This is a genomic window from Mycoplasma simbae ATCC 49888, from assembly GCF_000702705.1.
GTDB lineage: Bacteria > Bacillota_I > Bacilli_A > Mycoplasmatales > Metamycoplasmataceae > Mycoplasmopsis > Mycoplasmopsis simbae.
Window position 1 is genome coordinate 1 of record NZ_JNJG01000004.1, and the last position, 57,671, is coordinate 57,671.

Below are 57,671 nucleotides of genomic sequence, written 5' to 3' on the forward strand. Positions count from 1 at the left end.
ATTAAAAACATGCTTCTAGAGAAGATGTTTGTTTAGGAGTAACATGGAAAATTCAAATTTCAAAAATGAATATGATTTTGGTACTAACATTGTCAATGAATTAATTCGCAAAGGATGAGTGGGTTATTCACAAAAAGAGTGCGATGACGAAAATACTGAATCATTTAGCAAAAATAACAACATTCTTTTACACAATTGCACTGAAGAAGACCTAAAGCAAAACTGAAGAAGGATTATTTTTAATAACAATAAAGATAAGCTTAATGGTGTGGAGCTTAGCGACAATGAATTTGATCAATTATTAGAAATAGTTAATAACATACAAAATACCGCTCAAGCCAATAAATTGATCAATAGTGAACAATGAGAAATTGTTCGTGACCAAAATAGTAAAGACACAAAAAATGCTGGTTCACCAGTATATTTATCAATTTTTAGACGTAAAGACGTAAAAGCTGGCAATAGTGTTTACCAAATTGCTCGTGAAGTTAATCTTTCTAAAAACCCCTCAAGTAATGTTGATCGCAGAGCTGATTTAATGCTTTTAATCAACGGCTTACCAGTAATTTACATTGAATTAAAAAATCAAAACGTGAATTCAGGAATAGATCAAATACGAAACTACACTCAGCAAAATCGTTTTGAAGGATTATTTAAATTATTGCAACTTAGCGTGGTTATGACGCCTAACGATATGGTATTTCAACCCACTGCTAGAGATCACAATAATGTTATTAGAAGTTTATTTTCAAATTGACATAATGTTAAAAATGAAAAAATTTCTAATTGATTAGATGTAATACGCAACTTTTTACAAATTCCGATGGCGCATAGACTAATTTCTGATTTTTCAGTGCCTGATGAGTCTGATGGTAGTTTAAAATTTTTAAGAAGTTATCAGTATCATGCTGTAAACGAGATTGAAAAAAGATTGAAAAAAGAAAACTTTTTCAGTAAAGTTTCTGAAACTAGTCAAAAAGGTGGCTATATCTGGCACACTACTGGTTCTGGTAAAACCTTAACCAGTTTTAAGCTATGTAAGCTAATTCTGGATTGAAATCTAGCCGATACTGTTGTTTTTGTGGTTGATAGAGTTGAACTAGGTTCGCAAAGTCTAACAGAATTTAGTAACTTTAAAGGTGATTCCATCAGTGTCAAACAAGCAAGCAGCACCTATGATTTAATTAGAATGATGAAGTCAAATAATGTTGAAAAATCTATAATTATCAGCTCAATATTTAAACAAGCAAGAATTGATAAAGATAAAGACCTAGATAAAATCAACCAAAAACGTACTGTGTTTATTTTTGATGAGGCGCACAGATCCACTTTTGGCGATATGCACGCAGACATTATTAAAAACTTTAAAAATGCTGTTATTTTTGGTTTTACCGGTACACCTATTACCCCCACAAACAAAAAGAATGATTTAACTACCTCTGATTTATTTGGTCCAGAATTGCACGCATATACAATCAAAAACGCCATCGAGGATGGCAAGGTATTAAGATTTCATACCGAATTTGTGCTTTTTGAAACACTATTTCGTGATGCAATGGGCAAAATGATTGCAAACGGTCATCCTAAAGCATATGTTGAAAATAATCTAGCACATGATTGAACTGATATTGCTAAAAAATTCGTAAGTGAAAATAATCAATATGAAGATATAAATATTGAAATTGAACATAAATTAGATGAGTATGGATATTTTGATAATATTAACTTCAAAAAAGAGGTGGTTAAAAGTATTTTGCGTGATAATAAAACTAACGCAACTGATAGCAACTTTAAATTCAGCAGTATTTTAGCTACCAATTCAATTTCAGATGCTATAACTTATTTTGAATTATTCGAAGAGGAAATAAAACAAAGAAATTTACAAGATACTTTTAAGTTCAGTGCCTTATTTGATTCTAGCTTGGATCGAGAAACTAACGATGAAGACCAATTAGAAAGAAAAGATCAAGCTATAGGTAAAATTTTAAATCAATATAATGCAGATTTTGATGTTAAATTTGATTACAGCAGATTTGATGATTTTAGAACTGATCTTTCATATCGATTAGCACATAAGAAAACACATGTCAACGTTGAAAAACACAAGCAACTTGATTTATTAATCGTAGTTAACCAAATGCTTACTGGTTTTGACTCAAAATATATTAATACCGTTTATTTTGACAAAGACAACAAAATGCAGTATGAAAATCTAATTCAAGCTATGTCAAGAACTAACCGTGTGCTGAATGAACAAAAACCGTTTGGTAAAGTATTTTTCTTCCGTAAACCGCACATAATGAAACGCAATCTTGAAAACGCTTTAAAAATTTACGTACGTGCTAACACTGCTACAGTAGGAGTGGGTAAAGCAAACGATTTTGTGGAAACAATCAATAAAAATAAAAAAATTTTAAATGATATTTTTGAAAATAGATGAGGTATCAAGGATTTTAGTAGCATTAAAACTATTGAACCCGGCATGGGTAATGCTAAAATGATTGAAGAAGAATACAGAAGCGTTAGATCAGCATTTAATGCCTTATATAGAGCTCAAATAGCAGTCAAATTATTAGGTGGCTCACTAGATAATAACCCTGAAGCTGAATATGTTCATGACCCTGTAGATCTAAGCGATTCTGAGTTGCAAGCCTTAAAAGCTCGTTTTATAGATATCCAAAATTACTTTAGTTCTAAGCCAACCATTGAACACAGTGAAAACTGAAAATTAGACCTTGAAGAAGGCGATGGATTCTTTTTTAGTTTTAACTTTGAAATCAACAATAACTATTTAAATGAATTAATAACTACTGGTGAATATGAAAGAGCTTTTGAGTATATTAATACATTCCCAGAAAAAACTCAAAAACGTTTAAATGAAATATTATTCGATATAATGCACAAGAAAATTGAGTTTACTGAAAACGATGACATTTTAGTTATCCTTCAACACAATATCAATTTTGAAACAAAAGCAAGAATTGAAGAGTTTGCCACAAATTATAATCTTGATAGCAATTTATTGAGAAACGTTGTTTATTCAAGTGATGATATTAATAAAAATAACCAGCTAGACAACATTTATCTAAACAATAATTGACTAATAGCTAGAGAATATATTGCTAAAAGCGAAAACAGAAACATCTACAAAATCAATAAGCTAGAAGTAAAATCAAAAATCATGGATTTTATTAATAAAGAAAGAGAAGCACAAAAAAACATATAAGCACAAACAGGCCGTTTGTGCTTATTTTTCGTGGGCTTAATTTATTTAATTTAAACTTGATATTGATCGCATTACCAGATCAATATCTTTATTTTCTAATTCATTAATTACGTGCAAATATACACGCTCGGTTGTATTCATACTTGCATGACCTAAGCGTTTAGCTACTGAAGCTATAGAAACACCAGCATAAAGCAATAGCGATGCGTGCGTATGACGCAATCCGTGCACTGAAATTACTGGCACATTAGCTTGTTTACACCTTCGTTCTAGCACATCATTGATTGTAGAGTTATAGATTTTTTCTTTGAATACAAAGATAGGCTCATCGGTAGGTAGATTTTTAACAAGACCACTGAATTGACTTATTGTCATTCAATCTAGCGGTATTTTACGCACACTAGATTTATTTTTGGTAGGCATAAAACCACCATGTTCTTTATAGTTTCAAGTTTTAGATACATTTAATGTTTGCTTAGAAAAGTCAAAATCATTTGGGGTTATAGCTATAGCTTCTGAAAAGCGAAGCCCTGTTTTAGCTATCAACAAAATAAGTCAATCCATATTGATTTTATCTTCAATTTTGAGTGTTTTGAGTAATAGTTGCAATTCAAATTGACTTAAATATTTGGGTTTTTTCTTCCTTGGGTTTTTACCTTTTATAACAACTTTTCTTGTTGGGTCTGTACTCAAATAGCCATCATCATATGCGTCTAATAAGCAACTTTTTAAGTGGTGATGAAAGTCCATTGTGGTTTGACGTTCATGGTAAATTGCGTATTCATTCAATATTCCTTGGTATGTTATTCTATCTATTTCGCTTACCTTTATGCTAGGGGCGATCTTAATAATTCAATCTAAAGTTAACTCGTATTTTTTAAAACTTACGTTTCTAATTGAACCTTTTTTGTATACATTTATTCAGTTTTGAAAATATTTATAGAATAAGATATCTGATTTTTTCATTGTTTCCTTTCACAGCCCACGGTTGTGTGAAGCAATTATTAAAATAATCTGAAAATCTTTTTAGTTGTGTTTACTTGTGAACATTTATATTAGAGTGTATTGTATTTTTTGTGTAAAGCTATTCTCAACGTCGTTTTTAAATAACCGCAACTAGTTATATAAATATAATCAATTAAGTGATTATTAATGCTTAATTAACCAATGACGATTGAAAGTTAATTAAAGTTACCTTGATATTGTTGTATAAATTTAACCTGAAACGCAAAATTATTATTTAGAAGAAACCATAGACGACAAATGATCCTAATATGAATGTCAAAATGACACCCAAAATGACACCCAAAATGACACCCAAAATGACACCCAAAAATATTGTTCGTTAATAAAATTATTAATCTTGTTTAGTGTAATAGAAAATTAAATTTGCATGATTCAAAAATACTAGCAACGATTGTGTGATAAAGTGGCTATTTAAAAAATTGGATCCTTAAGCACACAACATATAAAATCTGAAAAATTATGAAAAAATGCCACGTGGGCATTTTTATTATTTAATGAATTTAGATTTGTAAGCTTTTGCTTGCGCTAAAAACTCAGGAAATTCTTTATCACTGGCTAAAACAAAGTGTTTAGGTGAAACTTGCTGCCATTTTGGTTGATACTCTTCATCATACTCGTGAGCTTTTGCATCATATGCTTTACCAACAAGTGAGCCTTTTTCCGCTTCAATAGAAGGAACTGCATCCAATAAGCTTTGAGTATAAGGGTGATGAGGGTTATGGATTACTTCTTTGGTTGGTCCAACTTCAAGCAAGGTACCCTTGTTGATTACTGCAATACGATCAGAGATATATTCAACCATACGTAAATCGTGAGCAATAAAGATAATAGTTAAATTATATTTTTCTTTTAACTCTTTGAAAATGTTAATAACTTGTGCTTGAATTGAAACGTCAAGTGCTGAAATAGGTTCATCAGCAATAAGAATTTGAGGCTGCAACACAACCGCACGGCAAATACCAACACGTTGTTGCTGCCCACCTGAAAACTCAAGTGGAAAACGGTTTAAAACAGTTTCGTCAAGTCCAACTTGTTTAAGGATGTCAATAATTAACTTACGTTTGCATTCTTTTTCACTTAAGCTATTTTCTTGGTCTCTAAATTTTTTTCTTGACTCTATAAACTGAGTAATTTCGTCAAATTTATCTTTGTCAATAGTTGAAGATAATTTTGCAACTTTTTGAACTGAATCAACGTTTACAAATTCATATAGTTTATCAAGATTATCTCAGTTGTTTCTTAGATCAGCTCATGGGTCTAAACTTAGAACTAAACTTGGGTCAATAGCTTGTAACTTTTTGTTTAATTCAATGTATGTTTCAACATCAATATTACTCAAGTGTAAATATTTAGAACTTTTTAGGTTAGTTAATCCTTCACCCACAACTGCTTCCACATTTTTAAATGGGTTTAAACTGTTGGTTGGGTCTTGGAAAATCATTTGTACTTTATTAACCATAAAGTTAATGATATCTTTACCTTTTTTGGTTCATTTATTGACTTTTTCACGGTTTTTTGGAATAATGCGATCTAAAATTTTGATTTGACCAAAGCTATGTGGTGTAAGACCAATAATGGCTCTACCGGCTGTTGTTTTACCCGAACCAGATTCACCAACTAAGCCTAAAACTTCACCTTGATAGATGTTTAAATTTAAATCTTTTAAGGCATTAAATGCCTTAGCGCCATAGCCATAAGTTACATCTAGGTTTCTAATTTGAACAATTGCTTCTTTGTTTTCACAATTAAGCATTTCGTTTGTGCCGGGTCTAATTTGACGGTAGATTTTTTTACCGCCGCGAGTAGTTTCAACATAATATTGTTTATTCTGTTGCATTTTTTGCCTCCTCGCTAGCTTGCTCAGCACGCATTTGTTCGACTTGTTCATTGTGTGCATGAATTAGTTTTAAATCATTTTGATAGGTTTGTTCATCAACAAATTTATCATCACCATAAAGCATTTGTAAACGGTTAAAGTATCTTTTTCATAGGTTTTGAATGATTTTTGGTGGTTCGTAGAAAGGAGCAAAATCATCTAAAAGACTTGATTTTGCATAGTGTGTTGGTGAAACAAAGTAAAAATCTGATTCTTCTTCAAGATCTTTAACAAGCGCATAATCATTCCGCACAGCAAATGCATCACCTTTAATGTTGTTTAATGAAGAAGGGACTGCGCCTCTAATCACGTTTAAGCGTTCATCATTGTTGTAATCTGGCATTGATGAAATCAATCCTCAAGTATATGGGTGTTGAGGGTGCATTAGCACTTCTTCACGTGTACCTGATTCGATAATTTGGCCAGCATACATAATGTTAATAAATTCAGCAATCGAAGCAACAACACCTAAATCGTGAGTAATGAAAGCGATTGCAATTTTGAATTTTTGTTGCAGTTCACGAATAATATCAAGTACAAGCGCTTGTACAGTTGGGTCAAGCGCGGTGGTAGGCTCATCCATAACCAATACTTTTGGTTTTAAACTAACAATGGCTGCGATTGCGATACGTTGAATCATACCACCAGAAAGCTCGTGTGGATAAAGCTTCATCACCGCTTCTGGGTTATTAATACGAGTTAATTCAAGATATTTGATTGCTTCTTGATATGCTTCTTTGCGAGTTTTAACAACGCCATTAATTAGCATCCCTTCCATGATTTGGTTTCCTACTTTCATGGTTGGGTCTAATATTGACATTGGGTTTTGGAAAACAGCACTGACAATTCTGCCTCTAAGTTTAGATTTTTCTCAGTTGTATAGGTTAAAGTTGTGAACTTCCAGTCCGTATAATTTAACCTTTCCGGCTTCAATGATGGCGTTATTTCCCGTTAGTCCATATAGTAACGATGTAATAACTGATTTACCTGAACCGGATTCACCAATAATGGCGTGAATTTTGCCTTCGTATATTTTGAAGCTAGGGCCACGTAAAACAAGGTTTTTTTCTTTAGGGTTAGCTGGGTTTTTGAAGGTTAAATAAATATCTTCAACTTCAGCAGCAACTTTTAAATCCTCGCCCAGCACACGTTCAACTTGTGCTGAGGCGATGTATTGATCAAAATCAAAATTTGATTCAGTTTTTTTACCCAGACGGCTTAAACGAGCAATTGAGTGGGCAAAGTTTTTTCAAAAGTCAACGATGCCACGAATGAATGATTTGTTTTTATCTTTTCTAACCTCAAGCAAGTTGAGTGGGTGAGGTTTAGCAAGTTTTTTAATTACGTGTGGATAAAGCTTAGTATAAGGAGCAACATTCAAGTTTTCACCAGTAGGCAAATTGGTTAGCATATTGTGTTCATAGTATTCAATTTTTTGTTGATATGTTAATTTATTTCAATCTTTTTGCATATTTACCTACTATCTTTGACGCAATAATGAGTCTTGAATACTTGCTGAAATTAGCTGAATTGAAGTTGTTAAAATAACTAGCATAGTTGAAGGTAAAAGCACATAGCGTGGATACGCAGTGAACACTTTGGATCCTTCTGAAATTAAATTACCTAAGGTTGGAATATCAATACTTAAACCAATGAAAGCTAGTGATGTTTCACTTAGAATAACACCTGGAATGTGGAAAACAATCTCGGTAACTAGCAATGGAATAACAACTGGTAAGTAGTTGAATAAAATTTTGTATGTTGGTGTTCCTAAAATTCCTGAAGCTGCCACTCATTCAAAACTTTTAGCACGCAACACTTGCGAGCGCATTTGGTTAGCAATACCAGTTCAACTAGTAAAGGTTAAGGCAAAAACCATAACTCAAAACGTTGGCCTAAACACGATTGTGATCACAATTAGAATAATAATTGATGGCACGTTTGAAATAACTTTAATAATGTAAGTCATAATGGTGTCAAAAATTCTAAAGTGACCCATCATAATTCCAATAAATAAACCGACAAAGACTTGAATAATTGCAGTAACCAAAGCTAAGGCTAATGAGTATCTAAGTCCTCATCATAAACGTGCGAATAAATCACGACCTAAAAAGTCTGTACCAAAGATGGCCGAAGGAGTTTCAAAGAAATTTTGGTAACGGTTGTTGATATCCAAAGTTTCTGGATCTTTAGTGAAAAATGGAATAAAGATTGCACTCAAGATTAAAAACAGGAACATCACCATCCCAAATACACCAGCAAAGCTGCGTGAATAACGGTAAAATAGCTCTACTCATTTATTTTTTTGGGCTTTAATGTTGTTTGATTCATGGTATTGAAATAAATTCCCAAGCATTTCTCATTTTTTGTAGTTGAAAGGTTGCAAGAAACGGTTTGGAGCTAGCTCTTCACCGTGTTCATTGTTAGCTGAATAATATTTTTTATTATCGAAGGCTCAATTATATGTTCGCATCCTATCTCCTTCTTCTCACACGTGGGTCAATTGCTTTGTATAAAGCATCACGGCAGGTGTATGAAAGTATTGTAATTAATGAGAATAAAGTAACCATGAATAAAATAATGTTGTAGTCTTTTGAGGTAATGGCGTTTAATAATAATCCACCAGAACCTGTAATAAAGAAGATTTGTTCAACAAACATACTTCCAATGAAGCTACCAAAAATAACTACTGGGAAAAATGTTGCGATTGGGAATAATGAAGGTTTAAGCGCATGTGTTCACACAAAGCGCGATTTTGATAAACCTTTCAAGTAGCAAAACTTAGCATGCTGTGAGTTTAACTCACGGTTTAGCTCTGTACGTATGTACTTGATATACACAATAATAGAACCAAGCGAAAGCGCTAAACCAGGCAGAATATAAGTGGCTAAATCAGTTTCAACATATAGATAAGGAATGCCGAGTGCACGACCTAATAACAATAGCCACAAGGCAAACACTAGGGAAGGAATTGATGAAAACACTGAAACAATAACGGTTGCAATATGATCTGGTAATTTATCGGGGTTCATACCTACATACACACCAACTGGAATCCCAATTAGCAGTGTAATCATGACTGAGAAAATACCAATTAAAAAGGATTTATAAAATCTTATCCACACAAAATCATTGATATCTTGACCAGGGAAAACTGAGTAAGAAATACCAAAGTTTCCTTGCAAGATGTTTTGTAGATAAATAAAGTAACGTTGCACCAGTGGTTTATCTAGTCCATAGGCGGCTTCAGTTGCTTTTTTACTTGCTTCATCTAGACCGCTAGTTAGCGTTGTTGAACCTGGAATTGAGTTGATTAAAAAGAAGGTGATTGTGATAACTATTCACGAAATTGTAATAAATTCAAGAGCAATAATTAAAAAGCGTAGCAATGATTTAACTAAAGGAGATTGAATATTGAAGGCGTGTTGAAGCTTAGTAATTTTAGGCTTAACACGGCCTGCAAAATCAACATATGAAGGTCTTTCAACATAAGCTTTATTGTTGAAATCTAATTCATTTTCATTGAAAAAAGATTGATTTTGACTCATATTTCCTCCTATTTAATAATGGTTGGTAAGCTTGCTACAGGTGGGTTTAATACATCATAAGCATATTGCAGTGCGTATGAGTATAAACTTGATGCACCATTAACTCTTGAAATTTCTCAGTATGTATCCACTTCCATTAGCGGAATAACTGGTGCGGCTTCACGCACTATTTTTTCAAAACCAGCAATTACAGCAAAAGCTATAACTTCGGTTCAACCTTCTTGTCTTTCTTGTTCAGTAAATTGACTTGTTAAAAACTTCATGTGACGTTTGGTGTATTCGTTGATATCTTCATTATTGTGCATTACAGATAAATCAACAATTTTGTTTCAAACATCAGGGCTTTGAGGTTTAGTACCTAAAATTCTTAATCTTTGTTTTAATTCTTCAATGTTGGCACGATCAGCTTCATTTTTGATCACTAAATTATTGTTTTCATCACGTGAATAACCTAGCTGTGTGAAAAAGTCGTGATAGGTTCACGAACCTGAAGGGTTGTTTCTAAATCCAGTTGTTTTTTGTGACTTAGTATCAATACCATCTGGCTTTAAAAACACACGAATATATGAATAAATATCGCTACCAAAGGCATCAAAGTTACGATAAATTAAATCGTATTTACCCGTGGTTCTTCAGTCTTCATACACGTTTTCAGGTAGGTTTTTGATATCAATTTCCACAAAGTCGCCAAAAGCTTTACGCATAAAGTCTTTTAGGGCAACACCGGCATTTTTTTGTTCATCAGTTGAGTTAGAAATCATACGTAAAGTAACTTTATCTAGCTCAGGGTGTTGTTTTTTAAATTCAGCCATAAAGCCACGAGCTACATCTAAATGGAATCCTTTATCGGTACGATCCACCGTTTCAAATTTCATTGATTTAGAAATATGGTCAATGTGAGTGTAGTTTTGTACAGGGATAGGAATTCCTCAATTTTTCTGGTTTGCTTGCGCTTGAGCTTTACGGTAAATGTATTGGTTTAAGTAGTTGTTTTTATCGTTACGGTCAGTTGGGTATGAGCCATATTTTGTATACATGTAGTCATGTTCAAAACCAGCTTCCACAGCATCACCAAAGCTTGATGAAGCTTGACCAAAGGCTGTTCAAGTAATAACAGGGAACGAACTTGATCAACCAACAATGTTTAATAATTCATTACGGTCAATAGCATAGTAAATTGCATTCCGTAAATTAATGTCATTAACTATTGAATCTGAGTTTGTTTCTTGATCCAAGTTGAAAGCGAAAGCAATGGTACCAAAACCATTTGATTTGTTCATAAATCTACGATTTGGTAAGTCTGTTCAGTATTTTCACTGTAAAACTGGTGGAATTCTAGTTGCTGAGATGTAACCATCTTCAAACATTGCTGAGTTGATGTTTGGATCATTAGAGAAATAAATTTTAATTCTGTTGCTAATTGTTTTAGCGGCTGAATAGTATTGGTTGTTTTTGTTTAGTGAAATAAAACCTTGAGGTCCTAAAACTAAATCATCAATATTGAAAGGACCATTGGTTAAAAAGTTTTCTTTTTTTAGTCCAAATTCAGTAATTCCGCCAATACTTTCAACAAAACGACGATTTACTGGCACAACAATTGAGCTAATGTCGCCATAGGTGTTGTTTAAGTTAGTTGGTTGGTAATCATCATAAGCTAAACGCAATGTGTACTCATCAAGTGCTAGCACTCTATTTTTCATATATTTTTTAGGCTGTAAACGTTTTACAAAATCATTATCTAGAGTAGTTTGACCATTTGGCAACAGATTTGAATAAAGCTTATTTACAGCGTTTGTGTACACTTCAGGATTGAATTCATCATATGTGACTGAGCCAAGTTTGTGTTTTAGTTCACGTGATTGACGCAATAGGTTTTTAAACTCATCAGAAGTAGATTGTTTAGGATCTAAGTATAAATATTTACGTACACGTGTAGCAATACGTTGAGGAATGTTTTCTAATTCTTTTTCGCTGTGTTTGTCTAAAGAGTACTCAGGGTTAGGTAGCATTAAAACTGTATCTTCAGCTTCAAAATCAAAGTCTGGTGAGTATGGAATTGAGCTTAGCACAGTTTTATTGTCAACATTTCAATACATTCTACCTGAATAAAAACCTAAATCTAATGCTGTTTTTTTGATTAGTGCAACATCTTCTTCATCACCTTCAACTTGTGAAGCTCAAGGATCATATGTTGGGCTAAACACGTCATATACTCATTCACCATTAACTTTTTTTAGTGGTGGATAAGCAAATGGGTTGTTGTAAGCAACGTTATGTTTTTGAATGTATTTTTGTTGAGCTTCAATCATTTCGCTTGAAGATTTAAATTTACGTTGAAGCATTGTTGTCACTTTTTGTGATCCAGTTTTAAGATCAAAAATGTAGTGCATCGCATCAATATAATCATCAGCTGTTACTAAATCACCATTGCTTCATTTGCTTTGACCTTCATTTAGCAAAACGTTAGTTGACAAGAACTTGTTGCTTGGTGTAACTACTGAGTGTACTGCGTAGTATTCAGTTTGGTCAGTAGCAATATTTCCTGGAGCTGAACCAAAATCATCTAAAGAATAATAGCTGCCTGAGTTGTCAGGGTTTGGGTTATTTTGTAGATACGAATCTAGCGTACCTTCTTCTTCAGTTTGGTAGATTCCTAAATGAATTTTAGGAATATTTGCAATACGTTTAATTGTTTCGTTTGGTCCAGTTTTCAATGGTGTTTCAACTAAAGAAGGCAAAATTTTGTTAACCGAAGGGTATTTAATGTAATTTAAAGAGTTAATTGGATCTGTTGAAAGACCTAAATCATAATCTTTAACATTTTGTCTGTAATCTTGATTTTTTTGGGTACACGAAAGAGCAATAAAAGGAAGGCTTAAGCCAGTTAATGAAAGAGCACATAATTTTAATTTGTTTTTCATATTTTCTCCTTTATTTTGTACCGTTAAACTGTACGCCTACTCTCATTACAGCAACTTTTTCACCATTAATTTCCTTCATGTATACAGCTGTAGGTGCTTGTGAGAAGGTTTTGCTGTTTTCTGAAACACTTTCAAACGTTCCTAGGTCAACATTTAATGCATGTTTACCTTTTTCATCAGCTGCAAAGTAAATTTTGTACTCATGGTTTGGTGTTAGCAATCTATCTGCATAATTTGACATGATTGCATAATCAGATACTCAAGCAGTGAAACCGCGTCCTTGATGTTGACCATTTGAGTCGGTATAGTTATATGGCTCATCTTTTAGCCAGTGTCTTGAAGTTGGATCAGTTTCATTATTGATATGTTGAGTTTTGTAGTAGAACATATTACTTGAGTTTTGTTTGTTGATTTTTAGCGTGAAAATTTCACCTGTTTGTAAATCTTCAAATGCAAGATAGTTAGCTAATTGTGCATCCGAGTTGTTTAAGTAACCAAATAAGGCAACTGCGTCTTTATCAGTGTTTCTTCAAATATTTGTCAAGTTACGTTTACCAACACCTTGAGATTGAATGTAGTATTGTCAGTACGCTTGTGGGCGGTTAGTTACAACATTGCCTTCAAGGTCTTTAATTCTGATTGTGTCATCATGAACAGGTTGACCTTCGTCATCATAAAGTCTAAAGTTCAGCATATCTCTGTATCAACGGTCTTTAAATCAACCGTTATTAATTGACTTAAATTGTCCAAAGTAGTTTGAAGATTTGTTGTTATCAGCTGAGAAGCCATCGTTTGTTGAAAATGTAGAAGGTGAAAACTCACTGCCAAGTTTATCAGCACGGAATTTTTTCTCGTTGTCTAAACGACGTTCAAAGTCAATAATTGTATTTCTTACTGTGCTTCTTGCTTCACCTGTAAAGTTAATTTTTGCATCGTTTCATCTTGCTGTTGGCTCGCCATCAATCACATACTCTAAACCTGTGTTTGCTTCACTTACACCACTAATAAAGCTTGGCAAGTTAGCAAATTGTGAAGTTGAAGGTGAATAAGTAATTTGCAAGTTGTCACGGTTAATAACTTCGGCAAATGAATATGTATAATCTGAGAAGAATTCATTGAATTTACGTTCAGTTTTGGTTTTGAAATATTGTTCAACGTCTTCAGTTGGACGTGATTTTTTGGTAAAGCCTTTAACAAATGAAAGCAGAATGTCAGCCATGCCAAATCTTGATTGTTGGAAGTTATAGTGCAACTGTGTTGAATACATTTGTAATTTGTCATCCATGATTAATTCATCATAAATGGTTAGTTTGTCTAAGCTTACATTGTTGTCTATTGCAAATTTTTCAAAAGTAGCAAGTAGTTCTTTTACACTCACTTCTCAGTTGTTTTTGTCAATTTGTTGATCATTGTTTACTGCTTTAACGTCAACCGATTTGAACATGCCATAACCTAAGTCTTTGTCGAAAATTCACCCGTATCTTAGTTCATTTTCACGATTGGCTTTAATTTGTTCGTTGATTGTGCCTAAGCTTAAATCTTTAACAAACATAGCTAGTTTAGATGAGCTAAATCTTTCCATGATTTCATTAGCTAATGCTTGACGGCTATTGCCAGCTACTAATGCGTTTAAACGCTCTTTTTCTTTGGCGCTAATTCCAGTTGCTGAAATTAATGAAGATTTTAGACCTTTAGCAAATTTATCAATATCAAATTTAGAGCTTACATAGTCTAAGTCTCAGTTTACAACACGATTAATTGGGTCTAATTTGGCTTTTAGAGTGTCAACACTTGCAAATTTTGTGAAGGTTTTGATGTCATTAAAGACAATATCAAAACCAAATTGTCTGTTGCCTGATTGTTCAACAAAGAAGCTATTAAACAATGAATTTTCTGCATCTTTTGGCAATAATGATTCATTAATTTTAATAGATTTCATTTCGTGAAAGGCTGGGAATTGAGCTGAACGTGGGTTTTGATTTACAACTTGTCCGCTTGCATTAACCATCAAGTAAATGTGGTCTTTGATGTTGTGACCAACCATTTTTTTCATGTATTCTGAATATCAAGCTAGCAATGGTCTTTGACGTAATTGATTTAGAATTGAAGGGCTAAAACTATCAGTTAAAAAGCTTTGACGCAATGATTCAGGCAATTTAATGTTAGGTAAATATTGTTCGTTTTCTGATAATCATAGAGATAATTTACCACCAGCAGGAACAGTTGGGTAGGTTTCACCATCAGCTAAATACATCGCGATAATTACATCGGTAAACGTTGATTGAGCTTCTGATTTTTCTTCATAAGGGTTGACAAAGTAATTTTCTTGGAAAATTGCTCTATAACCTTGCGGCTGTTTGTTTTTATCTAAACGATCGTAAATCACTTCACCATTAATTGCGTAGAATTTAGCTAGTGTGTTGTCGCCAACTACACCACCTTTTGATCTATCACGCGCTTGTAGATAGTCTATATAAGGAAGCAGAATAGATTTGTTGTAGTTTTTGTCAGCATCAGTAAACAATTCACTGTAGTTTGGATATGCAATTTGAGTTCTAGGCTCAAGAGTTGTATCAGTTGTTGCAAAATCTCAACCATTGATAATGTAATCTTCAACAATTAAAGCTCTAATTGTGCTAATTGCTTGTTGAATTTTTTCGTTTACATAGTCAATAGTGATGTTGTTGTGTTTATCGTCTTCTTGATAGTATGGGTTAACTTCTAGATCATTTGAACTTAAATCAATACCAGTAGGCACATTAATAATTGGACTTCCGTCAGCATTATGAACTAAAACTTTATCAATTCTAGTAAATCTGCCTCTTGCGTCTCTTTCACCTTCAACAATAATTGGTACAATGTGGCCATCACGTTGTTCAAAGTTAATAAATTTGCCTTGACCATCTTTCAATACGCCTTGAAGCATATCTAAAGCAGCTTTTTTGAACACGTATTTGCCGTTTTCGTCTTTAACCATGTATTTTACAGGGTATTGTTCATCTGAGTATTTTGTTGGGTTAAGTGTACCTGAGTTTTGATCTAATGTGTTCATTAATCAAAGGTCAAACACTTCCAATCATTTTTTATCTTGCTCGTTGTCAATGCCGTTTTCTTTTCTACGTTCATTCGTAGCTTCAACTAAGCCTTTGTATGTTTGTAAGAAACGACGCTTGCTGTTTTCCATTGCTTTACGCAAACTTTCATCACCCACAGCGTGACCTCAAACATCAGCAGCGTTTTCAACAGTGGTTTTATCAATAACAATTTTATCGCCAACTTTACGAGCTAAATCATATAGCAAGTATTCACCTTCATTATTTTCTGAAACAACGTTAGGTTGGTTTAATAGTGGTGAAGAGTTTAAGCCTAAGTGTGTACGTGCTTTTAAGTATAAATCTAGCACTTCACGTGAGTAGTAGTTGTTAATATTTGGTGTAGAACCAGGAACAAGGGCAGAACCAAATAAAGGTTTTTGACCTTTGTTGCCTAAATCTTGTGCTGAGTTTAGAGTAATGTGGTGACCATATTCGTGAGCAGCAACAAATTTTAAAAAGTCTACCGATAAACCTTTGTAGTTTGGATTACTCATCATAATTAATGATCATAAACCAATACGTGAATCGGGTCTAAATCCTAGATATTCGCCATCTTCAATTTTGTATTCAAATTCACCTTTTTCATTGACTTTTTTGACTAAATGTTCACCTTTTAATCATTCACCAGCTCATGGAACTTTGCTCAATAATTCGTCAGTAAAACCATCGTATGCTTCAACAAACAAGCTGTATGTAGTTATAGTTTTAGATTTACCGTTTTCATCAGTAACAATTTTGCTGCCTTCTTCTTTAATAGCTGAAGGTTGAATAATAGTTTTATAACCCGCGGCATCAAGCATATCTTTAAATTGTTGCAATGCATGCGGATTAGATTTGCGATCAATATTTGCGTCAATAAAGAATTTTAGATAGTTGGTATTTTTGTATTTTTCAATAGTTGTACCAGCAGCAGATTTTTCTTTTAGTACAAAGTTTAATTTTGTGCCAGTTTTGCTTACATTACTTAGTTGCATTTCAAAAATATTGTTTTTTGTAAATTGCACTAATTCAGCGCTATCGCTTGTTTTGATAATACCTTGTTTTGTTAGTTTTTCAATTAAAGCAAGTTTTGAAGTGGCAACGATTAATTGGTTAGTATTATTTAGCTCTTTACCTTCTGATTCATTGATTGATTTGTGGACAAATTTGTCTAAAACATCAACATTTTTGATTTTTTCGGCATATTTTTTAGCTTCGTCAAAGGCGCTATAGTATTCATCGTTTACTAATTTAAATTTATTGGCGTTAGCAAATAAAATTTCAGTTTCATTTTTTTGACGAGTGATAAATCCTTTTAAGTGGTCTTCGTATCTTAGTGAAATTTGAATGTATCTGTTTAAATCTGAGTTAAATTTAGCGATTTGGTCGCTATATTGTTGAGCTAATTGAGGGTTTTGATCTTCAACATCATAAGCGTCTTCTTCATTGAAGTCATCACGTTCAAATGCTTGTGTTAATGGTTCTAAGTTAGCTAGTTTTTCGAATTGTTCAGCATTACCAAAACTAGTTTCTGCTAGCTCAGTGTAATATTTTGCATAGTTTTTAGCTTCGATTAATTCCGCTTGTTTTTTGGCTACTAATTCAGCATTTTCACCTAATTCAGCAATTTCGGTCAATAAATCTTCAGCTTTATCGTTGTATTTTGATGCTTGATCTTGGTTTCATTCATTTATTTGAATTCTTAAAGAAACAATTGGGTTGAATAAGTTAGCTATAAATTTACGTCCTTGGTTTTCGCGATTTCCTTGAGCGTCCATTTCTCAATAAATTCTGTGTTTTAAAACGTTAAAGTAAGCAGTAGCTAATTCTGGTAAATTATCTAATTCGTATTGGCTTGATAACTGTTTTACATAGCTTAATGTATCTTTAAGTCTAGTTGTAATTTCTATAACTTCTTTGTTATCAACAGCTAGATCTGTGTTAAATTCTTCAATTTTTTTGGTTGAATATTCAAATAATTTTTGAATATCGTTTGCATATCTAGGATCAGTTAAATCAGCCGTTTTAATTACATTGATAATTTCAATCATTTTTTGATCAAATAAAGCGTGTTTTGAAGCTCTATATTGTTCAAATTCTGTATCAATGCTTGCATAAATTTCTGTAACTTTTGAGTAAATTTCATACATTTCTGCAATAACTTTAGCAACTTTGTATTTGTAATCATTTACTTCTTGTTGAGCTTGTTTTGACAACGCATCAGTATCATTCATGATTGCATCAAAAGTATCTCATTCAGCTGAGATTTCACTATCTTGAAGAATTAACTTTTTAATATCGTTGTAGTAAAGTTTTTCATTACTTTCTTCGTTTTGAGCAGTAGCAAAAGTTTTTAGTGTAGCAACTCTAATTAATAAGTTAACGTTAGTTTGGTGTTTTTCACCCAATTTTTCTAATTCCTCAGTTAATTTACTGTATTTTTCAATTAAAGTTTCAAGTTTTGCTTGAGCTAATTTATCTTCAATTGCTTGAGCTTTTTGGGATAGATCTGCATCATTATTGAATGAATTTGCTAGCTCAGTAACTGAGTTTTGAACTTTTTTAAGTTCTGCGTTTAATGCTTCATCACCCGCTGTGAATTCTTCACTTATTTTGTTGATATTAGGAGCATATACAAAGAAGCTTTTTTGTTCTTGCGAAGCTGAATCTCCTTGTGAACGAATAAAGCCATCTAGGTTTGCATATTCACGTCAGTTGATTTGCGTTGTTTTAATTAAATCAGCTAATTCGTCAAGTGCTATTAATTGTGTAGGTAAATACGCAATATCGTTAGAGTATAAAACAATATTGTCTGATTCTGGTTTTAGTTTTGCATAGTTGTCGCCAGATAAAATTTCATTGTATCAGGTGTAGTAAGGTCTAGTTTTAACGATGTATTTACGTAGTTCAAGTAAATAATCAGCTTTTGCCTGTACAGTACTAAATTCCTCAGTAAAGTTGTTGTATTTTGAAGCACCTAACTCGTTGTGTAGTCTATATAGGCCGATAATTGTGTCTACCTGTGTTGATGCAACATTTACAGATTTAAGTAATGCTAGTAGATCTGAGTGGTTTTTTGCTTCGTTTAGTGATGTTTTTTCAGCATGTAAAGCTTTTATTTTATTTCCAGCAGCTTCAACTTGTTCATCTGTAGAAATTTTTGAAGTATATTCATCAATACTTTTTTGAGCTGAAACAATTGCCCCTTGATATTCAAAAATTTCTAACTCAATTGCTTCTTTAGCTTGTTGTAGCTTGAATAATTCATATTGTTTAGTTTCTTTAGCATCTGCATCTTGTTCAGCATCAATTTCAGCTTGTTTAGATTTAATTTCTTGAGCATTTGAAGCTAATTGCGAATTAAGTTGTTGAACTTTAGCTTGACTTTTACCCATATCTTCGCGATATAGTCTAATAGCTTCATTGTATTTTTCACCACGGTTTTGGATAATTGTATTTTGAGCAATAACTTCTTGTTCAATTTCTTTTAAACGATCAATAACTGCAATGTGTTTTTTGAATTTTTCCAGTTTTGCTTCAGTGAATAAAACATTGTCTTTAATTCATTTCTCATATAAAGAAGCAACATCGGTTGCTAGGTTGATAAACATACGTTTTGAGTGATCAAAGCCTTGCTCGATGCTTTCTACATTTTCTGATTTTTCAAATGTGTCGTTTTTGTTATATTCGGCATTGTCAATTGCGTCAAAAAGAACAAAACTTTTGCCGTCTTCAAAAATTAGTTTTAAGTATTTATCGCCAGCACCTTCTTTTAGAGCAAGTTGGTTTTGTAAAAAGTCAGCATCAACAATTGTTTTTTCTTCAAATACAAATGAATCGTGATTTTGCAGTGAGTTTGATTTGTCTGAACCTTTGTATTGTGCAAGGTATTTTTCAAATTTTTCCCTTGCTTTTGCTTCGTTTTCAGCATTGATGATGCTAATGTAATCTGAATTAATTTTTAGTCTGGTTTTTTCAATTAAACTGTATGCATCACTAGCTATGTTTTGAGGCAATTCACCTTTAACCGCAAACACTTTTTTGCCTATAACACTTCTTTTATCTGCTAGCGTTCTAAACGCATGACTACGTAATGTATCTATTGATGTGTTCGTGAATGTGTTGTAAATTGCTATAGAGTCTAAAAAGTCGTTTAGCTCTTTTGATGTTAGAAGTTTTTTGTTAATACGATATAGTAAAGAATCACTAGCGTTACCTTGACCGCTTAGTGTACTGTGTAATGGAATTGAACCAAAAAAGGCATCAGGGAAGAACTTAATGGTTGTATATTCTTTGTCTTGGTTAGAGTGTGATCCAAGTGTAATGTTGTTACCTTTTAATTCAACACCCTTAACAATTGAGAACTCTTTTAAAGTGATAATTTCAGGACCTCATGAAACATTTTGCATAAATCATTGAGTAAAGTTGAAAAAGTCTTTAGCGCTTACTGCCTCAATGTATTCGTTGTAAAAATCAAAAGATCCATATCTAATGTTTAAAAATGGCAATGATTTGTTTTCTTCGTAGTAAGACTTCAAGAATACATCGTAATCGATTCAAGTATCGTTAAATTTAACTTCACCATTTTCACCTCTAGTTGGATCAAATTCAGCAATAGAGTGAGCTTTATCTGAGTCAACAAAAGACATTTTTGGTGTTGCCTTAGGATCTAAAAATTCATTCTTTAAGTACTTCGCACTAGTCCCTTTTTCCAATGTTGGATTATTTGAATTATATTTAAAAATACCTATGGTTGTAGCGGCTGCAAGAGCAACAACTCCAAAAGAAATTAGGTATTTTGGTCAAACCATGGTTCTTCAATTAAAACGTTTTTTAGGATTTTGATTTTGTTTGTTTTCCATAATTCCTCGCAATAACAATATTAATATTTTAATTCTATCATAATTCCATTTTTTTGAGTATATTTACGTGTATTTTTGTGTAATAACACTCAAAAATTCAATAAAAAACACGAATAATGCATATCCGTGTTTATATTAAATTATCCCTCGATGTAGTTGCCATCTGTAATATTTTTAACAACTTGTGTTAAAGCATAAACAGTAGCATAGTATTTAAGAACGTGTGAACCAACTCATGTATCTGGGCTGTTTGGTTCTTCATCGTTGAATACATATTGATCTGATCCAAATCTAATGTATGTGTTTCCTAAGAAAATTTGTCTTTCACTTAATCCATTTAGAAAATCGTAGTAGGCTTTTCTAGTTTCAACTAGTTTTGCTTTTAAAGCCTCTTTATTTGAATCGGTTCTAGTTGTTATGTATTTGTATAAAGCTTCTCCGTATGCAAGTTCAAATCCAATAAAGTCATTGTATATTGTTTGAGGGTTAACAGGGTCTCCTGATTCAAAAGCCATATCGAAGTTTTCTACATTAGGTTTTACGCCTGTAATTTGTCTAAATCTACTGTCATCTTCAAGATCTTTGTTCAATTTTGAAAGATATTTAGCAAGTTCTTTATTTGGGTGTGTATCTTCGTTTAATAAGCCTTTTACAACTTTATCTTTGTCTTTTGATTGTCAGTAACGTGTTAAAACATAAATCTCTTGTCCAGCAACAAATTTAGCAGTTAATTTAGCTTTTTCTTTACGTCTATTAAATCTAGAAATTTTTGAGTCAACTTCATCTATAGCTTCTTGAGTTTGTAAAATTAATGGGTCAGGAGTGTTGTTATCAGATTTTTTACCAATCTTGGTAACAAATTCAGTAGCCTTGGTTTTTAATGGAGTTAGCTTACTGTTAATATCTTTTCCTTCAGTTTTACTTATTTCTGCAGCTAATTGAGTTAAGTCAGCAACAATAGATTCAGCATCCGCTTTTAAAGTGTCACGAATTGTTTCTGCTTCACTAAAGTATAAATCGCCTCATTTTTTGCCATAATCTTTAATTGTTTCAAGTTCTGTTTTTAGCAACTCAACTAGTGATTTTTTAGCATTAACTTTATTTGCTAAGTCTTGATCATCAGAGGTTAGATCATTTAAACTTGCATAAACCTCCACTAAGTCTAGGAAGATTTTAATTTGATTGTCGTATTCAGATCCTTCTCTTGGATATGATTCAGTTTTTAGTGCTTTGTTGAATTTTCCTAACTCAGAAGTTGATTCTGCAGGTTGCTCACCTACTTTGTATCCAAAAACTAGAAGATATAGATACTTAACCGCATCATTAACTTCTTTTATTTTGTTAGTCAATGCATTGCCTGATAATTCTTCGCCTTCACGTGCATTTGTTGTTAAAGTTCTCAAATCATTTAAGCTTGAGTGTAATTTAGTTTTTTCAGTTTCTTCAAATAGGTTTGATCACGATCCTTGGTGATTTTCTGAACTTGAAATGAATGTTTCAATAGATGAAATTCCTTGCTCAATTTTAGTTAAACCTTCAACAAATTGTTGATGAGTAGTTACGTTCGAAAGAGTGAAAGTATCAAGTAAAGATTTAAAATCATTAATTGATTTTGTTGCGGTCTCTTTGAATCTTTGTTCAACTTGGATTAATCTATCAAATTTAGCTGAATTGTCTCATTTTAAAAGAGCTTTTAACTCCGCATCTTCAATATTTTCACCTAAATTTGTGTATAAATTGATGATTTCTTGAGATATTTCAACTTGTTTTCTAACAACTAAATATTGTGTATAACGATCAAATGATTTAGTGTATGTTGATTTATCTAGATTAAAAATTCTCGTGAATTCTTTTGAATATGTTGAATAAAATCCTTTGTATAAATACTGAGCTTCTTTATCATTTCTTGTTGATTTTGATTTATATGTTGTATCAAAAGTTTTAGCAAAGCTATTGTCTAACGCAACGTTAAATTCACGATCAACAATGCTGTCAATTAATGTTTTTTCTTTTGACGGGTCCACTAATAAAGCTTCAAACAATGTAGCTTGAGCTTGAGTAACGAATTTATCTAGATCTTCTCAAACTTGAAACTCGTTGTAGAAGTTTAGGTTATCACCTGTTAATGCACGTGTAATAGTATTTACTATTTCTCTAGCTTTATTGTAAAGTTTTTCAAAACGAGCTGAATAAATATAGCTAGATCCTTTTGTATCTAATCAGTTTTTATAGTCATTATTTAGTTGAGTTAATTGAGTTCTGGCTTTTGTTTTGAAATCTTCATCCACTATTTGTTTGTACACTGGGAACAATGAAATTCTAAAGTTTGGCAAGTTAAATTTAGGTAGCAATGAACGATAGTGAGTTGAGTTAAAGTTAACTATTTTATTGATTACACCGTGCTCGTTATCTCTTTCTAGTTTAAATCAGCTTGAAATTTGGTGAGCTAACAATGAAGCAGAATCTTTTGCACTTTGGTATTTGGCTTTAGCGCCACTAACTAATTCAGTTAATGAAGCTTTGGTAACTCCATCTCTTAGTTGAGCTTCATTTAAACCAGCGATTTCTGTTTCTAGACGAGTTAAATCACTAATTCTTCAATCAAATAATACATCCATTAATTCGCTCTTAGGAACAGCGATTGTAACTGGGTTATTTGGGTTGTCCACATATTCAGCTACTAATTGAGAACGGTTTAGGTTGTAAAAAATTGCATTTTGTCAAGTAAAGATATTAGCAAAAGTTTCTTCTGTGGTTTCAAAATCTCTTAGGCTATCAACAACGCTATTTTTAATTTGATTGAATAAATCGCGATTAGAATTGAACTCTTCAGGTTTTTGCGATTCCATTGCTTGCGGGAAGTCTTCTGTTAAAAACTTACCGATTTGGAATAATAATTCTTTAGCTGAAAGATTGTTTCTTTTAATTTGAGTACCGTCTAGTTTGTCAACTTGCTCTTTTAGTTTTTCAATTTCACGTTCTAGTTCGCTTTTGTTGTTTGCTGATTCTTCTTTTTCTTGGTTAGCTTGAGCCAATTGAGCTTCAAGTTCTCTAATTTTAGCTTGTAATTCAGCATTAGCTTTAGCAGTAGATTTTTGCAGTTGAGCTAACTTTGCTTTTAGACTCTCTAAGCTATCGCCGTTTTCATCAGTTTTAGCAGAATTTGATCCACATGAAACCGATAAAACTGGTAAAGTCAATGAAGCTAATATTGAGCTAGATAAAATAATTTTCCTTTTCATATGTATTTCTCCATTTTTGATTATTTTTTGTATTAATTTCGGTGTTATGTAAAAAAATAAAATAGATTTTTCAACCTACTTTATCAATAATATATCTCTATCGTAGGCTTATTATTGCCACCTACAAAATAAATAGTGGCCACAAAACTAAGAAATAAACATCATAGCAATAACGATGTTTTTAGCATTCATTAGTTTACGTGGTGAAATTTTTTCAAACATAACGCGTCTATTATAAACAATTAAAATAAATTCAATAACATATTTTATTTTTTCAACAAATTATTGATTATTTGTTCATAAAAAGCTAATTTTTCTCTTGATTCTTGCTGGTTTTTACCATAAGCAAAAATATAAAACTTAATTTTGGGCTCAGTTCCAGAAGGCCTTAAGGCGATTCAGTCCGAATTTGATTCAAAAGTTATTTTTATCATATTGGATTTCAAAAAGTTAGTGTAGTTATTGAAATCTTCAATCTTTTTACCAATAATTTCAATATTTTTAAACTTATTTTGCAAGTTTGCTAAATCAAAATCAGCATCAATATTAATATCGATTGTTTTGCTAGTTACGTAGCCAAATTGAGCATAAATATTGTTCAGCACGTCTATTAGTGTGAGACCTTGATCTTTATAATATTGAGCCATTTTGGCTATAATCACGGTTGCTTGAATTGCATCTTTATCACGAGCAATATTAGGGTCAATCAGTGAGCCATAACTTTCTTCAAAACCATAGTAAAAATTATTTGGATTTAAAACAATGCTTTGGCCAATTCATTTAAAACCTGTTGGCACAACTTTAACGCTTAAATTATTTTTTTGTGCGATTAAACTAGGCAAATTTGACGAAACAAAAGAATGAATTAAATATTGATTTTGTTTTGGCGGATTGGTTTTTATCAAATAATCTAATATTAAAGTTGCTGTTTCATTGCCATTTAGTGCAATGAATTCGCCTTTATGTTTTACTTTAACACCTACCCTATCAGCATCTGGATCAGTTACTATAGCCAATTCACACTGATTTTTGTTAGCTAAATCTATCACTAAATTGTAAACTTCATCTCTTTCTGGGTTGGGATAATTACAGGTTGAAAAAAAGCGATCTTGAATCATTTGTCTTGGTTCAAAGAAAACATCTTCGTTTTTTATCCAGCCTATTTTATTGAAAACTTGCTCAATAAGAGAAATTCCAGTTCCATGTAATGGGGAATAAGCAATTTTGATTTTTTGAGTATTTTTGTCAGTATTTTGACCTACTTTTACAACATTTTCAATATAAGCATCCCATTCAAGTTTTGTAGCATTTCTAATATTATCGGCTTTAGGTCAAGGATCCATAGTTGCATAATTTTCGCTAAATGAATCATAAGGTTCAAAATACGTTTTTATGGTTTTTATTTCTTCACTTAAGCATTGCGAGCCGTGTTCATTATATAGCTTAATTCCATTATATTCTTTTGGATTATGGCTAGCAGTTACATTCAAAGCAGCTTGAGCATTGTTGCGCAATACTAAAAATGAAACAAAAGGGGTAGGAGTTATTTTTTTAGGCAAAATAATCTCAAAATTTGGGTATTTTGACATTATTTCAGCAATTACACGAGCATATTTGCAAGAGTAATTGCGGTTATCACGACCAACTACTACCTTTATTTTTTTATTAGTTTTAAACTTATTAGCTAAATATTGTGCATATCCATGAGCTACACGTTGCACATGCGCTAAACTCAAATGATCAATGCCTTTACCTACCTTGCCCCTGATTCCGGCAGTACCAAAGTCAATTGGCTTTAAATTTTTCGAATTATTCATGCCAAAATTATAAATTAATATTAGTTTAATTAATTGGTGCTATTTTATTTTTAAATTTGATATTCATATTAGTGTTTGCCCTTATAATTATCTACTGTTAAGGAGGTAATTTGTCACATACAGAATTAAAAAAACAAAAATCAGTGTGAAAACCTAGCTTAAAAAGCATTTTTTACTTTAGTGTTTATGATATAGTTTTATCTGCTATCTTATTGAGTTTACATATAGTTGTTATGATGTTTGCTAAATTCACAATCTTAGCTGTAATTCCATTGCAACTTGAATTTATTTTATATATATTTTATGGCTTGATTTTAGGGCCTTTTAAAGGTTCATTGCTTTCAATTGTGGGCGATACAGTTGTATTATTAATCACTGGAACAATTGGAACATGATTTTACATTTATGCATTAATTCCGCCAGCTATCGCAATTGTTTCATGGCTATATTATTGAATGTTTAAATCAACCAAATATACACGTTTTATAGTCTCATACATCTTAATGCTTATTAGTTTTATTTTGGTAATTTGAGTATATGCTAAACACTCTGAAAACGATGGAACATTTAAACTGACCAAAAAAGTTTTTGCGCCTAAGGACATTATGATTGTGTTAATGTTTGTGTATGCGTTCTTAGCTTTTGCACTTTCAACCACATTTTTAGGCTTATATATCAAGTTTAAAAATGAAAAATGAAATGACTACATGATGGTTACTTCATTAATTCTTTTTGTTTCTGTTGTTTTTAGATGAGTAATAGGTCCAGTAGCTTTCATTGAATACTACAACTATTTTACAGCCCCAAAAAGTGGAAAATTAAAACATTATTCAATTGACTACATTGTTTTATTTGTCAAAATTGTAGTTAAAGATTTATTTGCTATCCCTATTTACATTGCGGTATTAGCACCAGTTTATAGTGCTGTTAAAATTATGGAATCACATTTTTCACTGAACAAAAATGTGCGTTATTAGTCAATATAGTATAAAATTAAAACATGAAATCGCGCAGAGATAACCGTATTGAAATAGTGAATGTGATTTATTCATGTGAATTGCTTGATTCATATGATTTAAAAAGTATTTTCCAAAATAATGAACATTTAAGTGTTGAGCAATTTAAACAAATAGAAAAAATAGCATTGAATTCAAAAATATTAACCAAAATTATTTCTAAATTCTTGGTTGATAAAACATGAGAACAAGAAAGTCCACTAGTTAGAGCTATCTTGTTGAATGCAACTTTTGAATTCTTTATTCTGGATCCAAAAATTGTAATTAATGAAGCTGTTGAAGTAACTAAAGATTTCTTTGGCGAAGAGTTAAAACTTTACAAACACGTTAACAAAGTGCTTGATTCAATCTATAAATTCTTCGTGGCCAATGAAGCCTTAGTTCGTAAATACATGCAATAATATAAAAAAAGCGAAGTTGTTAAATTCGCTTTTTTGTTATTTTTTCAATATTTTAGCAACAATTTTGTCTAATTGTGGATCAATTTCTTCCAAAATTTCTTCATGCGTTTGTTCACTTCTTGGGGCCACTTTAGTTCCAGCAACCAAAATTGTTTCAATTTTTTTAGCTCCTAAGAATTTAAAAGTACCTTTAAGGTTTTTAATAAAGTTACCAAATGGATATCAACCTTCTGGCGCTCCTTGAGTCCCAACGATAATAACTTTTAATTTGTCTAAAAGTCCAATTGAGCCACCTTTTTCAGAATATTTATAGCTAAATGTTTTGTTTGCTACAGCAATTGCGTCAATAAAGTTTTTAATGCCTGCTGTATAGTTGAAGTTGGTCATTGGTGTTGACAAAATTAAGATGTCAGTATCATGTAATTTTTCAATTCACTCGTCTGAATTGGTTTTATCAAAAAATTCTGCAAAATTATTGGCCCCAAGCACATTTTTATTAAATTCTGAATTCGCTGTATTTAGCACAGTTGCCATGGCCATTGGGTCCAATTTAATAATTTTTTTCATAATTTCAACATTGATTTTTTCAGAAAGTGAATTTTTATTCACTGTTCCTGCTACAGATAAAATTTTAACCGGTTTCATTCTTCCTCTTTTCATTATTATTATATAGCATATCAATTTAGCTTAAATAATTTAAAGTTAATCTAAATTAATTATAATTAAGAAATGAATTGAAATCTTGCACCAATCTCTAACCAAATGTTAATAGGAATTATAATCGGAGCCAGCTTAATGGGTTTGTTTTTTGTACTAACAATTAGCTTATTAATTTATTATTCACAACGTAAAAATCGCAAAAATACACAAGGTTTTGTGTTTGAAGAGCAAATTTCACGCAGATTAGAGCATTTTGCTAAAAATAGCGAGTACAAATTTATTAAAGGGCAAAAATTTATCTATGCAGGTGAACAGCACTTTGAAATTGATGGTTTCTTGTACACAGACAAGTTCGCAATAATAGTTGAGGTCAAATATTTAAAAGGTACAATTTCGGGCCGTGTAGATGAAAAACAAATTAAATTGAGCAATGGCAAAAAATCAAAAATGTTCCCTAACCCATTAATCCAAAATTTAAAACATATTGAACATTTCTACAAAATGTGTCAATTTAAATTGCCTATGTTTTCAATGCTTGTTTTGCCTGCTAATACACAAGCAAATTTTGAAGGTCAAGCCAGCTGATCAATTGTTGTTAACGAAGATAAAATTGATGATGTATTAAAACAGCTCCCATTGGATTGTTCAGATCTAGAACCTATTGATCCAATAAAAATTAAAGCTATCAATGATATTGTTAAAGCACACAAGGTGGTAAGCTTAAAAGATTTAAGAAAATGGGAAAAAGGTATTAAAAATAATGCAAAATAAGATAGTAGAAACTATTGAAGTAAACGGTGAAAAATTTAGTGTTTTTTATACAAATTTGCATGGATTATCAGTCAATGTCATTCCTGAGCAAAAAGCTATTGTTGTGACAGGGAGTGATATTTATAAAGCTTGCTACAACTTAGATTTTATAACTAACAAGATCATGAACAATTTAGCTAATTCTCAATACAATAAATTTGCCTACATATGTGCAGACGAAAATGCTAATATCCATCTTTACGGCAAGGTTTACAAGCAAAAATTCATCTATTCTAGAAATGTTAAAACTTCTTACAGTATTGACACCAAAAATATGGTTGTTACCTTTAATATGGATAACAGATATCAAAACGAAATTAATAAACGTTTTAAAGAAATGATTCGTGTTTTAAGTGAAGGATTAGAGCTAGTTATTAGAAATATTCAAACCAGAATACAAAAAGATTTGCAAACGCCTTCATTCGATATTAAATTAGGTAACTGGATTGGATTTTGAGGTAAATTTACACATGCTGTCAAAGCTAAAGACGTTAATTATCCTATTAAATACTCGACTTTATTGCTAACTTTAAATAAAAAGCAAATCGAGTCGGTTGTTGCACATGAATTAACACACTATTTCTATCACAACCATAGCAAAGACTTCTATGCGAAGCTAACTGCTTATATGCCTGAATACGAATCCTTACATGAACAACTTAAAAAAACATTGAGCTTAGTTGTACCTTCATTAAAGCAATAAAAAATTCGCTTCTGGCGAATTTTCTTATAGCAATTCTTTATATTTTTTAATATAAATTCGTTTGACAATTAGTGTTAAGACAATGTAGAGAGCAATTAAACCAACTAACATTAAGAAGTATCATGGGTTTAGCGACGCTACTTTTAAAGCCCCATTTAATCAAGGAATGTATGGGCTAATTGTAATCACGATTGAACCTAAAATTGAAAATAGCAATAAAGGTGTAGCGGGACGAGATTGAATAAATGCTCGTTTTTCAGTACGAATAAAGTGAATAATTAAACTTTGAGTTCACATCGAGATAATGAATCAACCTGTTTGGAACAAGCCAATAAATTGAGGGTCATTAATTTGCAGATTTGGATAAAGTTGAGGAATGAACACAAAGCGTAATAGAATAAAGCCTAACACGTCCACAATAGATGAAACCGGGCCAAATCAAAGCATGAAGCGTGAAATTGATTTAGGATTTCATTTACGCGGTTTGTGTAACAGTTCGGGATCAACATTGTCCCAAGGAATTGAACCACAAGCAATATCATAAACTAGGTTTAAAAATAGAATTTGTACAGCCATCATTGGCACAAAAGGAAGAATTAAAGCAGCACATAGAATACTGATTATGTTTCCAAAGTTACTTGCCACAGTCATTTTGATGTATTTATTCATGTTGGCGTAAGTTTTACGACCTTCAACTATTCCAGTTGCAAGCACGTTTAAGTCTTTTTCAAGCAAAATAATGTTTGCGCTTTCTTTAGCAATATCTACTGCTGTATCGACTGAAATAGACACATCAGCTACTTTCATTGCGGGAGCATCATTGATACCATCACCCATGTAACCAACAACGTGACCCTTGTTTCTTAAAGCAATAATAATTTGGGCTTTTTGATCTGGCGATAATTTAGCAAAAATATTGTAGTGTTGCACTAAATCTTCAAGTTCAGTTGGGCTTAATCCTTCAAGATCTTTACCCAAAATAACTTTATCAGCAGGTAAACCTACCTGAGCGCAAATGGCTTTAGTAACTCTGGCATTGTCACCAGTTAGGATTTTAACTTCAACACCATGATCATGCAAGTTCTTGATTGCGCTAGCTGTAGATTCTTTTGGTGGGTCTAGAAAGGCTAAATAACCAATTAAAATCAAGTCCATTTCATCTTTAACACCAAATTTACCAACGTATGAAGCATCAACATCCTTACGAGCAACTGCGATTACACGCATGCCAGCATCATTTAAAGAGTCAACATTTTGCAACACTTTATTAGCTAAAGTTTTGTCTAAAGGCTTAATTTCACCTTCAATTTCAATATGCGAACAAATTGAAATCATCTCTTCAACAGCACCTTTAGTAATTACTTGCACGTGCTGATTTTTATCCGCAACAATAACGCTCATACGTTTGCGTTCAAAGTCGAAAGGAATTTCATCAACTTTACGGTAGTGTGAATCAAGTAGACGCAATTGTTCATCGACTACACTTAATTCTTCAGTTTTTTCAATAATTGATAAGTCAAGCAGGTTTTTTAATCCAGTTTGGAAATAAGAGTTTAAAAAACCATAGCGAAGTACACGGTTGTTATCGTTACCTAACACATCTAAGTGACGTTCAAGCACGATTTGGTCTAGAGTTAAAGTACCTGTTTTGTCAGTGCAAAACACATCCATTGCACCGAAGTTTTGAATAGAGTTTAAGCTTTTAATAATTGTTTTCTTTTTAGACATTGTAACAGCACCTTTTGCTAGAGTTGACGTTACAATCATTGGAAGCATTTCTGGCGTTAAACCAACAACAACAGAAATTGAGAATAACAATGCGTCCAATCATTTTGAAGAATCACCAGCCACTTGGCCTTTGATACCGATAATAAAGAACACAATCGGCACTATCACAAACATAATTCTAATTAGCAGTTTTGAAATAGCAGAAATACCTTTTTCAAAATCTGTTTTAATAGGTTTTGCATTGATTTTTTGTACAACTTGGCCAATATAAGTTTGGTTTCCAGTTGCTACAACTATAGCTTTAGCCGAGCCTGAAATAACGTTTGAACCCATGAAGGCTAAATTGTGGTAGTCAACAAGGTTATCATATTCATAATTGTTGACTAAATTCGCAAATTTTTCAATTGAATGGCTTTCACCAGTCAGCGAAGATTGAGATACGAATAAGTCTTTAGCGCTTAAAATTCTAACATCTGCTGGGATAATGTCACCGGCTGCTAAGGATACAATATCGCCAACCACTACTTTTTCAAGCGGAATTTCATAAAACACGCCATTACGCTGGACTCTGGCAGTTGTGGAAATCATATTGATTAATTTTTCCGAAGAAGCAGAAGAACGAATTTCTTCAACAAGGTGCAATACTCCACTTAGCACAACCATTGTTAAGATTATAATCATGGTGGCAGGTTCAGCACTTTCACCTTTAGTTAAAGGCAAAATTACGTCCGTAACCATTGAAACAAGGCTTAATACAATTAAAATGATTGAAAAAGGATTGAAAAATGAAGAAACAATCTTATTTCACAGTGTGTTGCTTGATTTTTTGTCAAGTTTGTTGGTTCCATATTGTTCTTGATTTTGCTCAAGGATTTCATCTGTTTCAATTCCTTTAGCAGATGAGTGAAATTGATCATAAAGCTCACTGGCACTCGAATACGCTGCTAAACGCATACGTTGTTTAATTTCGTCGCTTGAAAATGTTTGTTTTTTCTTTGCCATAGTGACCTCCAAATAATATTTAATATTATATTGAATTTAATAATTATTTGAAACATTGAAACAATAAAGCAATGTGCAAAATAGTACTTATTTAATTATTATCGAAGCTAAAAAATAATAAAATTTATAGCATTAAGGAGATATTATGAGCAAATTTGAAAAAGTAGCAAAACGTTTAAAAGAATATATGGCTATTGAAGCTATGAGTAGATATGAAGAACCTGTTGCACAAGCATTGAAAAAAAACATTCAATCAGATAGACTTGAATTTAGTAGAGATGGCTTTGGTTCATTGATCATTACAAATAAAAACACAGATCCTAAAGCACCAGTTATTATGATTGCTGCACACATGGATGAAGTGGGTTATTTTGTAAGAAACATTGAAGATAACGGTAATTTATTGGTGGCGCCAGTAGGTGGCATTTGACCTGTTACAGTTATTGGAACTAAATGTAAAGTTGTTACAAACCGTGACAATAAAGAAATTTTTGGTATTTTTGGCCACACATCAATTCACATTTTAGAAAGTGAAAAAGTTTCAAAAGCACCAACAAATAAGGAACTTTATGTTGACTGTGGTTTCAAATCAAAACAAGAAGCAATTGATTTTGGAATTGAAGCAGGGGATAGAGTTTACATGTCGGGTGAAGCTATTGACATGCCAAACGATTTAATCGCAGGTAAATCAATGGATAATAGAGCTGGAGTTACTGTAATTGACTTTTTAGCTAACAACATTAAAGATTTGGACTTGCCAAATAAAACATATATTGTTGGTACAGTTCAAGAAGAAGTTGGTTTAAGAGGAGCTCAAACCTCAACATCATTGATCAATGCAGACGTTGCCATTGCTATTGATACATGTGCAAGCCACGACACAACAGGTGTTATTAAAGGCGGTACAAAATTAGGTGATGGTGTTGCTTTACTAGTTAAAGATGGTGGTTTATTGACCAATCCTAAATTTAGTGAAATGTTGATGTCACTAGCACGTAAACACAACATCCCAGCATATAAATACATTTCAGAAGGTGGTGGTAACGATGCGACTGCTCTTCAATATGGTAAAGGTGGTGTGCCAGCAATTACATTCTCATTACCACAACGTTACTTGCACTCTCCAATTGGGGTTTGTTCACTAGTTGACATTCAAGCTGCTATTGACTTAGCAACAGAATTTGTTAAATTCTTCAACGCTGAAAAAGCAGCTGAACTTAAACATAAATAAAAACGAAAATAACACGCCGCAACGTGTTATTTTTTTGTATTTTTATTGATTTTTACTCAATTTTTTGCAAAATTCCCTTATTTTCAAACTTTGCAGTTCCGGGTTTAAATATTAATTGTGCTAGTTCAGGATAATCACTAAACGGGTTTCTTAAGCCAGAATAAAATTTTGCTATTTGATTGTTTCGATCAATATCAAAGCTATCTATATTATCACTTTCATTTCAACTTAAATATCAATTTAAGTATTGATTGTCAAAGTAAGGAAACATATCGCTGTATACATTTTGTGATGCTATAGCTTTATCAAAATGCGTGATTAGAAAATAAAAGTAAGCTCGTGCAATATCGCCTTTAAATAAGTTAGTGGGTTCAACATATTCATCACCTATTTTTGTTCCATTTTGTGTTATTTTGGTTGGGTTTTCAACTGAACCAAACGGTGTATTGCCTCTTAAATTATTAATAAATTTATCGCTTGGCCAAACAAAGTGTGCATCAGTGCCGATCACTGGATCTTTATCAAATCAAGATTGGGGGATAAGGTGCTCACGATTATAGATATAACCTTCTTTATTTGGAGTATTTCCTAACGGCTCACCGTTTTGCTCGAATATATCTTTGCCCTCATGATTGTTGAAATTGAAATTATATAAATCAGTTTTTTGGTCTATTTCTGAGTAAATATCAATAATTTTTTGGTCATTATCAAAATATTTGTCAACAAAAGCGTGTTTATATATTGTATATAATTCACCATAACGATTTTCTTTAGGTTGCGAGATATTAAGTTGTCAGTATTGTTGTTGTTTTTGTTTTAGAGCATTAAACAAATCAAGTCCGCTTAAACCCTCCAAGCCGTCATAATAATTACTGTTAACGTAAAATAATTTTTTACCTTTTCAACTATAAAATGAGTCTTTTGGAATATATTTGATATCTAAAACTTGTTTAAATTCATCACTTACATAATTAGTGATTGTGTCCCTTAGAATATAGGTTAACTCAATTTTGTTCCCTATTGGTTTAATGGATTTAGCTTTAATCTGGGTATATAAGTCTGAACCATCTATTTTAATATATTTTTCACTCATAAACTGAGCAAGGGTAGTCTCTTCAGAAACAGAGCTAGCAATTGGGCTAATTTTAATATTTTTTGCCCTTTGATTCATTTTTTCATTATTTGCATTATAACCACACGACACAGTAGTCAAAACACTTAAAGGAAGCAATGGCAACATTCAAATTTTTTTATTCATTTTCGCCTCCAGAATAACTTGGAAATAATATTTTATAAACAAAATTGCTATATTTAAAACCAGTTTTATTGTCTTTTACATCAAAAAACACAGATGCTTGGCGAGTAGAATCATCAGCTTTGTAAGATTGAACTTCAAGATTGAATCGTATATACTCATCTTCACTAAATTTTGATTGATTGTAATCTACTATCACGTCTGTAAGTTGAAAATCAGAAGGATTAGTGTATTTTAAATATTGATTGTCTTCACCTGTATATCCTTTTAGACCAAATGTCAATTTATCAAGAATGGTATCTACATCAAAATCGCTTTTTGCAAAACCGCTAAATTCAATAATTGCAGTGTCTGTTTGACTATTTTTATTTGTGGCACTAACATAAACGCGAACAACGCCCTTGATATCATTTAGCTCAACTTGATCAATCACTAGATTAGTAAAATAATCAGAAATTGATTTTACCTTTATGTCTGTAATACCAATTGAAGAAGGCAAAATATTGACTTTGTTATTGGCGTTTATATTCGCGATGTCTACACGCACATTTTCTGATAGTTTAGACTCAGTTTTAGCGCAACTAATTACACTAAAAGGAAGCATTAAACTCGTTAATGTTAAAGTCTTGAAAAACATTTTTTTATTCATATATTCTCCGTAAGTTTTATTTTACACGATTGAGTAAAAGTGTATAAAAATAGTTCGCATTTGCGAACTATAAAGATTATTTTTTGGTTTTTTGGTTTCAATATGTTGTCAAGTTAGTTTGTGTTTTTTGGTCAGTAGGTACAATTCCAACGTGTTTTACATTGTAGCTAAATAGAACCTGGTTTGTAACTGGGTCAACAATATTGTAGGTTGGTTGGATTTCATATAGCTGTTTAGCGTATTCTGCTTCATAAGGAGTTAAATCATTAAAAATGTTGTTCAATGCGTACTCGTAAAGCACTTTGAATGCAGGTGTATATGAAACATAGTTAAAGTTTTCAAACGCTGGTAAAGCTTCCACTTGTTCAGATGATAAATGTGCTCAAGAATTTTGTTGTAAACCGTCTAGAAAGGCAGCTTTAGCTGTTTCAAGAACACGGTCATATTCAGATTCTTTAACGTTATCACTGTGGGCGATAACTAAACCATCAATCAATAGTAGGTTTGATTTTGGACGCAAGAATCTAATTGTTCCATCAATTACACTTTCAATGTTATCTGATGAAAAGTATGCGTCAGTTGCGTCACCATTATAAAGAATACCAGCTTGAACGTTTGATTGATCACTAATTAAGTTGGTTAATAATAATTGCCCATCACCTAGCAGTTGCACTGAAGGATCGGTTAAACCTGCTCCGATACCGTCTTCAATTAGTTTAGAGAAGTTGTCAATTAAACGTTTGTATAAATCTGGTTCTTCAGCTGTATTTGCATTACCGGTAATAAAGCTATCATCGTATGTGCTTTCATTGTCATATTCATATGCGGAACCATAAATCATGTTATCACGAACAGCATCAGTCATTTCTCAACGTGTATAACCTGAGTTTTTTAATGCTCTTAAAATGTCCACTAATCTAGCTTCTTTTTCAGTAGCAATTTTGTCTTTGTTGAAGCCATCGTTAAATAATCTATTTAATACTTTTTGATCAGCTTGGTAAAGTTTTGCACGGCCTTCTTCAGTTGAAAAGTCAACACCTTCAAGGCTTTTTTCAACTTTAACTGGGTTGTAAGCTACAACCATGTCTTGAGTAAAGTAAGGAATAAAATAATCGTATAAGTGTCTTGCTTGACCATCTTCTCAAGGCTTGTTGTTGTAGTCAGTTTGAAGCACTTTATCGTATGAGGTTAAGTGATTTCACACTAAATCTGTGTAAAGATTTTTTTGTAGCTCACGGTATTGAGGTAAATTACGATATTCTTCGTATTTTTTACCTTGGGCTCATTCAGGTGTTTGTTCTACAAATAATTTTAAGTAGTCAATTTCTTTTAATTGTCCACGTCTAATTAATTGTACAGCTTGAGCGTCTGAACCAATACCTGCCAATGCTTTTCTAGTAAGAATAGCTTTAGTGAATTCGTTGATTGTTTCGAATTCTTTGTAGTCATAATTTTGGCTAACTGTATCAATAGCTAATTCTGACATGTATGATTTATAGTTATAAAAAGTTGGTTTGAAAGGTTTATTGAATTTGTATGTTAGTGCAGCAGCTGCTGCTCCAGCAACACCAATCACACCAGCAGCTAAAGCAACTTTTTTGACGATTAATTTGGTTTTATTATTCATCTTTTCCTTTCGCTAAAGCTACTTTTTTAGCTTTATTTTTTCTAACTTTGTAAGCAATGTACACGCTGTTTCCAATTAAGGTTAATAATAAAACAGCTGCTCCTACAACTAGTCCTCAACCTCTAAAGTTACCTTCGTAAAGTTTTGTACCTAGTGTTGAAGTGTTAGTTGTAGTTTTTAAAATGATGAAATCGTCAAAAGAAAGGAATGTTGCAACTAAAGCAACGAAAATAATTGAAGGAATCATGTATACAAGGTAGGTTTTAAATCAACTTTTCACTTTTGAATAGCCTAAATCTTGGCTGGCTTCAAACAATGAACGTTCAAATTTTTCGCTACGTGGATACATTAATGAAATTCCATATGGCAATGCCATAACGGTGTGACCTACAATTCCACGTAATAAACCTTCACGAGCAACTGAAAGTGTACCGAAAAAGAATGTGAACACCAATACTAAACCAATAGCAGTAATGTTGTCTGGGTTGATGATTGGAATATTGTTAACTGATTTAATTGCTCTTTCGTAATTTTTGTTTTTTTGTCTTCATAAAGCAAAAACTGTAACTAGAGAAATTGATACAACTAAAACAGAGGTGAAAATCGCAATAATAATTGAGTTAATTAGAGCAATATCTCTACCTTCCTCAAAAAATCCGCTTCAAGATTCTAAAGTAAAAGTGTTTCAGGTTTGTGATAAATAACCTTTATCACTTGGTTTGTTAAAACTAAAGATTGCAGCAAAAACTAAAGGAATATAGGTGATTGCTAAGATAAAGTAAATGTATGTACGTTTAAAAAATTCACTAATCTTCGACATTTCTAGCTCTCCTTGCCACTAGTTTAAGCACTAGTTTTGGTAAAAAGTTAATTACTGCATAGCAACCAATAAAGATAGCACTTACAACGATAACTAATACTGAACCTGCTGAAAGTTCAAATACGTTTGAAGCGTCTGAATATTGGTTAATTACCGAACCAACCGTTTGGAGCTGGGCGGGGTTAGAAAGTAGTTTGTCACTAATAACAAATGTTGTAGCTGAGGCTAAAAAGATCAAGCTTAGCCCTGATAAAATAGCTTTGAAACTGTATGGAATTACAACTTTGAATAATGTTTGTAAACGGTTGTATCCTAAGTCTGAACTTGCTTCAATGATGTTTTTAGGCATGTCTTTAAACACTGAGTATAAAGGCATAATCATGTATGGAAGGTTTAGGTATGTCAAGGCTAAAATCATGAATCATTCAGCATTTAACACATCTTCGTCAAACATGCTTAGGAAAAATCCTCTAATTGCGTAAATTTTGGCAATTGTGAAAATAATCATTGGTGAAAGAATTAAACTCATTGCATAAATTGGCAAGATCTTGCTTTTTGATGTAGCAGTAAAGTATGCGTATGGAAAACCAATTAATAAGCATAAAATTGCTGAAATTACACCAATTTTTAAGCTCCGACCAATAATAACTCAGGTGTTAAATTCTTTAATAATTTGTGAAGAATCGAATCCTTCACGCGGGGTAAAGGCTTGAATAACGATTAAAATCATTGGTAAAACAATTAATAAAATCGCTATGGCAATATATGGTAAAAGAAGTAATAAACGTTTATTTAAAGATAATTTTTGACTAATTTTTGAATTCATCAGTTGAATAATCTCATTTTGAGTCTTTTGCCATAATGTGAACTGAGTCAATTGTTCATGAAATTGACACTTCATCGCCTTCTTCGAATTTTTTAGCAGTTTCAACAAAAATACTTTGTCCGTTTGCAAATTCAACTTTTAAGTAGTAGTAGCTTCCACGGTAGCTCATGTCAATAATTTGACCAATTAAGCCAGTTTTTTTCTTGGTTTCGTCAGCTAACATAATGTCAACGTCTTCAGGACGAATCAATACGTCAACTTCTTCGCCTGCTTTAAATTCATCTTCTTCGTGAATAGTTTTGAAGGTTCTACCTAGAAAGTTTACAGTAGCATCTTCGTTAAATGTAGCGTTGTAGATGTTTGAACTACCAACAAATGAAGCAACTCACTTGTTAACTGGGTAGTCGTAAATTTGCTTAGGAGTGTCGTATTGCTCAATCACTCCATCACGCATGATTGCAATTCTGTCTGAAAGCTCAAGTGCTTCGTTTTGATCGTGAGTAACAAAGATGAAGGTAATTCCTAGTCTTTGTTGCAAACTTCTCAATAATTTTTGCATTTTTTCTCTAATTTTAGCGTCCAATGCACTCAATGGTTCGTCTAATAAAAGAATTGTAGGTTCAATAACTAGTGAACGTGCTAAAGCAACACGTTGTTTCATACCACCTGAAAGTTCGCTAATGGCTTTGTGTTCTGAGCCTTTTAGACCAACTAGCTCAACAATTTTAGCTACTTCTTCATTCATTTCTTCTTTTGAAATTTTTCTAGTTAAATATTTTTTCTCAAATTTTTCAACTTGCATTTCAACATAGTTTTCTCATCATGAGTAGTTAAAGTCAGAAGCATCTAATCATTTTTGTCTTCTTTTGAACGGTAATGAGTTAGGTTTTAGTTTTTCCATTTCTGACTCATATTGAGTTTGTAATTTGTCTAACTTAGCCATTTCACTTTTGGCTTTTTGCTCTCAAATTTTCTTTTTTTGCTCCAATAAAACTTCGTGTTTAGGATTAATTGTTTCTTTAGGAATTCTTTTTAGAGCAAGACCATATTTAATGTTCCCTGATACATCTAAGTGTGGGAAAAGTGCATAGTCTTGGAAAATTGTAGATAAATCACGTTGGTGAGGTGCTAGATCTTTAATGTCACGCCCGTTAAATTTAATTTCACCACGTGTTGCTCTTTCAAAACCAGCAATCAGTCTTAAAATTGTAGTTTTACCTGAACCTGAAGGTCCTAGCAAGGTAACAAATTCACCTTTTTTAATTTCCAAATTAATATTTTCAAGCACTACTTTGTCGCCGAATTGCTTAACAACTTCTTTTAATTCAACAACATTTCGAGTATTTTGATTTTTGTCCATAAATTCTCCTTATAAAAATTGTTGCCAAAATACTAGTTGGAACTAAACAGCTACAACTAATAATTGATGGAAGCCAAATCAAAAATATCTTCAAAATATTCTGCGTACGAAAACTTAGTGAACAGCAATGTTCACTTGAAAAACTAGCTAAAATTTTCTTTGCTCTAGTTGTTCTAATGTCTTTCATGATGAAGCAATTATAAATTAATAATTTATATACGTAATTAATTATTTTTTAATTTTAAAGCCTCAATAATTTGCTCAACAATACGCTCAATAACACTAACACAAACTGAATTTCCGGCTTGCTTATATAGGTGTGAATTGGCCAAATTTGGCAATTTAAATTCACTTGGGAATCCTTGCAATAAAAAGCACTCTTTTGGTGTTAATTTTCTAATTTCATTTGTGTATAAAGAATAGGAACGTTGTGTCCTTTTGTACCTATATTCGCAGTCAAAGTTGGACAAACATTAGACTTATTCTTTCGTACATATTGACGTCTTCATTGATATAGAGTTTTATTGGAAGTTACACTTTCTTTTAATTGCTCAAAATGTTTGAAATTTGATTCATTATAATAGAATTTTGAATCAATTTTTGAATCAAAATTGTTTCAAAAGTTTTAACAGCGTTTGGATTGTATTCATTGGCATAAACTAAGTATCCAAGTTTTTTAAATCATAAATGTTTAATAATAGCCCATAAATATTTACACCTCTTGAATAGTGTTTGCGTACTAAAGCGTTAAGTTTTTTTGATTTTTCATACATTTCAAACACAAATTTTGTGTCTTTATTTTTGATATTGGGATTGTAGCAAATCAAGGAATAATTTTGCAATACATGACCGGATTATATGAAGCAAAATGCAACGTCAACATATTAGTTGACTTAATAACAAAGTTATTAACATGTTGTATAATATAAAATTATTTTTTGGAGGTATTATGAAGCAATATAAAAACATAAATGAAGTAGATAAGAAGTACCTTTTTGATTTAGATTGCTTGCTGGAAGGCAAAAGCATTGACGAATTATTCGTTGAGTATGAAAACAAATCACAATACCTTATTGACAATAAAGACGCTAAATACGAAACCATTGAAAACTATTTGAACTATCTTGAATATATGCGTGAGTATGGGATTTTAAGCAATAGAATTAGCAATTACATTTCAAACTCGTCAAATCGTGAATTAACTAATTCTACTTTTAGTGAGTTAAACAATCGCTGAGAAGTGTTGAATCAAAAAATATCTGAGCAATTAGGCTCAGAACTAGTACGTTTTTTCAAACATATTGACAAAATGAAGCAATGAATCAATGATGAAAGATTGGCTTCGCATCGTAAAAATTTGCAAGCACTAATTGATGATTATGAACACAAACTAGATGATAATGTTGAAGAATACATTGTTCAGCAAGCCTTAGCTAATCCTTCATATGAAAGCGTGTTTAACCTAATTACCGATGCAGAATTAGATTATGGTTACCCAACGGACAGCAAGGGCAAAAAACACAAACTTTCGCCAGCAGTAAGAATTAAATTCATGAAATCTGATGATGCACAATTGCGTAAAAACACTGCCATTTTATACAATAAAGCCCATTTAAAACACAAATCTTCACTAGCTAATTTGTTATTTCAACACTTCAACACTTTGGCAATTGAAGCCAAAACTCGTAAATACACTTCAACAGTGCAAATGTTAACTTATTCAGATAGAGTTAATGATGAGCTATTGCAATCGTTGTTTAGTAAAGTTTCTAACCTTAAGCATACAATCAAGAAAAGAAGCGATTGATTCAAGAAATTTTACTTTGCTAAATTTAAAGAAAAATGCAATCCCAAATACGATTCATACCGTGAATTGGTTAAAGTTAAATCAACATATACAGTTGACGAAGCTAAAGAGCTAGTTTTTAAAGCGCTTGAACCTTTTGGCAACGAATATTCACAAATTGTGCGTAAAGCACTTGATGAAAATTGAATTGACTTTATGACAATAGATAACAAAATGTCGGGAGCTTATTCAATAGATTCAACCTACGGTCTTGACAAAAAGTACATTCTAATGAACTTTGATGGTGATTTAGGTTCTGTAGAAACCTTAGCACACGAATTGGGTCACTCAATGCATTCATACTTTAGTGACAAAAACAATGAAATTCACAATGCTTCATATCCAATATTTTTAGCTGAAATTGCTTCAATTTTCAATGAATTAATGCTATATGATCATTTATTGAAAACTTCAAATAATGACCTGTTTAAATTCAAAATTATTGACTCAATGATTGATGGTTTTATAGGTACAGTTTATAGACAAGTTGTTTGAGCTAACTATGAATATGATCTGTATAAAGCTGTAGAAAATGGGCAAGTAGGTCCTAGCTATGATGCTATTGCCAAAATTTACTATGATAGCACCGCTAAATACCAAACAAAATTGCCTAAATTTGACAAAAATAAACAAATTAGTGCAGTTACCGTGCCACATTATTACTATGGCTTTTATATGTATAAATACGCTATCGGACAACTTGTAGCAAACTTTTTCTTTGCTAGCTATAAACTAAAAGGAAAAGAATTTTTAGATAGCTATATCAATAACTTTTTATCAGCTGGAGATAGAGATTGACCGCTAAACACACTTAAATCAGTAGGTGTTGACTTAACAGATGACAATTTCTACAAAGTCGGATTTAGCTACTTTGAAGACCTGGTGAATCAATACATTCAGCTAGGCAAAAAAATATTTAAAATCAAATAATTAAGGAGGGGTATGTTTAAACTTTTTAACATTTTGCCGCGCAAAATTAAACTTAAATTTTTACTAGCTTCCATAATGGTTTTTGTAACCGTTATTATAGGTTTATTTTTGCCTAACTTTGTATCTCAATTTATCAAATTAATTTTCACCGATAAGCAATACCACGACATCGAAATCGTTAAAGGTTTTGTTTTATTCAAAAACGCTCAGCGTGACTACATTAAAAACGCGTTGATTATCATTATTTCAGTTCAAACCATTATCACATCAATATTAACCTTTGTTTATACGTGAATATTTGTGTGGGCTGCTGAAAGTGCATCCTATTTCTATAGACTAAAACTATATGAAAAAGTAAACGCACTAAGTCTAAAAAACATTGCCGATCTTAAACCTGAATCAATTATGACTAAAATTTCTAATGACGTTGCGGTCTTTTGAGAATTTTTAGTTTCGGGTCTAAGAGTTGTAATTAAAGGTTTAATCATGATTATTGGTGGGGCTGTAATTGCCTTCATGGTCAATGTGTACATGGCTTTGGTGGTTGTTCCAGTTATTCCTACATTGCTATTATTAGTTGGGGTGCTTTCTAAATTTGTAAGCCCAATTATTGCCAAAACACAGGTTCAAGTTGAAGAAGTAACCAAAGATATTGATGAAAATATTAAAGGTTCTTTAACTATCAAAACATTCAATCTTGAAAATATTAGAAACGAGCAGTTTAAGCAAACTAACTCATTGTGATACAAATTTAACTTAAAATTCAACACAATTATTTCGCTTTTCCAACCCCTTTTCTTCTTGATCAACAACTTCATTGTTATTGGTATTTACATGTTTACTCGTCAACAAGTTATTAGTAAAGTCGCCACTGATCAAACTGTTGTTGAAATGAATATTTTTATTGAATATTTATGATTAATTGCTTTTGGTATTTTGCTAGTTACTGGATTTTTACAATTCTTTATTCGGGCTAAAGTATCGGCAAAAAGAATTTGAGAAGTGTTCCAAATTCAACCAGATAAATTATTTGTTCAAGATGGCTTGAACCTTATTGACAAAGACAAAAATATTGATGAACAAAGCTTTGATCTTTCAATTAAAAACTTGAACTTTAAATACTATAAAGACAATCCTAACTACTCATTAACCAACATCAACTTAGATGTTCCATATGGTTCAACTCTTGGAATTATTGGCCTTTTTGCTTCTGGTAAATCAACATTAGTTTCGTTGCTTCTAAACAACTACGTATACGAAGAAGGTTCAATCAAGATTGCCAATAAAGAAATAAAAGAAGTAAATACTGAAGATTTATTGAAAGTAGTTGGAATTGTATACCAGGACCCAATGCTTTTTGGTGGAACAATTCGTTCAAATATGCTTTGATCTAAACCAGACGCAACCGATGAAGAAATCAATTTTGCGTTGCAAAATGCCTGTGCTTATGATTTTGTTTACAAACTAAGCGACAACATTGATCACCCTATTGTTCAAGGTGCAACTAACCTATCAGGTGGCCAAAAACAAAGACTTTCAATTGCGCGTACATTATTAAGAAAACCAAAAATTTTAATTCTTGATGACTCAACCAGTGCACTTGACAACATAACAACCAGAAAAGTTATTGAAAATATCAAGAAAAATTACCAATGTACAACAATTTTAATTTCACAAAAAATTGGTGCGTTAAAAAATAGTGATCAAATTGCCGTTATGGAAGCTGGAAAAATTACAGCTGTAGGTAAACACAACGATCTTGTTCAAAACTGCGAGTTTTATGCGCAAATTCACAACTCACAATTGGAGTTATAGAAAGGAGGCTAATATATGACACAAAAACAAAAATACGGTTCTACTTTTGGAATCATTAGATTAGTTCGCAAATACTCTGAAAAATCTATTTGACTTTTTATCGCGGGTATATTAACCACTATTATTAACTCTATAGCCTACATTGGCGGTGTGGTTTTAGGGGCTGTTGTTGCTACCAAAACATTCACTCCTGAAGCGTTTAAAAATCCAGATCAAAATTTTAATGATAACTTCTTCATTTTAATGATTTGTTTGATGATCGCTTCATTCTTGATTTATTCAATCTTTAGATTCCTAGAATTTAGAATTTACATGATTTTAGGTTATTCAACAGCCAATAACATGCGTAAGATTGCAATGCAAAAATTACTAAAAATGCCTGTTTCTTTCTATGATAATGAACAAGCTGGTGATTTAATTTCAATTTTAGTTAACGACGTAAACAACGTATCAAACGCGTTGAGCCAAATATTAGTCCAAGGGCTTTCAAATATTGCTCACGTTATTATTACGACTACATTTATGTTTTTATACAGCGTCAACATTACGCTAATTGTGTTTGGAATCACAATGATTCTTTTCTCTGGCGGCTTTGTTATGATTAAGTTAGCTCGTCCATACGTTTCAAAAGTGTGAAAAGATTTTGGTGATTTAAATGCCTATGTTGAAGAAGGCATCAAAAACATGAAAATTACCAAAACTTTTGGTAGACAAAAAGAATCAACTGAAAAATTCCAAAAAATAGCTCACAACATTTATAAACACGCTTTCGTGGCCGATTTATACACACAAATGTTTATTCCTTGATTTATTATGTCAACAAACATTATTGTGTTAGTAGCCGCTGCGTTTGCTTTGATTTTTAAAAACAATAACTGGCCTTTAATTAGTGTTTTTGTGAGCACTCCTGATATTGGATTTATTCTAGCCTTTATCGGCTTTATTCACAACATCACAGGTGCGTTGCAAACTGTAATTATGACTGTATTTGGCTCACAAAACGGGGTTATTTCAGCCGTTAGAGTTCAAAAAATTGCTGATTTAATTGAGCCTGATCTTTCACACGAAACTATTGATATCAAAGACGTTAAAGGCCACATTAAATTTAGCAATGTATGATTTAGATATGATCAAAGCAAAGATGCATGACAATTAAAAGACGCTAGCTTTGAAGCCTTACCAGGCCAAAGCATTGCACTTGTAGGACCTACTGGTGCTGGCAAAACTACTGTCATTAATTTATTAAGCAAGTTTTATGATTATGAAAAAGGTTCTATCACTATTGATGGTAATGAACTAAAAAACATCACTAAAAACTCATTAAACAATTCAATGGCTACAGTTTTACAAGATTCATTCCTATTTAAAACCAATGTATATAACAACATTAAAATGGGTAATGATCACGCAAGTGAACATGAGGTTTATGCCGCTACAAAACTTGTATCTGCACATAACGCCATTTTAAGACTAGAAAAAGGTTACCAAACACCATTAGAAAACAATGACAACTTGCTTTCAAAAGGTGAAAAACAATTGCTTTCAATTGCTAGAGCTGTTTTAGGTAACAAAAAAATACTAATTTTGGACGAAGCAACGTCAAATATTGATACTAATACTGAAAAAATAATTCAAGATGCCTTAGCTAACTCAATTATGAAAAATAAAACAAGTATTGTAATTGCCCACCGTTTAAGCACCATTAAAAACGCTGATTTAATTCTTTTTGTTGAAGATGGTAAAATCGTTGAACGCGGAACACACCAAAGCCTATTGGAATTAGGTGGCAGATACGCTGCTTTATACAAATCTCAATTTGCTTAGACTACCAAAATAACGGTAAAAAAGCCGTTATTTTTATTATTTTTTCCATTTAATATTCCTATAGTAGATATCAAATGTAATATTAATTAGATATAATTTTATAACAACGACAAGGAGAAAAATGGATAATATAGAAATTTTTATGTACATTTTTATGTATAAATTAGAGCAATATCTTATAAATAAAAAAGCAGATATAATTAATTTAGCATTTCAAATTGACGAAGCTAACACCGATAGATCTCTAAAAGAGTTTTTGAAATACACAATTGAAAACGAATTTCATAACATTCTAGGAAACATTAATGACCTTAGCATTAATGTTAATGGTGTAAACTACAACTTATCAAATTTTAATGTGCAAATAATAAGGGTTATTTTACCGGAAGAAATCGACATTGACTTAAAGAAAAAATTGAGAAATAATAAAAATAATTCTGTGTATACTGATCCCGACATATGTCTTGAGATAGTTATAGCAGGAGAAATTTATTATCAAACAGTTGAATTGAAATCTACAAAAAATAATTCCATCCCAGGGTCTAGTGTTCAGCAAATTAAGCCAACCGAATGAGTTATTTTTGTAAAACATTCAGGTGAAAACATTGAAATATCTACTGGAATGTACGTTAATTCAATTAATTCTAAAATGCAATTTCCAGACAGAAGCCCAAGGCCACAAGTTTCTTTTAACGAGTTAAATAAATGAAATAAGAAAAACCGAAAACTAATCGGTTCAACTCTATATTATAATAATGATGAAAATGAGGTGGAAAAATATGCATTTATCACTGATTGACAGTCTTTTTTGAGCGACAAATGGTTGCAGATGTTGATAAAATCTACAAAAATAAAACCAAACGAACCTTGATTTAACAATAATATGAGAAAATTTATCATTAAGTTTTTAGAGTATTATGATTCGTTAAGTAATTATGACAAAGAAGAGCTTAAAAAAGATATTGAAGAATTAATAACTGAGGATACATACTAACTTTACGTTTTAAGTTTTAATATTATCAAACTACTCAGAGTCGTCATTAAAATATTTATTTCATTTAGCCGTCAAGTTCATTGCGATATTATAAGCTAACAGGCAAGGAACTGCATTACCAATAATTTTGTAAGCGGAACTAGCGCTAACACTTACTAGATCGGTAGTTTTAGGTAAAATGAACTGGTACTCATCAGGAAATGTCTGCAGACGAGCACACTCTCTTACGGATAATCTTCGTTCTTTTAAACCGGCAGAAAGCTCATCAATATTTCTCCCACCGTTTTTTAATTCAAGCCTTCTATATTCAATGTTTCCATGATGTTCAGACCTTATGGTTGGTGCCACATTATCTAGGTTAATTTCATTATTGCCTTGTCCTTTTGATAATTTTGCTCTAGAATATTTTGATTGAGAAGGATCGGTTGTTGTATCTGGTTCATCCAACCTTATAAAAGCATCTCTTGATCTCATAAAGTCGGACAAATTATCGCCATTGGCGCTATAGTTATGAGTTGGGGTGGGGTAGGGATCATAATCAGAAATAATATACTCTTTTTGCAACTCTAATAATGCGGTTGGTTTTAATGCACTTTTCTTAAAACCGAAGAAAAAAACTCTTTCTCTAGATTGAGGTACACCGAAATTTGCAGCTTGCAATACTCTAGCGGGGATTACGATATACTCCTCACCCGAAGCTATGGAAAAATCTTTTTCTATTTTTTCTTTTGCTTGTTTTAAGCTAACCAATCCCTTAACATTTTCGGCGATAAACATTTTTGGTTTAACAATTCCTATAACTTCCTTCATTCACAAATATAATGTGCCTCTATTTTCGGTTTTTGTATCAAAGTCATTAGACTTATTGTGTCCTTTTTTGGAATTGAAACCTTCTCTATTTCCCGCTAGAGAAAAATCTTGACATGGAAACCCCCCAGTAACTAGATCAATATTTTCTGGGAATATAGAATTTCCACTTTTATGGTACTTAACTAAGTCAACAATACTTTCTGTTCTATAAAGATCGTCATTAATTTTTCTTTTTTTTGAAAAATAATTTAGTCAAGCGGTTTTGGCATCTAATCTTATATCATTAGCAAAAACTGTAATAAACCCAGTCTTTTTAAGTTTTACAAAGTCTCCATAATCTTCACTAATTCAGCTTTTATTTATTGCTTTGTTAATTGATTTGCTTAAGCACGTAAAATCTCCCTCGATACCTATGTCCATCCCGCCACAGCCACTAAACAGTGAAAGCACCTTTTTTTCATTAATAAAACTCATATTACCTCGCCTCGATGTCTATTAGTTATTAAATTTTAACTTAATATAGTCAAATACTATACCGATTATAATCCATAAAAAATATAACATTTCAATAAAGCACAATAGCTATAAATATAGCTATTTTTTAATATTTGTTTTTGAATGCACAAGATATTTATAAATGCCACCATTTTTGTTTTTTGGTGCTATTTCATCAGCAATTTCTTTTAATTCCTTGGTAGCATTACCCATTGCTACCAATTTACCAACATATCCTTTCAAACACGCATCTGAGTTGGAATCACCGATATGTACGCTATTTGAAAGATCAATTCCTTTTAAAGATGCATATTCTTGTGCTGCTTTGGCCTTATTTGTTTTAATGTCAGTAATTTCAATTACATAATTATTACTTGCAGTGGTTGCGCTTAATGTATTTGGATACGTATCTAATAATTTTTGAGCAGTTTTACGAGAAAAAAAGTTAGTTTTAAATAAAAATGAAATCTTTGTTATGCCTTTATGGTTATCCAGACTAAACTTGTTAGCATGTTGAATGGTTTTCATTCACTTAGAAACGGTCATTTTTGCTAACTTAACACTGAAATTACTACGTAAATAAGCGTGCTCGCCATCGTTGTCATATACTACAAATGTTAGTTTGCGTGAATTAGCAAAATTAACAATATTTTGCACACTTTTGGCTTCAATTGGAATAAAAGAGGCAAGTTTATGATTAATATATATTTCAGCTCCTGAAGAACAAATAATATCGTCTATACGCAACAGTTTAATTGTTTGTTTAACCCTATAATCTGAGTATGAACGCCCTGTTGATAAAACTACATTGGCAAAATTTTTCATAATCAAAATTGCGCTTTGATTACGCAAAGAAACGCGGTAAATTCCGCGTGTATCAAATAAAGTTCCGTCAAGATCAATGAAGTAAGTAGGTTTAGTAAATTTCATAGATAATAATTATAGATTAATTTATATTTTTGCAAATATTAGCGGTCTAAACATCACATAAATAACATGCTTTTTTTATACCCTCTTTGAAAAAAGGGTATAAAAAAAGCAGCTCCCTATTTTCCCATCTCTGGTATCGTCGGCACTACAAGGCTTAACTACTGAGTTCGGAATGGTATCAGGTGATCCCTTGCGCTATAACCACTGACAATATAATACTACATAATTTTAAAAGTCAAAGAAATTTTTTAATTTTTTTATTTGATCATTTTCTAGCTTAATTTTTTCGCCTAATGCAAGATCATTTGGCAACATTAAATCGCCAAAACTTATTCTTTTTAAGTATGTTACATTATAGCCAAAAAATTTTAGCATTTGCTTAACTTGGTGAAATTTGCCCTCGTAAATAGTTAATAAGCAAGTTTTAGATGTTAAAAATTTAAATTCATAATCTTTTACAACATGTCCACTAATTGGAATTGGATCATTTCAGCTTAAAATTTTCTCATTAAATTCAAAGTCCACTTCCACATAATATTGCTTAGGAACGTGATTTTTGGGTTTAAGTACTCAGTTAGATCATTTTCCATTATTTGTAATTAAAAGTAAGCCTTCGGTGTCTTTATCTAATCTGCCAACAGAAAAATATTTATTTGGATCTAAATTTAAGATATCAAAAATTGTAGGTTCGTTGGCATCAAAATTAGCACAAATATATCCTGCAGGCTTATTAAATAAATACACACTATATAATTCGTATTTTATTAAGTTTTGAACAATATAAACCTTATCAACATCTGGATCAATATTTACTACTTTTGTAACTGTAATTCCGTTGATTTGGACACGACCTTTTTTAACCAAAGAGTGTATTTGGCTGCGTGAATATTCACTTGCGTGAGCTAAATATTTATCAATTCGCATTTAATAATCTACTTCTTGGGCTTGCTCAATATCTATTTGAGTATATTTTTTAGCTTTAAAATCGCGTAAGAATTTAACTACTTTAACATATTGCGATTTAGGAAAAGCTAAAAAAACATTTTGCAATGAGTGAGCAAAATAACTTTCGTATGCTTTGGTGATTTTATGATTTGGATTAATCTTCATTTGGCGTTTAGTTTGCACCAGCGAATATTCTAATTCATTAGCATTATTAACTCTAAATGGTAAGAATAAAGTTTGCACAAATGTATCCTTATCTTGCAGTCTAAAACTTGATCATTCTCCACCTAAATAAACTAAAAAATTATTTTTGAAAAATTCTTGGTTAAATACTTTTGAAAGTTTTAATTGCTCAATATCAGCTGGGACTTCATCTTCATCAGCATCAACGGTAGCAAAATTACGATATATCATAAAACTATCATATACAACATTAGCTTGCAAATCTTTATCCAATAATAAAGCTTTAGATTTATCGCTAGCATAATTATAAAAATCTAGATAAGTATAAACTTTTGGTTTGGCAGAAGTATTGCTGCAAGCAACCATGCTTAGGGGCGCTAAAAGTAATGGTGAAGTTAAAATTAATTTTTTCATTATTTCTCCTAATCGCATAAATTGTATCAAAAAACCAGCATAACATGCTGGTTGCGGTGCCAAAAAGGCATAAAAAAAAGCAGCTCCCTATTTTCCCATCTCTGGTATCGTCGGCACTACAAGGCTTAACTACTGAGTTCGGAATGGTATCAGGTGATCCCTTGCGCTATAACCACTGACAATATAATACTACAATTTTTGGAATGGCAAAATAAAAAAATAAATTTTTTTTAATATTTTTTATTTAGCGCCTTAAAGCATAAAAATTTAATAAAAAAACAAGCTAATGCTTGTTTGGCCACTTAAATGAAATGGTACGCCCTAGAGGATTCGAACCTCTGACCCAATGGTTAAAAGCCATTTGCTCTACCTGCTGAGCTAAGGGCGCATTTGTAGGTTTTTCAACCATATGGTACCCAGAACTGGACTTGAACCAGCACGGAGTTAACCTCCGAGGGATTTTAAGTCCCTTGCGTCTACCTATTCCGCCACCTGGGCAACTCAAAATTGCTATTTAATTATAGAACTTTTTTAGAAATAGAAAAATATTTTTTATTTTTTTTATAAGCCTTTTAATTAGCACTATTATTGTACCACTCAATAAAAAAGAATATAATTAAAAAGAGGTATTTATGAAGAAAATAAACTTATTTTTAATCTCGTCAGGTATTTTAACACTACCACTAGTTGTTTTATCGTCATCATGTAATGATAATAATAAAATCGACACTACAAATAAAAATGGTGATGCAGACAAAACCACATCGCATAATAAGGGCGAAAATAGCACCAAAATTAATAATGATTCTGAAAATAATGAAAAAGACAAAAACACGACAATTCAAAATAAAACAGATGAAGGCAAAACAAAAAATGATGCTACAAAACCTAATTCGCCTAAAAGCGACAACGATAATGGTTCGGTAGTAAATAATCAAGATGAAAATCCTTCTAGTAATCCAAGCACTGATACTGGTTCGCAGTCAGAACCTTCATCGGACAATACCAATGCAAATAATGACAGTTCTATAAACGAAACTGGCGCAAGTGAGCAAAAACACTATTTAGAATGAAGCGAATTAAGTGAATTGCAAAAAAGCGCATTAGAAATAGTTCAAAATGATATGCAAAACGTATTAAATTTTGATTTTAATATTGATTTTAGCTCGGTGCATAAAAATAGCCTAAACCAAGATCTGCACAAACATATAACCAAAGTAAAATTTGAAGTTTTATCTAGCAACCACGGATATGGTGGCGAAAAAGAATTAGCAATTAAAGCTAATAACAATGTAGATAAAGTAGTTTTTTATAAAGAAATCAATAAAATCGACAAACATCCTGATCAAGAAAATAAATATGTTACATCGCTAACCTATTTTGTCTATGATTTGTATACAAAGGATGGTTTTAGTGTCAAAGCTTATAACCCTAAAACTCGTAGGGATGAAAATGTTGATTTGAGCAATGTAAGAATTAGAATTAACAAGGCTTTTTTCTTTAACGAGTCTAACGTGGTTAACACTTCTATGAGCGAAGAAGAGTTTATGCAATATAACGATAATCTAAGATATAAAGAACTTGAAATTGAAAGATCATTTATGCGTTAGCATAATGATTTTTTTGTCTAAAAAATAAAAAAATATTTTTGTTTTTTTAATTTGATGCTAAAATTATATCCGTAACTCATTGTTACATAGAAAGTGTTATACCTTTTTAATATCTTAATTTATTTTTTATACGCCCTAACAACCTTTTAAATAAGGTTGTTTTTTTATGCATTTTTCAACAATTTTACTCAAAATGTATTAAAATAAGTGCCTATGAAATTAAAAAACAAATTATTTTTAGCCCTTTCATTGTCAAGTATTGGCTCGATAGTTATATCAGCAGGATGCGCTAACAATGAAGTTAAAGGCGAACAAGATTCTATAATTGATAATAACAAAGATAAAGATCAGAAAGGAACACAAGAAAAAAAGGATCCAAATCAAGGTGGATCGACTCAAACACCATCTAATCCAGGTGAAAATAATGGTTCAAAACAAGGCGACGACAATAAAAACGACAACCCAGGTGAATCAAAAAATCCAGGCGGTGACGAAGCTAACACCAAACCAGAAATAGTTGTTGATTTTTCTGATTTGGATCAGTTAAACAAAACAGTTTCTGTTTCATCACGTTATTCAGATTTTGATGCTGCTTCATTTTGATCAAGAAATTTAAATAATTTGAATAATTTACTGGGTGAATTACACATTTCTAGCGAAATATCAAATAAATATACTATTAGTTATGCACAAAAAGATGCAATTGTGATTAACCAAACAGAAGGCAAGATATCAAATATTGAACTTAAATTCCAAAAAGATGCAAAGCACAAAATATTAACTTTTGAAATTACAGGTTTAATGGCAAAAAACACCAATTCAAACAACAATAACAAGGAAAACCACTTATCGCAGCTTGAATTAACCAGTGAAGTTACTGATTTATATCCATCTTTAGTTGCTAACATGCTTTTATACGTGGAAAATACTCAATTATATAGTTCAAAAATCAATAATACTAAGCCTGCAAAATCGGATTATATTATTAATTTTGACTCTTTACTGAATAAAAATCCAGATTTAATGGGTTCAAAAACTGTAGGCTTTGGCCCTGGTACAAAAAATAAATTCTACTCAGTTAATCAAGAAACAGCTAAGTTGTATACAGATAAAATTATCGGCGCGACATTTGATGATCTTCAAGGCACATTAGGTCTAGAAGTTTTAATCGCTAATAGTGATGAAAATCACTCTTCAGAAGCACAAATTACTAAAAGGTTTACTTATTCAGGATTTAGAAAAATAGATTTAGCTAATCCTAAATCTAATTTAGTAGAATTTTTTGGCACTCCTCAAACTATGAGCGAAATTATTAATTCCGTTTCGAATGTTAAAAAATTAATCTTGGATAATAAAAATCAAAATGATGCAGAAGTGAATTTAACAGCAAGCATAGATGCAACTTCAATGCAAAAAATAAAATACGAAATTTATAAATCACTTGACTTTTCATTCACCGATAACAAAAACGCTTATCAATTGCGTTATTCAGGTGTTAAAATTGGTTCTTTAGCCGGCATGAGTCAATCATTTGCGCTATATCCGTTTTACACTAGAGTTGACAGAGATGAAATTTTTGACAATTTGGAACTTAAGATTAAGAATTCAAACTATGGCCGCATCGTTGCCTTTAGCTTCAATGTCAAATTGAAAGTTGGAGCAAGCAATTCCTACTCAAATTTAGTGGATCATCCATCGCTTGATAGTGAATTATTAATTCCAGTTGAAATTTACGCACCGTTATCAAATATTAGAAATTAATACTGCTTTGGCAGTATTTTTTCTATATTTTTTTTAAAAATTGACTATGTCAGGATAAAAAAATAAAGCCCAAAGGCTTCATTTTAGTCTTCATCATTATTTTGGATATTTCTTGTTTTAATAACTTGGTCAGCAATATTTTTTGGTGTTTTTTCGTAGTGATCAAATTGCATTTGGTAGTTTCCTCTACCAGCTGTCATACTACGCAAGTCAGTTGCATATCCAAACATTTCTTTCAATGGCACGTGAGCACGAATAACGTGTGCACCGTCGTTACGTGTTTCGTTATTTACGATTTGTCCTCTACGACGAGTTAAATCTCCCATAACATCACCAAAGTAATCTTCAGGAATAACACAAGCAACGTCCATAATTGGTTCTAATAGAACTGTTCCTAATAAATCTTTAGCTTTAGTTAAAGCTTTAGAAGCAGCGATTTTGTAAGCCATTTCTGATGAGTCGACATCGTGGTATGATCCATCGAATAGAGTAGCTTTAACATCAATCATTGGGTAACCAGCTAAAATACCGCTAGCCATTTTGTCTTCAAGACCTTTTTGGATTGATTTAATGTATTCTTTAGGAATTTTACCACCAACGATTTTGTCAACGAATTCAAAACCTTGGTCTTTGTTTGGTTCAAATTTAATTCAAACGTGACCGTATTGACCTTTACCACCTGATTGTTTAATGTGTTTACCTTCAACTTCGGCTTCTTTAGTAATGGTTTCACGGTATGAAACTTGTGGAGCACCAACTTTTGCTTTAACACCATGTTCACGTTTTAGACGGTCCACGATAATATCTAGGTGTAACTCACCCATACCAGCAATAATTGTTTGTCCTGTTTCTTCGTCTGTGTAAGTTCTAAATGTAGGGTCTTCAGCAGCTAGTTTTTGTAAACCTAAAGCTAGTTTTTCCATAGCATCTTTTGATTCAGGTTCTAGAGCTTGAGAAATAACTGGTTCTGGGAAAACCATTCTTTCTAGTACAACTTTTTCTGCTTTTTCAGCAACAAGTGTGTCACCTGTAGTTGTAGCTTTTAGACCTACAAGGGCATTAATGTCCCCTGCGTAACATTCATCAATTTCTTCACGTGAGTTAGCGTGCATTTTAATAATACGTCCAATACGTTCTTTAACATCTTTAGTTGTGTTGTATACGTATGAACCTTTTTTCAATACACCAGCATATGTACGGAAGAATGTTAATGAACCAACAAATGGGTCAGTCATAACTTTGAAGGCTAGAGCCACAAAGTCATGGTCATCAGTAGCTGGCACTGAAACTTCTTGGTCCCCTAGATAACCTTTAATAGCAGGCACATCTAGTGGAGAAGGTAGATAATCTACCGCAGCTTGAATCATTTTTTTAACACCTTTGTTTTTGAAACTTGTTCCACATACACATGGGAAGAAAGTAGATGTTAAAGTTGCTTTACGAATCATTGCTTTAAGTTCTTCTTCTGTTGGTTCTACACCTTCTAGAAGTTTCATCATAAATTCGTCATCGTAGGTTGAAAGTGAGTCAATTAGCATTGCTCTTCTTTCTTTAGCAACGTCTAGATATTCGGCTGGAATTTCAGTAATTTCTGGGTTTTCTTCAGGTTTACCATCGTAAATGTATGCTTTCATTTCCACAAGGTCAATAATACCTGTAAATGTTGATTCAGCACCAATAGGTACTTGAATTGCAACTGCATTACCATTTAGTCTTGATTTAACTGAGTCAACAGACATGAAAAAGTCTGCACCCATTTTATCCATTTTGTTTACATAAACAATTCTAGGAACTTTATAGTTTGTTGCTTGTCTTCAAACAGTTTCTGTTTGAGGTTCAACACCACTTTGGGCGTCTAATACTGTAACAGCACCGTCAAGTACACGTAATGAACTTTCAACCTCAACGGTAAAGTCAACGTGTCCTGGGGTGTCAATAATGTTAATTCTTGTACCTTTTCAAAACGCTGTTGTAGCAGCTGAAGTAATAGTAATACCACGTTCTTGTTCTTGGGCCATTCAGTCCATTTGTGAAGCACCATCGTGTGTTTCACCTAATTTGTGGATTTTACCTGTGTGTAGAAGAATTCTTTCGGTTGTTGTTGTTTTTCCTGCATCAATGTGGGCCATAATACCGATATTACGGTAATTCTTTAATTCGTATTCTCTTGCCATAATTTATTCCAATTATCATCTAAAGTGAGCAAAAGCACGGTTAGCTTCGGCCATTTTGTGTGTGTCTTCACGTTTTTTGATTGAGCCACCTGTTTTGTTTGATGCATCAATGATTTCGTTAGCTAAACGAACATCCATTGTTTTTTCGTTTCTTAGACGTGAGTATTGAACTAATCATCTTAGTGATAAAGTTTGTTTTCTACGTGCAGAAACTTCTGTTGGAACTTGGTAGTTTGTACCACCAATTCTTCTTGTTCTGATTTCTAGTTGAGGAGTGATGTTTTCGATCGCTGTTTGGAATACTTCTAGCGGATCTTTGTTTGTTTTTTCTTTAATAATGTTAAAGGCTGAATATAGAATGTCTTGTGCTACAGATTTTTTACCATCTAGCATAATTGAGTTAATCAATTTAGTAACTAGAACAGAATTAAAGATTGGGTCAGCTAGCACTTCTCTAACTGGAGCTTTGTGTTTTCTTGACATATTTTCTCTCTTTCCTTATTTATTAGTTACTTGCTTTTTCTTTTTTGGTTCCGTATAGACTTCTACCTTGTTTACGGTTATTAACTCCCGCTAAGTCTTGTGTACCTCTAACGATGTGGTATCTAACACCAGGTAGGTCTTTAACTCTACCACCTCTAATTAGAACAACTGAGTGTTCTTGTAGGTTATGTCCTTCACCACCGATGTAGGCAGTAACTTCCATACCATTTGATAATTTAACACGAGCATATTTACGCATAGCTGAGTTAGGTTTTTTAGGAGTCATTGTTGCAACACGTGTACATACACCACGTTTGAACGGAGCTGACTCTTTACGAGAAGCTTTAGTAAGAGTGTTGTAGCTTAAGTTCAATGCAGGAGCATTTTGTTTACGAACTTTTTGCACTCTACCGCTGCTAACTAACTGGTTTGTTGTTGGCATTTAAGTTTCCTTTCTGAAAATAAAATAAATAAATTAAAAAATATTGCTATATAAAATAACGAAACTATTATACAACAACTGAGCCGTGTGTATCATAATTTTACAAAATATTTATTTTGCCAAATTTGCCTATAAAATCGGTGTTTTGGCAAAATAAAAATATTAAACTACCAAAATAATATTGCACTTTTACAGATTTTTTTAATACCGCAACAATTAAAATACATTTCAAAAGTTAAACAAATAACATTACAATATAATTAATTAATAATTAACAAGGGGGTGTAATGATTAAATACACTACAAGCACTAAAGAAATTAATGTTAATGGTGCA

38 protein-coding genes, 2 tRNA genes and 2 rRNA genes (1 of these 42 running past the window's edge) are annotated in these 57,671 nt (G+C 32.1%); 13 read left to right on the top strand and 29 right to left on the bottom strand.

Going from position 1 to position 57,671, the window contains the following annotated elements:
• Positions 1-43: 43 nt before the first annotated feature.
• A complete protein-coding gene (locus T329_RS0100075) occupies positions 44-3,226 on the top strand; it encodes an HsdR family type I site-specific deoxyribonuclease (RefSeq protein WP_029608416.1) in 3,183 nt (1,060 codons plus the stop codon).
• A 45-nt stretch (positions 3,227-3,271) separates the two neighbouring features.
• On the opposite strand, the gene T329_RS0100080 is transcribed toward T329_RS0100075, so the two are convergent.
• From T329_RS0100080 to T329_RS0100125, 9 genes are all read right to left on the bottom strand, one after another.
• On the bottom strand, positions 3,272-4,192 hold the full coding sequence (locus T329_RS0100080) for a site-specific integrase (protein ID WP_029608417.1): 921 nt from the start codon (positions 4,190-4,192) through the stop codon (positions 3,272-3,274).
• Positions 4,193-4,739: 547 nt separating this feature from the next.
• Positions 4,740-6,089, bottom strand: a complete 1,350-nt coding sequence (locus T329_RS0100085) for an ABC transporter ATP-binding protein (RefSeq protein ID WP_029608418.1) — start codon at positions 6,087-6,089, stop codon at positions 4,740-4,742.
• Positions 6,076-7,539, bottom strand: a complete 1,464-nt coding sequence (locus T329_RS0100090) for an ABC transporter ATP-binding protein (RefSeq protein ID WP_036461316.1) — start codon at positions 7,537-7,539, stop codon at positions 6,076-6,078. The genes T329_RS0100085 and T329_RS0100090 overlap by 14 nt, the downstream gene beginning before the upstream one ends.
• Before the next feature lie 69 nt (positions 7,540-7,608).
• Complete coding sequence (locus T329_RS0100095; protein ID WP_029608420.1) at positions 7,609-8,601, bottom strand: ABC transporter permease; 993 nt, start codon at positions 8,599-8,601, stop codon at positions 7,609-7,611.
• Position 8,602: 1 nt separating this feature from the next.
• Positions 8,603-9,676 carry an ABC transporter permease gene (locus T329_RS0100100; RefSeq protein WP_029608421.1) on the bottom strand — a complete coding sequence of 358 codons (1,074 nt, stop codon included), beginning with the start codon at positions 9,674-9,676 and terminating at the stop codon, positions 8,603-8,605.
• A gap of 8 nt (positions 9,677-9,684) precedes the next feature.
• Complete coding sequence (locus tag T329_RS0100105) at positions 9,685-12,597, bottom strand: ABC transporter substrate-binding protein (protein ID WP_029608422.1); 2,913 nt, start codon at positions 12,595-12,597, stop codon at positions 9,685-9,687.
• Positions 12,598-12,607: 10 nt separating this feature from the next.
• Positions 12,608-20,533 (bottom strand): PDxFFG protein, encoded by a 7,926-nt coding sequence (locus T329_RS03705; protein WP_051630094.1) that lies wholly within the window; start codon positions 20,531-20,533, stop codon positions 12,608-12,610.
• Positions 20,534-20,673: 140 nt separating this feature from the next.
• Positions 20,674-23,775 (bottom strand): hypothetical protein, encoded by a 3,102-nt coding sequence (locus T329_RS0100120; RefSeq protein ID WP_029608423.1) that lies wholly within the window; start codon positions 23,773-23,775, stop codon positions 20,674-20,676.
• A gap of 266 nt (positions 23,776-24,041) precedes the next feature.
• Entirely contained in the window at positions 24,042-25,592 is a 1,551-nt protein-coding gene (locus tag T329_RS0100125) for a phospho-sugar mutase (RefSeq protein ID WP_029608424.1), read from the bottom strand.
• A gap of 110 nt (positions 25,593-25,702) precedes the next feature.
• Here T329_RS0100125 and T329_RS0100130 point away from each other — a divergent pair, with 110 nt between their 5' ends.
• Together T329_RS0100130 and T329_RS0100135 are read left to right on the top strand one after the other, a co-directional pair.
• Positions 25,703-26,569 (top strand): ECF transporter S component, encoded by an 867-nt coding sequence (locus T329_RS0100130; protein ID WP_029608425.1) that lies wholly within the window; start codon positions 25,703-25,705, stop codon positions 26,567-26,569.
• Positions 26,570-26,592: 23 nt separating this feature from the next.
• Positions 26,593-27,009 (top strand): transcription antitermination factor NusB, encoded by a 417-nt coding sequence (locus T329_RS0100135; protein WP_029608426.1) that lies wholly within the window; start codon positions 26,593-26,595, stop codon positions 27,007-27,009.
• 36 nt (positions 27,010-27,045) lie between these two features.
• Here the strand turns inward: T329_RS0100135 and T329_RS0100140 are convergent, their stop codons facing one another.
• On the bottom strand, positions 27,046-27,654 hold the full coding sequence (locus T329_RS0100140; RefSeq protein ID WP_029608427.1) for an FMN-dependent NADH-azoreductase: 609 nt from the start codon (positions 27,652-27,654) through the stop codon (positions 27,046-27,048).
• Positions 27,655-27,804: 150 nt separating this feature from the next.
• Here T329_RS0100140 and T329_RS0100145 point away from each other — a divergent pair, with 150 nt between their 5' ends.
• Positions 27,805-28,440 (top strand): nuclease-related domain-containing protein, encoded by a 636-nt coding sequence (locus tag T329_RS0100145; protein ID WP_029608428.1) that lies wholly within the window; start codon positions 27,805-27,807, stop codon positions 28,438-28,440.
• On the top strand, positions 28,430-29,182 hold the full coding sequence (locus T329_RS0100150; RefSeq protein WP_029608429.1) for a M48 family metallopeptidase: 753 nt from the start codon (positions 28,430-28,432) through the stop codon (positions 29,180-29,182). The genes T329_RS0100145 and T329_RS0100150 overlap by 11 nt, the downstream gene beginning before the upstream one ends.
• 24 nt (positions 29,183-29,206) lie before the next feature.
• Here the strand turns inward: T329_RS0100150 and mgtA are convergent, their stop codons facing one another.
• Complete coding sequence (gene mgtA / locus T329_RS0100155; protein WP_029608430.1) at positions 29,207-31,912, bottom strand: magnesium-translocating P-type ATPase; 2,706 nt, start codon at positions 31,910-31,912, stop codon at positions 29,207-29,209.
• 145 nt (positions 31,913-32,057) lie between these two features.
• On the opposite strand from mgtA, the gene T329_RS0100160 reads away from it, so the two are divergent.
• Positions 32,058-33,143, top strand: coding sequence for a M42 family metallopeptidase (locus T329_RS0100160; RefSeq protein ID WP_029608431.1), 1,086 nt, complete (start codon positions 32,058-32,060; stop codon positions 33,141-33,143).
• A gap of 52 nt (positions 33,144-33,195) precedes the next feature.
• Here T329_RS0100160 and T329_RS0100165 read toward each other — a convergent pair whose 3' ends face one another.
• The 7 genes from T329_RS0100165 to T329_RS03955 form a co-directional block, all read right to left on the bottom strand.
• Entirely contained in the window at positions 33,196-34,401 is a 1,206-nt protein-coding gene (locus T329_RS0100165) for an endonuclease (protein ID WP_029608432.1), read from the bottom strand.
• Complete coding sequence (locus T329_RS0100170; protein ID WP_029608433.1) at positions 34,394-35,047, bottom strand: lipoprotein 17-related variable surface protein; 654 nt, start codon at positions 35,045-35,047, stop codon at positions 34,394-34,396. Before T329_RS0100170 ends, T329_RS0100165 begins: the two co-directional genes overlap by 8 nt.
• Before the next feature lie 76 nt (positions 35,048-35,123).
• Positions 35,124-36,674, bottom strand: a complete 1,551-nt coding sequence (locus tag T329_RS0100175; RefSeq protein WP_051630095.1) for a type 2 periplasmic-binding domain-containing protein — start codon at positions 36,672-36,674, stop codon at positions 35,124-35,126.
• On the bottom strand, positions 36,667-37,494 hold the full coding sequence (locus T329_RS0100180) for an ABC transporter permease (protein WP_029608435.1): 828 nt from the start codon (positions 37,492-37,494) through the stop codon (positions 36,667-36,669). Before T329_RS0100180 ends, T329_RS0100175 begins: the two co-directional genes overlap by 8 nt.
• On the bottom strand, positions 37,481-38,320 hold the full coding sequence (locus T329_RS0100185; protein WP_029608436.1) for an ABC transporter permease: 840 nt from the start codon (positions 38,318-38,320) through the stop codon (positions 37,481-37,483). The genes T329_RS0100180 and T329_RS0100185 overlap by 14 nt, the downstream gene beginning before the upstream one ends.
• On the bottom strand, positions 38,304-39,680 hold the full coding sequence (locus T329_RS0100190) for an ABC transporter ATP-binding protein (protein ID WP_029608437.1): 1,377 nt from the start codon (positions 39,678-39,680) through the stop codon (positions 38,304-38,306). The genes T329_RS0100185 and T329_RS0100190 overlap by 17 nt, the downstream gene beginning before the upstream one ends.
• 224 nt (positions 39,681-39,904) lie before the next feature.
• Positions 39,905-40,150 carry a DNA cytosine methyltransferase gene (locus T329_RS03955; RefSeq protein ID WP_425411722.1) on the bottom strand — a complete coding sequence of 82 codons (246 nt, stop codon included), beginning with the start codon at positions 40,148-40,150 and terminating at the stop codon, positions 39,905-39,907.
• 479 nt (positions 40,151-40,629) lie between these two features.
• Here T329_RS03955 and T329_RS0100205 point away from each other — a divergent pair, with 479 nt between their 5' ends.
• The 4 genes from T329_RS0100205 (at position 40,630) to T329_RS0100220 (ending at position 47,089) form a co-directional block, all read left to right on the top strand.
• The gene (locus T329_RS0100205; RefSeq protein WP_029608438.1) at positions 40,630-42,456 is read left to right on the top strand and encodes a M3 family oligoendopeptidase; all 1,827 of its coding nucleotides are present in this window, start codon (positions 40,630-40,632) and stop codon (positions 42,454-42,456) included.
• A 12-nt stretch (positions 42,457-42,468) separates the two neighbouring features.
• Positions 42,469-44,271, top strand: a complete 1,803-nt coding sequence (locus tag T329_RS0100210; protein ID WP_029608439.1) for an ABC transporter ATP-binding protein — start codon at positions 42,469-42,471, stop codon at positions 44,269-44,271.
• Positions 44,272-44,286: 15 nt separating this feature from the next.
• Positions 44,287-46,095 carry an ABC transporter ATP-binding protein gene (locus tag T329_RS0100215; protein ID WP_029608440.1) on the top strand — a complete coding sequence of 603 codons (1,809 nt, stop codon included), beginning with the start codon at positions 44,287-44,289 and terminating at the stop codon, positions 46,093-46,095.
• A gap of 121 nt (positions 46,096-46,216) precedes the next feature.
• Complete coding sequence (locus T329_RS0100220; protein WP_029608441.1) at positions 46,217-47,089, top strand: hypothetical protein; 873 nt, start codon at positions 46,217-46,219, stop codon at positions 47,087-47,089.
• Between the two features lie 30 nt (positions 47,090-47,119).
• Here the strand turns inward: T329_RS0100220 and T329_RS0100225 are convergent, their stop codons facing one another.
• From T329_RS0100225 to T329_RS0100260, 8 genes are all read right to left on the bottom strand, one after another.
• On the bottom strand, positions 47,120-48,373 hold the full coding sequence (locus tag T329_RS0100225; RefSeq protein ID WP_029608442.1) for a DNA cytosine methyltransferase: 1,254 nt from the start codon (positions 48,371-48,373) through the stop codon (positions 47,120-47,122).
• Between the two features lie 120 nt (positions 48,374-48,493).
• On the bottom strand, positions 48,494-49,324 hold the full coding sequence (locus T329_RS0100230; RefSeq protein WP_051630096.1) for an HAD hydrolase family protein: 831 nt from the start codon (positions 49,322-49,324) through the stop codon (positions 48,494-48,496).
• Between the two features lie 103 nt (positions 49,325-49,427).
• Positions 49,428-49,533, bottom strand: a 5S ribosomal RNA gene (gene rrf / locus T329_RS0100235).
• 19 nt (positions 49,534-49,552) lie between these two features.
• On the bottom strand, positions 49,553-50,248 hold the full coding sequence (locus T329_RS0100240) for a pseudouridine synthase (RefSeq protein WP_029608444.1): 696 nt from the start codon (positions 50,246-50,248) through the stop codon (positions 49,553-49,555).
• Positions 50,249-50,866, bottom strand: a complete 618-nt coding sequence (locus tag T329_RS0100245) for a hypothetical protein (protein ID WP_029608445.1) — start codon at positions 50,864-50,866, stop codon at positions 50,249-50,251. It lies immediately after the preceding gene.
• A gap of 74 nt (positions 50,867-50,940) precedes the next feature.
• Positions 50,941-51,046 (bottom strand): 5S ribosomal RNA (rrf, locus tag T329_RS0100250).
• 132 nt (positions 51,047-51,178) lie between these two features.
• A tRNA-Lys gene (locus T329_RS0100255) sits at positions 51,179-51,254 on the bottom strand.
• A gap of 22 nt (positions 51,255-51,276) precedes the next feature.
• A tRNA-Leu gene (locus tag T329_RS0100260) sits at positions 51,277-51,364 on the bottom strand.
• A 134-nt stretch (positions 51,365-51,498) separates the two neighbouring features.
• Between T329_RS0100260 and T329_RS0100265 the strand changes: the two genes are divergently transcribed.
• Both T329_RS0100265 and T329_RS0100270 read left to right on the top strand, forming a co-directional pair.
• Positions 51,499-52,476, top strand: coding sequence for a hypothetical protein (locus T329_RS0100265; RefSeq protein ID WP_029608446.1), 978 nt, complete (start codon positions 51,499-51,501; stop codon positions 52,474-52,476).
• Between the two features lie 213 nt (positions 52,477-52,689).
• On the top strand, positions 52,690-54,237 hold the full coding sequence (locus T329_RS0100270) for an LppA-related lipoprotein (RefSeq protein ID WP_029608447.1): 1,548 nt from the start codon (positions 52,690-52,692) through the stop codon (positions 54,235-54,237).
• A gap of 83 nt (positions 54,238-54,320) precedes the next feature.
• On the opposite strand, the gene fusA is transcribed toward T329_RS0100270, so the two are convergent.
• Genes fusA through rpsL form a run of 3 tightly spaced genes read right to left on the bottom strand, consistent with a single transcriptional unit; the run spans position 54,321 to position 57,336 of the window.
• On the bottom strand, positions 54,321-56,411 hold the full coding sequence (gene fusA, locus T329_RS0100275) for an elongation factor G (RefSeq protein WP_029608448.1): 2,091 nt from the start codon (positions 56,409-56,411) through the stop codon (positions 54,321-54,323).
• 12 nt (positions 56,412-56,423) lie between these two features.
• Entirely contained in the window at positions 56,424-56,894 is a 471-nt protein-coding gene (gene rpsG, locus T329_RS0100280) for a 30S ribosomal protein S7 (protein WP_029608449.1), read from the bottom strand.
• A 22-nt stretch (positions 56,895-56,916) separates the two neighbouring features.
• Entirely contained in the window at positions 56,917-57,336 is a 420-nt protein-coding gene (gene rpsL / locus T329_RS0100285) for a 30S ribosomal protein S12 (protein ID WP_029608450.1), read from the bottom strand.
• A 287-nt stretch (positions 57,337-57,623) separates the two neighbouring features.
• On the opposite strand from rpsL, the gene T329_RS0100290 reads away from it, so the two are divergent.
• A protein-coding gene (locus tag T329_RS0100290) for a trigger factor-related chaperone (RefSeq protein WP_029608451.1) crosses the window boundary here: on the top strand, positions 57,624-57,671 show its beginning. Its footprint extends 1,176 nt past the window's final position; 48 of the gene's 1,224 nt are visible here — the first part of the coding sequence; the start codon lies at positions 57,624-57,626; its stop codon lies off the right edge, out of view.